The sequence below is a fragment of the Halomonas urmiana genome, from assembly GCF_005780185.1.
Taxonomy (GTDB): Bacteria; Pseudomonadota; Gammaproteobacteria; order Pseudomonadales; family Halomonadaceae; genus Halomonas; species Halomonas urmiana.
This window is the reverse complement of record NZ_VBUI01000016.1, coordinates 54,809-105,832: the sequence shown is the minus strand read 5'-3', so window position 1 is coordinate 105,832 and position 51,024 is coordinate 54,809. Positions and strand designations below refer to the sequence as shown.

The window sequence follows — 51,024 nt, the reverse complement described above, 5'->3', positions numbered from 1 at the left end:
AGCACTTCTGCCACCAACACCGCCTGCAACGTTTGCCCGTTGCCGGCAGCGGATGCGTACTTTACGGATTTCCCCGGAACCGTGCAAGGCCTCGGCGAAGAAAAATGTCAGGCGCGTGTCGCGAGCGTGACGCGGCGGTGACGACCGGCTTATCCACAGCGCCTTCCTGCTACCGACGCCGCGACCGGGTGTGGATAGATCCTTTGTCCTTCAGAGACACGAACGCCCGCGCAGGGCGGGCGTTGTGGCGGGGCGAGTCTAACGGCTCAGCTGGCGGAGGGCGAGTGCTTCAGCTTGCGCATCAGTGCCATTACCGGCCCGGAGGCCACGTAGGCACCGAACAGCAGCAGCAGCATCACCGAGGGCTCGATGGAGATCACCACGAAGCCCAGCACGATAGCCAGCAGGAAGACGAAGGGCACCGGCCCCTTCAGGTCCACGTCCTTGAAGCTGTAGTAGCGGATGTTGCTGACCATCAGCACCCCGGCGGCGCCCACCACGAAGAGCATCAGCAGCTTGAAGCCGAAGGCATCGGCATCGAAGCTGTGGAAGGTCCAGACGCTGGCCGCCACCAGGGCCGCCGCCGAGGGGCTCGGCAGGCCGATGAACCACTTCTTGTCGACGCTGCCGATCTGCACGTTGAAGCGCGCCAGGCGCAGGGCGGCGCAGGCCACGTAGAGGAAGGCGACCACCCAGCCGGTCTTGCCGATATCCTGCAGGATCCAGATGAAGGCCACCAAGCCCGGCGCCACCCCGAAGGAGAGCATATCTGAGAGACTGTCGTACTCGGCACCGAAGTCGCTCTGAGTATTGGTCAGCCGAGCCACCCGACCGTCCAGGCCATCCAGCACCATGGCGATGAAGATGGCGATCGACGCGTTGGTGAAGTCGCCGTTGACGGCGGCCACCATGGCGAAGAAGCCGGAGAACAGCGCCGAAGTGGTGAACAGGTTGGGCAACAGATAGACACCCTTGCGACGAATCTTCTTGCCGCCCTCCTCGGCCTCCTCGATGACCTCCGATTCACGCACGAAGGTGCTCGCAAGATCCTCTTCGCCCGACTGACCTGGCTCATGCTCACTGCTGTGCGGATCCCGACTCATCTGTCTTTTCCATCGCCTTGGGTGTCATTCCATTCTACACACACCGTGACGAAACACTCACGGGGGCGCCGCTCTCCCTTTCCTCTCCCGATTGCTCTCCCCGGGGCCCGAACGCACCGAGGGCGCGGATGTCCGCGCCCTCGTGTCAGTCGAGACGGATCGCCGTGATCAGTTCTTCGACTTGTCGACCAGCTGGTTGGCGGCGATCCACGGCATCATGCCGCGCAGCTTCTCGCCGACCTGCTCGATCGGGTGCTCGGCGTTGAGTCGGCGACGCGCGGTCATCGAGGGATAGTTGGTGTTGCCCTCGTTGATGAACATCTTGGCGTACTCACCGGTCTGGATGCGCTTGAGCGCGTTGCGCATGGCCTCGCGAGACTGCTCGTTGATCACCTCGGTGCCGGTCACGTACTCGCCATACTCCGCGTTGTTGGAGATGGAGTAGTTCATGTTGGCGATGCCGCCCTCGTACATCAGATCGACGATCAACTTGAGCTCGTGCAGACACTCGAAGTAGGCCATCTCCGGCTCGTAGCCCGCCTCGGTCAGGGTCTCGAAGCCGGCCTTGACCAGCTCCACGGCGCCGCCGCACAGCACGGCCTGCTCGCCGAACAGGTCGGTCTCGGTCTCGTCCTTGAAGGAGGTCTCAATGATGCCGCTGCGCCCGCCACCGATGGCCGCCGCGTAGGAGAGCGAGAGCTCCTTGGCGTTGCCGGAGGCGTCCTGATGGATGGCGATCAGGTCCGGGATGCCGCCGCCACGCACGAACTCGGAGCGCACGGTGTGGCCCGGCGCCTTGGGCGCGATCATCACCACATCCAGATCCTGGCGCGGCTCGATCTGGTTGTAGTGGATGTTGAAGCCGTGGGCGAAGGCCAGGGTGGCGCCCTGCGCCAGGTTCGGCTCGATCTGGGTCTCGTAGATCGCCTTCTGGTTCTCATCCGGGGCCAGGATCATCACCACGTCGGCGCTCTTGCTGGCGTCCTCGACGGAGGCGACCTTGAGGCCGGCGGCCTCGGCCTTGGCGGCGGAGGAAGAGCCGGCGCGCAGGGCGACGGTGACATCGACGCCGGACTCCTTGAGGTTGTTGGCGTGGGCATGGCCCTGTGACCCGTAGCCCACGATGGCGACCTGCTTGCCCTGGATGAGAGAGAGGTCGCAATCCTTATCGTAGTAGACGCGCATGACGTGCTCCTGAAGCGAAAAGTAGTGTCGTTCGATGTTCGAGTTAACGTTCAGCGTTGATGGCCACCCGTGCCGTCTGTCGCGGCACTGGGATTCGATGCAGCCGATGGAGTCACCTTACGCCAGCGGCTGCGTTGCGTAAAACGCGATATTTGCAATGCCATGTGCCAATTTATGCAATAATGCCGACCATGGACATGCGCCCCCTCAAGCACTTCCTCGCCCTGGCCGAAACCCTGCACTTCGGCCGCGCCAGCGAGGCCTGCCACGTCAGCCCCTCGACGCTCTCGCGCACCATCCGCCAGCTCGAGGAGAGCCTCGGCGTCGCCCTCTTCGAGCGCGACAACCGCCACGTGGCGCTGACCCGCCAGGGTCGCACCTTCCAGGCCTATGCCCGAGAGGCCCTGGAGGAGTGGGAGGCCCTGCGCCAGTCGCTGATGAGCGAGGCGCGCACCCTGACCGGTGAGATCAGCATCTACTGCTCGGTGACCGCCAGCTACAGCTTCCTCTACGAACTGCTCAGCGAGTTTCGCACCCGCCATCCCGGCATCGAGCTCAAGCTGCACACCGGCGACCCGGCCCAGTCGCTGCAGCGGGTGCTGGCCGGCAACGAGGACATGGCGATCACCCCGCGGCCGCGCCAGTCTCCCGATGCGCTGGGCTTCAAGTCGCTGACCCGCTCGCCGCTGGTGTTCATCGCGCCCCACGCGGCCCACGACTGGATCCCGACCACACCCGAGTCGCCCTCGGCCGAGCAGTGGCGCGAGGTGCCGATGATCCTCTCCGAGGCCGGCCTGTCCCGCCAGTACAGCGATACCTGGTTTCGAGCACTGGGCGTGGCGCCGCGCATCTACGCTCAGGTGGCCGGTCACGAGGCGATCGTCAGCATGGTGGGACTGGGCTTCGGCCTCGGCGTGGTACCGCGTATCGTGCTCGACACCAGTCCGCTGGCGGAGCGGGTGCGGATCCTGCCGGTCAAGCCGGAGCTGCCCCACTATGACGTCGGCCTCTGCGTGCTCGAGCGCCGCCTGAAGAGCCCGCTGATCGCCGCCCTCTGGGACGAGGTCGCGGAGCGCTGAACCACCGCCCCTGAAGACACGAAGGCCGTCCCGAGGGGCGGCCTTCGTAGTCCGGCAGATGGCACTCTTGCAGGAAAAGCTACAGGGACAGGACCTTGTCGCCCCGGGCGATGCCCGAGACCCCGGTGCGCGCCACCTCGAGCAGCCCCACCGGCGCCATAGCCTGCAGGAAGGCATCCAGCTTGCCCGCATCGCCGGTGATCTGCACCGTGTAGAGGCTCGGCGTCACGTCGACGATCTGCGCGCGGAAGATGTCCACGGTGCGTTTCACCTCGTCGCGGGCCGCGCCCAGGGCCTTGACCTTGACCAGCATCAGCTCGCGCTCGATGTGGTTGCCCTCGGTCAGGTCCACCAGCTTGACCACGTCGATCAGCTTGTTGAGGTGCTTGGTGATCTGCTCGATCACCCGGTCGTCCCCGACGGTGGTCACGGTCAGCCGCGACAGGCTGGGGTCCTCGGTGGGCGCCACGTTCAGCGTTTCGATGTTGAAGTTGCGCTGCGAGAACAGCCCCACCACGCGAGACAGGGCGCCCGGTTCGTTTTCCATCAGAATCGAGATGATATGGCGCATCAGGTCCGCTCCGTCTTGGAAAGCAGCATGTCACGCATGGAGCCCAGGGGCACATGCATCGGATAGACGTGCTCGTGCGGGTCGACGAGAACATCGAGAAACACCAACTCGTGCTTGTCGGCAAAGGTCCTTTCCAGTGCCGGCTCGAGATCCGCCAGTGTCTCCACCCGCAGCGCGGTGAAGCCATATGCTTCGATCAACTGCTGGAAGTCGGGCAGCGACTCCATGTAGGAGTGCGCATGGCGGGACTTGTAGTTCAGGTCCTGCCACTGGCGCACCATGCCCAGCGAGGCGTTATTGAGGTTGACGATCTTCACGCCACCCCCGAACTGCTTACAGGTCGAGAGCTCCTGCATCATCATCTGGAAGCTGCCCTCCCCGGTCACGCAGATCACCTGCTCGTCGGGGAAGTTGTGCTTGATGCCCATGGCCGCCGGGAAGCCGAAGCCCATGGTGCCGAGCCCGCCGGAGGTGATGAAGCGATTGGGCTTGTCGAACTTGTAGTACTGGGCCGCGAACATCTGGTGCTGACCCACATCGGTGGTCACGTAGGCCTCGCCACGGGTCGCCCGGCACAGCGCCTCGATGACCTCCTGGGGCTTGATCGGCTCATCGGCCTTGGACGGCTCGTAGAGTTGGCCCTGGCGCTCCTCGCGCCAGCCGTCGATCTGCGTCCACCAGTCGGCCAGCGCCTCAGGATGGGCAATCTCCTTGCCCTGGACCAGGCTGATCATCTCGTTGATCACGCTGCCCGCCGGCCCGACGATCGGCACGTCGGCGCGCACCGTCTTGGAGATCGAGCTCGGGTCGATGTCGACGTGGACGATCTTGGCGGTGGGGCAGAACTTGGAGGTGTTGTTGGTGACCCGATCGTCGAAGCGGGCGCCGATGGCGATGATCAGGTCGGCATGGTGCATGGCCATGTTCGACTCATAGGAGCCGTGCATGCCCAGCCACCCCAGGCACTGCCGATCGCTCTGCGGATAGGCGCCGATGCCCATCAGCGTGGTGGTGATCGGATAGCCCAGCCGCCGCACCAGGTCGGTCAACCCCTCGCAGGCGTTGCCGGTGACCACGCCGCCGCCGGTGTAGAAGACCGGGCGCCGCGCCTTGAGCATCAGCTCCACGGCCTTCTTGATCTGACCGGTATGGCCGCGGGTGATCGGGTTGTACGAGCGCATCTTGACCTTCTTGGGGTAGACGTACTCGTAGCGTTCGGTGGGCGCGGTCATGTCCTTGGGAATGTCCACCACCACCGGACCGGGACGCCCGGTCGCGGCCAGGTAATAGGCCTTCTTGAGGACTTCGGGAATCTCGCTCGGATGCCTGATCGAGAAGCTGTGCTTCACGATCGGCCGGGTCACGCCGACGATGTCGGTCTCCTGGAAGGCGTCGTCACCGATCAGGTGGCTCATCACCTGGCCACACAGCACCACCATAGGAATCGAGTCCATGTAGGCGGTGGCGATGCCGGTGACGGCGTTGGTCGCCCCGGGTCCGGAGGTCACCAGCACCGTGCCGGGTTTGCCGGAGGCTCTAGCGTAGCCATCGGCGGCATGCGTGGCGGCCTGTTCGTGGCGCACCAGGATGTGCTTGACCTTGTCCTGACGAAACAGCGCGTCGTAGATGTGCAGCGCCGCCCCGCCGGGATACCCATAGATATATTCGACGCCCTCGTCCTGGAGGAAGCGGGCAATCATGTCTGCGCCGGAAAGCAGTTCCACAGATGTATCTCCCCTGGAGGTCTCGAGTGCGATCCGTGTCCGCCGTCGGGACACGAAGTCGAGTGCGGCGGTATGCCGCTGCCGGCCATGCCGGCACCTGATGCCAAACCCTGGCAGTAAGGGCCCTGTTGGGGCCTGCACTCTCATCACGGCGGATTGCCGCGTCGGGGCGTTGGCCAGGCCGGGCGGTTGGCCCGGACCCGGAAGTCCTTCGGCGGGTAGAGGCACTCGGCCTACCCTTCACGCGGGGATGGGGGGTGGCCCACTGGTATCCGCGCCCGTATCAGGAACGCTCAAGATTCCATTAGCATTGTTGACGTGTCAACCGCGGAAACCGCGTGAGTAGCCCATGAAGGGCCATTCGGCAAGGTGGTCGGCCATCCGGGCCACCACAAAAGAGCCCGTCCACTCGCGGGGAGGGACGGGCAAGGGGGTTACAGGACGCAACCTGAATCTCAGTATAGACCGCTGCCGCCCGGGCGACCGGGCGGCAAAGTAACGCTTTGTGGCGCCGTGTGACGCGGCTTTACGGCATGCGGCCTCAGCTCTGGAACGCCAACTGGTCGCCCTCCGCCTCGACGTGGATCACATCGCCGGGCGAGAACTTGCCGGCCAACAGGTCCTGGGCGAGCGGGTTCTCGATGCGGCTCTGAATCGCTCGCTTGAGTGGTCGGGCGCCGAACACCGGGTCGAAGCCCGCCTCGGCCAGCAGGGCCAGCGCCACCTCGCTGACCTCGAGGCGCAGGTCGTGCTCGGCCAGTCGTGCCCGCAGGCGGTCGAGCTGGATCTCGGCGATGGCCTGGATCTGCGCCTGGCCGAGGGCATGGAAGACCACCACCTCGTCGATGCGGTTGATCAGCTCGGGGCGGAAGTGGTCGCTCACCACCGCCATCACCATCTCCTTCATCTGGGCGTAGTCGGCGTCGTCGCCGCCCATGCGCTGGATGATGTCCGAGCCCATGTTGGAGGTCATCACGATCACGGTGTTGCGGAAGTCCACGGTGCGCCCCTGGCCGTCGGTGAGGCGGCCGTCCTCCAGCACCTGCAGCAGTATATTGAAGACGTCGGCATGGGCCTTCTCCACCTCGTCAAGCAGCAGCACCGAGTAGGGCTTGCGGCGCACCGCCTCGGTCAGGTAGCCGCCCTCCTCGTAGCCGACGTAGCCGGGAGGCGCGCCGATCAGCCGGGCCACGGAGTGCTTCTCCATGAACTCCGACATGTCGATGCGCACCATCGCCTCCTCGGTGTCGAAGAGGAAGTTCGCCAGCGACTTGCACAGCTCGGTCTTGCCCACCCCGGTCGGGCCGAGGAACAGGAAGGAGCCGTTGGGGCGATTGGGATCGGCGAGGCCCGCACGGGAGCGGCGCACCGCATTGGCCACGGCGGTCACCGCCTCGTCCTGGCCGATCACCCGCTCATGCAGCGCCTCCTCCATGCGCAGCAGCTTGTCACGCTCGCCCTCGAGCATCTTGGCCACCGGAATGCCGGTCCAGCGCGACACCACCTCGGCGATCTCCTCCTCGGTGACGTTGGAGCGCAGCAGCTGGTGCTTGGAAGTATCGGCCTCGGCCTCGCCGGCCTCGGCGATCTTCTTCTCCAGGCCGGGGATCACCCCATACTGGATCTCCGACATCCGCGCCAGGTCGCCCTGGCGGCGCGCCTGCTCCAGGTCGATGCGGGCCTTGTCGAGGGCGTCCTTGAACTGCGCCGCCCCCTGGATGCTGGCCTTCTCGGCCTTCCAGATCTCGTCGAGGTCGGCGTACTCCCGCTCGAGCTCGCCGATCTGCTCCTCGAGACTCTCGAGACGCTTCTTCGACGCCTCGTCGGTCTCCTTCTTGAGGTGCTCGCGCTCCATCTTCAGCTGGATCAGCCGACGATCGAGGCGATCCATCTCCTCGGGCTTGGAGTCGAGCTCCATGCGGATGCGCGAGGAGGCCTCGTCGATCAGGTCGATCGCCTTGTCGGGCAGCTGGCGGTCGGTGATGTAGCGGGTCGAGAGCTTGGCCGCGGCGATGATCGCGCCGTCGGTGATGTCGACGCCGTGGTGCACCTCGTAGCGCTCCTTGAGGCCACGCAGGATCGCCACGGTGTCCTCCTCGGAGGGCTCGTCCACCAGCACTTTCTGGAAGCGGCGCTCAAGGGCGGCGTCCTTCTCGATGTACTTGCGATACTCGTCGAGGGTGGTGGCGCCCACGCAGTGCAGCTCACCCCGGGCCAGGGCCGGCTTCAACATGTTGCCGGCATCCATGGAGCCCTCGGCCTTGCCGGCGCCGACCATGGTGTGCAGCTCGTCGATGAAGAGGATCACCCGGCCCTCCTCCTGAGCCAGCTCCTTGAGCACCGACTTGAGGCGCTCCTCGAATTCGCCGCGGAACTTGGCCCCGGCCAGCAGCGCGCCCATGTCCAGCGACAGCACGCGCTTGTCCTTGAGGCCCTCCGGCACCTCGCCATCGACGATGCGCTGCGCGAGCCCCTCGACGATGGCGGTCTTGCCGACGCCGGGTTCGCCGATCAGCACCGGGTTGTTCTTGGTGCGCCGCTGCAGCACCTGGATGGTGCGGCGAATCTCGTCGTCGCGCCCGATCACCGGGTCGATCTTGCCGCTGGCGGCGCGCTCATTGAGGTCCAGGGTGTACTTGGCCAGCGCCTCGCGCTGATCCTCGGCGTTGGGATCATCCACCGTCTCACCGCCGCGCACGCCGTTGACGGCGGTCTCCAGCGACTTGCGGGTCACCCCGGCCTGGGTCAGCAGCTTGGTCACCGCGCCGCCCATCTCCAGCGCGGCCAGCAGCACCAGTTCGCTGGCGATGTACTGATCGCCGCGCTTCTGGGCCTCGCGGTCGGTGAGGTTGAAGAGCTTGATCAGGTCGCGAGAGGGCTGCACCTCGCCGTCGAAGTTGGCGACCTTGGGCAGGTCGTCGAGATGGCCCATCAGGCCGTCGCGCAGCCGCGCGGCGTCGGCGCCGGCCTTCTGCACCAGCGCCTTGACGCCGGTATCGGTGGCCTCCAGCAGCGCCAGCAGCAGGTGGCCGGGTTCCAGCTGGTTGTGCCCGCGGCCCACGGCCAGGGACTGGGCATCGGCCACGGCGTTCTGCAGCTTGGCGGTGAACTTGTCGAATCGCATGGGGGATTCCTCCATCGGGATGGCGGCGCGTTCGGACGCGCCGCTTGGCCCTGTCAATGTGTCTTGAGGGCTTCAATGGAGTCAGCGTGGTCGGCTTTCAAGTCGCCGGCCAGGGAAAGGGCGCGACGAGTTGACGCTGATCAAGCGGCCAAGCGGCCAAGCGGCCAAGCGGCCAAGCGGCCAAGCGGCCAAGCGGCCAAGCCAGGATAGCTCGAAAGCGCAGAGAGCAAGCCGAGGGGGGTCTTGGCGCTTGCAGCTCGGCGCTCGGCGCTGCTTTCAGCGCAACCAGATCACGCTGGCCATTCTTCCCGTCTTGCCGTCGTCGCGGCGATGGGAGTAGAAGCGCGATTCGCAGGCGGTGCAGAAGTGGCCGCCGCTGATATGCGACACGCCGAGGCGCTCCAGGCGCAGCCGGGCGAGCTTATAGAGGTCGGCCATGTAGTGACCGAGCCGATAGGGACTCGGGTCGAAGGCCGCCTCGGCCTCGGGGTGCACGCCGACGAAGGCCTGTTGCACCTCGGGCCCGACCTCGAACTGGGCGTTGGAGATGGCCGGGCCCAGCCAAGCCATCAGCGCCTCCGGGGGCAGCCCCATCGCTCCAACCGTCGCCTCGATCACGCCGCCGGCGAGCCCGCGCCAGCCCGCATGGATGGCCGCCACGCGGGTGCCGTGGCGGTCGCAGAGAAAGATCGGCAGACAGTCGGCGGTGAGCACCACGCAGGCGTAGTCGCGGCTCATGGCCACGGCGGCATCCGCCTCGGGCCGAGCATCGGAGTAGGCCTGCTGCACCCGGGCGCCGTGCACCTGATCGAGCCACAGCAGCGGACGGTCGTCGCCGACCTCCTTCTCTAGCTGACGACGGCACAGCGCCACGTGATCCGGGTTATCGCCCACATGATCGGCCGCGTTGAAGGCGGCGAAGGCGCCCTGGCTGGGACCGGTCTCGCGGGTGGTGACGAAGGCCCCGACGTTCTCCGGAGCGGGCCAATCGGGCAGGATCGGCGTCGGGCGCAGGTCGAAGGTATCGCTCATCAGGGGGTCCTTAGCGCATGGTCTCGCCGTCTTCGCGCAGGAAGTCGAGCAGCATCAGCAGGTCGTCCGGCAGCGGTGCGCGGAAGGCCATCCGCTCGCCGCTTTCCGGGTGCACGAAGGCCAGCTTACGGGCATGCAGCGCCTGACGCGGGAATTCGCGCAGGATCTCCTTCAACTGATCGTCCGCGCCGGCCGGCAGCTTGAGACGCCCCCCATAGACGGGGTCGCCGATCAGCGGATAGCGCACGTGAGCCATGTGGACGCGGATCTGGTGGGTGCGGCCGGTCTCGAGTTTGCAGCGCACGTGGGTGTGGGCGCGAAAGCGTTCGACCACCCGATAGTGAGTCACCGCCGGCTTGCCCGAGGCGTTTACCGCCTGACGCTTGCGGTCGCGCGGGTGGCGGCCGATGGGGGCGTCCACGGTGCCGCCGGCGGTCATCACGCCGACCACCACGGCATCGTATTCCCGCGACACGCTGCGCGCCTGCAGCTGCTCGACCAGCGCCGTCTGGGCCGGCAGAGTCTTGGCCACCACCATCAGGCCGCTGGTGTCCTTGTCCAGGCGATGCACGATGCCCGCCCGGGGAATCGCCGCCAGCCCGGGAGCGTGGTGCAGCAGGGCGTTGAGCAGGGTGCCGTCGGGATTGCCGGCCGCGGGATGGACCACCAGGCCGGGCGGCTTGTCGATCACCAGCACCGCCTCGTCCTCGTACACCACCGTCAGCGGGATGTCCTCGGGCTCGAAGCGGGTGTCGTCCTCGATCTCGGCGGCGAGCGCCAGGGCCTCGCCACCGTAGACCTTGTCCTTGGGCTTGGCCGGCTGGCCATCGAGGGTCAGGGCGCCGCTCTTGATCCAGGACTTGAGCCGCTCCCGGGAAAAGTCGGCGAAGAGCTCGGCGGCGGCCTGGTCGAGGCGCAGGCCCGCCATGCGTTCGGGAACGCGGTGCTGGGCTTCGAGGGTCTGGGACATGGGTCGGAACGGGGCTCCGTGCGCACCGGGTGCGATGACTGCGTTTCGCCGCAAGGTGCTTTATAGTGGGCGGATATCGGCCGATTCTATCACGGCCGCCCGGGTTGTTAGACACGAGGATCACGATGCGCGTTATCACCTCCCCCGCTCGCCTGGCCGTTCTGATGCTGGCCGGCGCTCTGCTGGCTGGCTGTGCCGGCACCCCCGAGGAAGAGGAACTCGACGGCGTCGCCGAACGCCAGCTCTACGAAGAGGGACGCGAGGCCCTCGAAGAGAGCAGCTACACCACGGCGATCAACCGGCTCGAGGCCATCGACACCCGCTTCCCCTTCGGCGAGCACGCCCAGCAGGCCCAGCTGGAACTGATCTACGCCTACTACCAGACCGACGACTGGGAGAACGCCCGGGCCGCAGCGAGCCGCTTCATCCGCCTGCATCCGGATCATCCCCAGGTCGACTACGCCTACTACATGCGTGGCCTGGCCGCCTGGCAGGCGGGCCGCTTCAGCCTGGAGCGCCTGCGGGTGGTCGACATCTCCAAGCGTGACCTGGGCGCCACCCGCGACGCCTACGCCGACTTCAGCGAGCTGATCCAGCGCTACCCGAGCAGCCAGTACGCCCCGGACGCCCAGCAGCGCATCGTCTACCTGCGCAACGTGCTGGCGCGCCACGAGCTGCACGTGGCCGATTTCTACCTGCGCAAGGGCGCCTATCTCGCCGCCGTGGAGCGCGGCCGCTGGGTGCTAGAGCACTATCCACAGACAGAAGCCAGCCGCGACGCCCTGGCGACGATGGTCGAGGGCTACCTGGGCCTCGGCATGCGTGATCGGGCCCGCGAGACCCTGCAGGTGCTGATCGACAACGCCCCGAACCACGAGCGGCTGCGCGGCCGCACTTTCCAGCCGCAGCACGTCAAGGCCGAATCCCTCTCGGCCTGACCCCTGCGCCACGTCGTTGCCCCCCACCAACCGAGCTGGCGGGGGGCGGTTCGTTGAAGCCCGACGGTGCCCGGCAAGCACCGAACGGGTATCCTTGAAAAAATCCTAATGGTCGTACGCCCTACTCAACGGGACATGCCGCCCCGAGCCCCATGACGCCACCCCCCGCTTCATCATCGACGCGCAATATCCGTCGCCTTCACCTGCGCATCAGGTCCCTGGCCGCGCTGGGCATCCTGGCCACTGCCCTGCTGGCCGGACTGATCACCGCCCTGCCCTTCTATCATGCCGCGCGTAGCGGCATCGAACGTATCAGTCAGCTCAGCGCCGAGACCCAGGCGGAGGTCCTCCACCATCAGTTCAAGCGCTATCAGGATATTACCCGCCAGCTCAGCGGGCGCACGGAGATTCGCGACCGCCTCGCCGCCTATGCCCGCGGAGACATCTCGCGGCAAGCCCTATCGGATTTCACCACGCCCCGCCTGGCCGATGCCATGGCCCAGGCACCGGACATGGTCGGCCTGATCCGACAGGGCCCCGACGGCCAGGTCGTCTCGCGAATCGGCAAGACCCCGGCCGACGTGATGCCATCTCACGATCCGCAGGAAGGCTACCCCTGCCGACTCTACCTACTGGGGCAAAGGGACGTGCTGGTGCAAAGCTGCTCGCCGATCGTCACTCCTGAAGGAGAGCGCCTCGGCCGAGATATCGCCTTCTTTCAGGCCGAATCGCTGCTGGCCCTGCTGGCCAATACGCAGCGCTTCGGCGAAGGCGCCAAGGTGCGGCTGCGCACCAACAGCGGCCAGCAGACGCTCATGCTGGGACCGGAGGGGCCAGTCATCAGTCGCTTCGATTCCCTGGACAGCCGCGAGGAGACGGTTCAAGTCACCCTCGAGGCCGCCCTGGGGGATCGGGGCTGGGAACTGCTGGTGGCGGTGCCGTCACAACGCTTTCACAACGAGGCCCTGCAGCTACTGCTGTGGCCAGCGCTGGCCATCCTCTTGCTGGCACTGGGAGGCACCTGGGTGGTCAGCAGTGCCCTGCACCCCCTGCTGGCTCGGGTGGACAGGCAGGCCCGTGAACTGGAAGCCTCGGGGCAGAAACTTCGCCTGGCCGCCAGCGTCTTTCGCAGCGCTCACGAGGCGATCGCCATCACCAGCCCAAGCCATACCATCATCGATGCCAACCCGGCCTTTGCCAGCCACCTGGGCTACGCCGCTCGGGCACTGATCGGGCGGCCGATGAAGGCCCTGCTGGCCTGGCACACCGACTGCTCAGCGTGGCTGAAACATGGCCTGAAACACCTGGAAGAAAACGGGACCTGGCAGGGCGAGGTCCGCTACCGCTGCGCCAATGGCGATATCCTGGTAGCGCTACAGACCGTCAGTGCCGTACGCAACGGCGACGGCGAAACGCTGCGCTATATCCACATCTTCAACGACGTCACCGAGCAGAGAGCCGCCGAGGAGGTGGTGCGCCACCAGGCGCTTCACGATGAGCTCACCGGCCTCTCCAACCGCGCCCAGCTGGAGCAGCACCTGGAGCGTGCCATTCGCCAGTCGCGCCTCACCGGCAAGCCGTTGGCGGTCCTCTTCATGGACCTGGATCACTTCAAGGAGGTCAACGACACGCTCGGCCACCAGGCAGGAGACAGGCTCCTGCAGGCCGTCAGCGAACGCCTGCAGGCCAACCTGCGCGCCGAGGACATGCTGGCGCGGCTGGGCGGCGACGAGTTCGTGATCGTGGTGGCCCCCATCCAGGCGGTGGATAACGCCGCCAGGGTGGCCTCCAATGTGGTCGAGGCGCTGACAACCCCCTTCGTTATCGGGGACACGCCGGTGACGATCGGCGTCTCGGTGGGCGTCGCCATTTTCCCGGCAGACGGCAGCGATGGCGACAGCCTGCTCCAGGCCGCCGACGCGGCGATGTACCGCGCCAAGACCTCCGGGCGCAATACCTGGCGCTTGTGCTCACCACCCGCGGCCCTGCACAACCCCTGAGAAATGGCCCCCGGGTCAATCTGCCCGCTTCAGTCTCCCGGCTGCCAGCCGTTGACGATGGGATAGCGGCGATCGCGGCCGAAGCCGCGGCGGGTGACGCGCACCCCCACCGGGGCCTGGCGGCGCTTGTACTCGCAGCGATCCACCAGCTTGACCACCTTGTAGACGTCATCGCGGTCGAAGCCCGCCGCGATGATCGCCTCGGCGCTCATATCGCCTTCGATGTAGCGCACCAGGATGGCGTCGAGCACGTCGTAGTCCGGCAGGCTGTCGCTGTCCTGCTGGTCGGGGGCCAGCTCGGCGGAGGGCGGCCGCTCGATGACCCGCTCGGGGATCGCCGGCGACTCGGTGTTGCGCCAGCGGGCCAGGCGATAGACCCAGGTCTTGTAGACGTCTTTGATGGCGTTGTAGCCGCCGACCATGTCGCCGTAGAGGGTGGCATAGCCGACTGCCATCTCGCTCTTGTTGCCGGTGGTCAGCACCATCAGGCCCTTCTTGTTGGAGATCGCCATCAGCAGCACGCCACGGCAGCGCGACTGCAGGTTCTCCTCGGTGGTATCGCGCGCGGTGCCAGCGAAGCTCTCGGAGAGGGTCGTCATGAAGGCCTCGACCATCGGCTCGATGGGTAGCACCTCGTAGTCGACCCCGAGCAGCTCGGCCTGCTCGGCGGCGTCCTGCTTCGAGATGTCCGCCGTGTAGTGGTAGGGCATCATCACCGCGTGGACCCGCTGGGGCCCCAGGGCATCGACGGCGATGGCCAGCGACAGCGCCGAGTCGATGCCGCCGGAGAGCCCCAGCACCACGCCCTCGAAACCGCTCTTGTTGACGTAGTCGCGAAGCCCGGTGACCAGCGCACAATAGAGGTTCTCTTCCGGCGCCACCTCGGGCTCGGTCTCGCCGGCGCGCGGCACCCAGCGCCCCTGCTCGCGCACGAAGGCGACCGGCATCAGGCCCACCGCCCAGTGCGGGGCCTGGACCATCAGCTCGCCCTGGGCATCGACGCAGGCCGAGCCGCCATCGAAGACCAGCTCGTCCTGGCCGCCGATCTGGTTGACGTAGACGATGGGCCGCTCCACCTCGCGGGCCCGCGCCTCGAGCAGTGCCAGCCGCTCCGCGGGCTTGTCCTGGTGGAACGGCGAGGCGTTCAGGGTGACGAGGATCTCGGCGCCGGCGTCTCGCGCCTGGTACACCGGCGCCTCGCTCCAGATGTCCTCGCAGATCAGGATGCCGAGCTTGGCGCCCTTGTGCTCGATCACCAGCGGCTGGCTGCCGGTGGCGAAGTAGCGCTGCTCGTCGAACACCTCGTAGTTAGGCAGCGCCTGCTTGGCGTACTCGCCGAGCCACTCGCCGTTGTAGAGCACGCCGGCCAAGTTCCAGTTCTGCCCCTCCCGACGCCCCGGATAGCCGACGATGACCATGACGTCGCGGGCCATCTTTTCGGCCATGCGGGCGCGGGCGTGGCGCAGGCGGGCCTCCATGGAGGGCCGCAGCAGCAGGTCTTCCGGCGGATAGCCGGTCAGGAAGAGCTCGGGCAGCACCACGATATCGGCACCATGCTCGATGCGTGCCTCGCGTACCGTCTCGATGGCGAGGTCGGCATTGCCGGGAACGTCACCGACCAGCGGGTCGAGCTGCGCCATCACCAGGGTCAGGTCTTGCATGGGCTTGGAAATCTCTCGAGAATCGATGGATAGTCGCCATTGTCCCGCAAGGGCGGCCGAGTGGCAAAGCCGGCCACCCCTACCAGGGAGACTCACAAGGAATGAACCTGTTGCTGATTCGCCTGATCATCTTCGCCGTGCTGTTCTTCGCCGGCCTGAAGCTCTACCGCATGTATCGCGAATGGAAACTGGACCGGGAAGGCCCCCAGCAAGAGGGCGAGGCGTCGGGCAACCGCATGGTGCGCTGCCGCTGGTGCCAGGTGCACCTGCCCGAGGACGACGCCCTGCGCGAAAAGGGCGATTGGTTCTGCTCCGGCGACCACCGGGACAAGTACCTTTCAGAACAACACGAAGAGCAGCGAGAGCAGAACAAGGACGACTAGGGGCCAGCCAGGCCGGTTGCTGGCTCTGTTCTCCGACCGCGATCGGCCGCTCTCCCAGCGACGACAAGAGCGCCACAAGGCGAGGAACACGCTGCCCTCGTCCTTCTTCTGGCGCACAACGCCTGTACGATATCGCCTACGGCGGAGATAGCCCGCCCGGCTAGCCTGAAGAGTGACCCCACCGCTCAGGCCATCGCCGGGAGAGCATCGTGCACCCTGTCGTCCGCGTCTATTTGTCCCCTTCGCATGCTTCTTGGTCTTCTCGTCAGCGCGGGCTGACGCTGATCGAGCTGCTCGTCGCCATCGCCGTGCTCGTCATTATCGCAACGATCGGTCTTCCTAACTTCCAGCAGTTCACGGCAAGAAATGAGGTGGCGGCCGAGGTGATGCGGATCAAGACGGCATTGGCGCTGACCCGCAGCGCGGCCATTACCCGCCGCACCACCGCCACCCTCTGCCCCTCCCTCGACATGACCCACTGCCAGATCAGCAACAATGCCGAGGGAGACGCCTGGCGGGCCTCGCTGGCCGTCTTCGAGGGTCAAGGCGAGACAGGGGATACGCTGCTGCGCACCTTCGGCGAGAGCCGGCTGCCCTCCTTGACCTATCGCAACGATGATCGACCGGTGCGCTACAAGGCACTGGGTCGCTCCGGGGGTCATAACGGTACATTCCGCCTCTGCGGACGACTGGATGAAGGCGCCAGCATCATCGTCAACAACGTCGGCCGCGTCCGCGTGGAGTCCGACCGACCCGAGTGCTAAGCGACGCGAAAGCCCCAACCGGGACACTCCGCGAACCGGATAGCCAGCCATGGGGGCTGGCCTATGCCCGTCAATGACGTGGGTAGCGCCATGGCCTATCATCTTCGAGCACGGAAGTTCGCGGCCAGCGAGGTAGCTGCCCCCTTCCCACAGGACAAGGGTTAGGAGGACAGTACCTTCGTGCGCTGCGGTACGCAGCGCACGAAGGTACTCTCGCTCATCGTCCTGGAAGCTGCCAGCCCCCATATGATTCGCAACCTCTTCAAGAAGGCACCGCTCAAGGCCTGGGTCATCAAGCAGATCGACCCTGAGACCCTGCACCTGTGCGGCCAGGGGATACTGGAATCGACCGAGAAACCCAAGCAGGTACGACAGGCGCTTCATTTCGAGCAGTACCAGGGCGGGGTGCGCATGGGCGATACGGGCATCGTACTCAACACCCGTCGCCTTGCCGCCGTGGTACCGCTTCATCGTCTCAGGCTGGTAGAGGGCGGCCGGGAGGCGGAGTGGCAAGGGCGCAGCTGGACCATTTCCCAGGTACCGCAGCGCTGCTGGGACTACGACGGCCGCCTGGTCACCCAGAAGAATCCGATATCGGACTCCCCGGCGCTGATTAGTACGGAAGATGTCTCGTGCCTCGGCCAGTACATCAACCGCGACGGCACACCGCCAGGCGAGGTGGTGTTCCGGCCCGTCAATGCCCTGGAAGATCCACTGCAGGACACGCAGGCGGCGATCAAGGACGTGCGGGAACGGCGCAAGCGGACCAAAAAAGGGTGGCGGGAAGATGGCTCCTGGGGGCCACTTGGCGAGCCGCCGGAGGAGTGATCTGTTGGTTGCTGTCAACGGCAATGGAGAAAGGTTCTTCGACTTCGGCTCGCGAAAGGAGGCCGGGGGCCTCCCCGGCAATAGGCAATCGGGTCGAGCGCGCTTCGGCGCCCGTGAGTTAATGAGATCCTGTCCCTAGTTGTCCGTCAGTGACGCGAATAGCGCCATGGGGTAACCTTGATCGTCGAGCCTCAGCATAACCATTCGGCGTGTTGCGGTTCGACCCGTCGACCGGCATGTAAGCATGCCCCTCGGCCTCGCTTCGACACGCTGCATGCCCACGCTGTCACCGATATGGACGTCACCCGCCCCACATGATGCGCACTCTCTTCAAGAAGACACCGATCAAGGCCTGGGTCATCAAGCAGGTCGACGACGACGGTATATTGCACCTATGCGGTCAGGGGGTGCTGGAATCGAGCGATAAGCCCAGACGTGTGCAAAAAGCGCTTGAGGCCGGGCGCTATCAAGGCGGGGTGCGCATGGGCGATACGGGCATCGTGCTCAACTCCCGTCGCCTTGCCGCCGTGGTACCGCTTCATCGTCTCAGGCTGGTCGAGGATGGCCGGGCGGCGGAGTGGCAAGGGCGGAGCTGGACCGTTTCCCAGGTACCGCAGCGCTGCTGGGGTTACGACGGCCGCCTGGTCACCCAGAAGAATCCGATGTTGGACTCCCCGGCGCTGATCAGCACGGAAGATGTCTCGCGCATCCGCCAGCACATCAACCGCGACGGTGCACCACCGGCCGAGGTGGTGTTCCGGCCCGTCAATGCCCTGGAAGACCCACTGCAGGACACTCGAGCAGCGATAGAAGACGTGCAGGAACGGCGCAAGCGTTCCCGCAAGGGGTGGCGAGAAGATGGGACATGGGGACCGCTAAAGGAGACGTCGGAAGAGTGATCTGTTGGTAACGCTAAGGGAATGAAGAAAAGGCAATGAGGGTCTGTCCCTCATTCCCCAAACAGATGGGGTTCGTGGAGCGCTTACCCTTCAGGAGGAGGTCAGGGGGCAGGCTTTATACAACGGATAGCCGTAGTTCGTGGGGATCCGTCAGGGTCTGTCCCTCATTGGCATTCTCATTGGCCCCGCTTGGAACTTGAGGCCGCCCTCCCTAATCGCTCCTTGTAATTAAACCTTCACACACTACTTCCAAGTAGTAATTTTAAATTTATCACTTGTGCCGCCTGAACCTTCAACACCGTCCCAGCCAACAAAATCTTTAATAGCCTCAGAACTATAGAAAATACTCGGATTACCGCTTCCGCCATAACCAAAGTCCTCTCCAACAACCGCACCGACTATAGTAGAAGTTCCGCCAGACTGAATACTACTTTCGATTTTAACTCCATAATCATCAATGCCAGTAATCATCAAAACTAACCCGGAAAACTTGTCAGAACCACCTAGATCCAAGATACCCCCTTCAAGAACGACAACACCTGAACTTGAATTTGGAGTAACCGTGTCACCAGGCCCTGCGTAAAAAAAATTATCAGGGATATTTCCCGATTTAGCGATTTCTAGAGCATTAGCAATGTCTTTAGAAATTCTCTCTTTAGATTCATCCCAAGTATCACTAATACGACCAGCATATTCATTATAATCTTCTGGCGAGTATATTTGCTCACCGACCATAGCGTCCTTATCATCTTTCTTATCTTTCTTATCTTTCTTATCATCTCCTGGACGACTGCTTACACTCCCCCCGTCTGGCATGAGAATAGAAGCAACATCATTCCCATCGGGATTGGGTTCAGGTTTATGAGAGCCAGTTATTTTTCCTTTTTCAAACCTGTCAGTACCATCAACAGAGGGACCAGACTTCCCACTACCTGGAATAAACGAACATCCACCGTCATCGCGCGACTTAATACAAGTAAGGGCAGCATCTACACCAGATATAATACCACCACCTGCCTCAACCTCGACCTCAACAACAACAGGCTCACTTACCGAAACTGCACCATCATCAACACCACCCATTGCAACAATATAGTACTCACTACCAACCAGGACATTACGATAGTAACAACTCACATTCTCACAGCCAGCCGCTACACTAGCCTGACCGCCAAAACCATTATCATCACCATCATTTTCAAAATCTTCCCAGCTTATGCTCTTAAGATCATCAAGACCAAGCGATGTTCCTGAAAAACTAGCCTTTCCACTCTCCACAGCAGCCTGAAATCCTTCTGAAGCAGCTTCTTCTGCCCCCATCTGCGCTACGGACTGTGCTTTATAATTCCCCGCAAGTCGCTCATCAATCTGCGAGGACTGCATGCTGGACAGGCCGACCATCAGCGAGATGGTCAAAAGCGAGAGGACGACTATCAGCGCTGCGCCTTTTTGATTTCTCATAACAGTCTCCACCTATTACATCTCCTTGGCTTATACTTATCTGCACCGTTATAACAGGAATCGTCATACATACGGCTACCATCTTGATGAAATCTTGGGTTTTCCGCGTCTGGCGTTGTTGCTGGATTGCCACCGCCGTCGTCGCCACCATTAACCACCGTTACCGCCAACCGCAGCAGTACGATTAACCGCAAGGAACGACAAGGACTCAGGACTACCAGCACCCTCATCTGTTGGCAAAAGCGTGAACGTAATCAGGACGCCATAGTTACCCACAGGCGACACACTAAAACCACTCTCAGCAAAGCCACCGACAATTTCTTGTGAACCGCCGCCATCGCAATCAACTTGTAGCAAGTGGTTATTTCCACTGCTAGCCAAGCTGTATGTCTTGGTCACCAAAGTTCCAGCCGCGCCTGGGCAATCACTGCGATTAGGCACTTTCACTGCCAAATCAGCCCCCCCCGCTGGCACCGTCCAATCAGCTCTGCGCACGTCTCGAATCAATGTTTCAACAGCAAAATTTACAGCTGCCTGTTTTTCACTCAGCGTCTCGACCTGACGGTTGGTCTGAAAAACCGTGAGAAAAAGCTGCCCGGCGCCCAAGATGATAATCAGGCCAATCACCATGGCGACCATCAGTTCGACAAGGGAAAAGCCATAGCTTCGTTTCATGGGGCACTCCTTGGCAACCTAACGGAATAAGAAAAACCTGAAAAATCTTCTCCGTCAAACCTTCCATCATCCCAATCCACAGTAATGCTAAATTCGCAATCAGGATTTGCTTGGCTATCCGGCGGACTCACGCTGCTAGAAGCTGAAAAACTGAGAAGGTACCCCCCCCACGCATCATCCCAAGAGGGAACATTGCCATCTTTCTTTTTCGCCTCACTCCATTGTGGACAAGAGCCACCATCTGCCAACTGAGCCCAAAGCCTCTCCTGCGCATCCTGTGCCGCCAGTGACCCAATGGAGCGCTGATAGGCAGCATGTGCTCCCTGCAAGGACTTAAGCTGCATAGCGGCTACACCCAGCATGCCAATGGAAAGCACCAGCAGGGCGACAAGAGCCTCTATCAAGGTGAAGCCCTGTGAACTCCACTCACTTTTTGTCATCAACTACGCTCCCGCTTACCCTGCCTAACGAATTGATGCTAAACTTCCTAGCGTTGACCCTATCGGCATCATCTTTGAGCTTGATGACACAAGGTGAGCAGCCAGGGGCTCTGCCCAAAGCATTGAAGACTACCTTGCTTTTTTCCAAAGTTGTCTTACCATCTCGTGCTCGTCCCACCCTAAGAGAATCATCAGGGCTAGAGATGTAAATTGAATACCTCCAGGGCTGATCATTCGTTATCTCAAAAGCAATATCAGCCCGCCGCTTGATCGCCTCACTTCTCGCATAATTAAATCCGGAAAGTATTTTATTGTAGTCTACCGCCATACGATTCGTAGCCATCAGCTGCTGAAAACCTGGAATCGCTACGGTTGCCAATATAACCAGAACTGCCAGCGTTACTAGCAACTCAATCAGTGTAAAACCACTGAAATTTTTCACCAACAAGTCTCCGGCTCTCTTTTTCCTGCATTATCTAAACTAATATCTCCGCAGCTATCTTCTTTCTGCCCGCCTTGAGGCTCGGCCAACAGGTCATATGTAGTAGCGCCTTCCACAGGTACGCCTGAAAATTTATAAAAATCAGTGTTCGCGAGGACGTCACCAACTCCCGAACATTTACCATAGTTATTATTGGCTGTGTAACATCGCTCGAGAATGCTAGCTGCTTCCATTAAAGTCGCTTGAGCATCTGCTCGCCGTGCATCCCTTACATAGTTCTGATAACTGGGAATCGCAATCGACGCCAGAATCCCGATGATAGCCACGGCAATCATCAGCTCGATCAGCGTAAAGCCGGCGCTGCGCCGGGTGCTGCCTGAGGGGCTCTGGGGCCTGGATCGGGGATCTGTGAAGGTCACGCCGTGCGTCTCCCTAGGAGTCAAGGCATTTGTTTCAGTATGTATCAAGATGTGGCGTTGCGATAGAGACCTAGGTCGAAAACCTGACACACATGAGCAATGGCTTACAGTTTAGTTAGCACGGCCAGAGCAGATAGGAGAGGCGCGACCACGCCAAGGGCAAGGAACGCCATGCCATCGCTGCGCGATGGATCGCGCTGCAAGCCGGAACGCCGGACCGAGCGCTCCCACAAGGTCAATCCAGCCAATGATGCTGCTACAGAAATAATGCCGCCGCCAGGTCTCTGACGGCGGCGTTTCTGTCTCGGCGCGGGGAAGGGTTCGCTACTCGCTGGCGATGACCCGCTCGCGTAGCTCCCGCGGCATGGAGAAGGTGATGGTCTCCTCGCGGCCGGCGAGCTCCTCGGGGGCGGTGGCGCCCAGGGCCTTGAGGCGCTCGATCACGCCCTCGACCAGCACCTCGGGGGCGCTGGCGCCGGCGGTCACGCCGATGGCGCCCACGCCCTCGAGCCAGGCCGGGTCGACCTGATCGGCGCTGTCGATCAGGTAGGCCGGGGTACCGACCCGCTCGGAGAGCTCGCGCAGGCGATTGGAGTTGGAGCTGTTGGGGCTGCCCACCACCAGCACCAGGTCGGCGTCGGCGGCCAGTTCGCGCACCGCGTCCTGGCGGTTCTGGGTGGCGTAGCAGATGTCGTCCTTGCGCGGCCCCTCGATCTCGGGGAACTTGGCGCGCAGGGCGTCGATGACCCGGGCGGTGTCGTCCATGGAGAGCGTGGTCTGGGTGACGAAGGCGATCCGGCTCGGGTCCTTGACCTCGAGCTTGGCGACGTCCGCCTCGTCCTCGACCAGGTAGATCTGCCCGCCATAGGAAGTGTCATAGCGCCCCATGGTGCCTTCCACCTCGGGATGCCCCTCGTGGCCGATCAGGATGCACTCCTGGCCGCGACGGGCGTAGCGCAGCACCTCCATGTGTACCTTGGTGACCAGCGGGCAGGTGGCATCGAACACCTTGAGGCCGCGCTGCTCGGCCTCCAGCTGCACGGCACGGGAGACCCCGTGGGCGGAGAAGATCACGATGACGTCGTCGGGTACCTCGTGAAGCTCCTCGACGAACACCGCGCCCCGCTCGCGCAGGCTGTCCACCACGAAGCGGTTGTGCACCACCTCGTGGCGCACGTAGATCGGCGGACCGAAGACGTCCAGCGCACCGTTGACGATCTCGATGGCGCGGTCGACGCCGGCACAGAAGCCGCGGGGGTTGGCCAGTTTGATCTGCATGGGTATCTGCCTTGATGCGTCAGGGGCATCTGCCTGGGATAAGAAGGAAAGCGCGGAGTTCCGTCGCGAGCGAAGAGAGGCTGGTTGCCGCCGGAGCACAGTCACCGGAATGTAGCCTGCTACATGAGGATGACGACGGTCCGACGCTTCGGCACCGCCGGCGGCCAGGATATCGAGCGCAGCAGGAAGTCAGTGTTTTCCTAGTGGGTGGTGGCGGGCTTCACGTCCAGCACTTCCACCTCGAAGGTCAGGGTACGCCCCGCCAGCGGGTGATTGAAGTCCACCTCCACCTGCTCGCCCTCGATGCCCTTGATCACGCCGGGCAGCTCGCCACCGGCGGCATCGGCGAAGGACATCACCATGCCCACTTCCGGCACGTCGCTCTCGAAGTCCTCGCGCTTGAGCAGCTGGATGTTCTGCGGATTGTGCTGGCCGAAGGCATGCTCCGGGGTGATCTCGAAGGTCCCGGTATCGCCGCTCGCCAGCCCCTTGAGCGGGTGCTCGAAGCCGGGCGGCAGGTTGCCATCGCCCACCTGGAAGGTCGCGGGCGCCTTGTCACGGGTGGAATCCACCACGGTGCCGTCTTCCAGGCTGAGGGTGAAGTGAAGGGTCACTTCCATGCCCTCGTCGATGCGGAGTTCCGGGGGTTCCTGATGGCTCATGGCGGGTCTCTCAATCGGTGCGTGCGATGGGTGCGTGAAGGTCGCGATCGTCTAAATGTCGATGACCAGGATATCGGGGCGCGGGGCCGGCTTCTCAACCGCGCCGCCGGGCCCGGCGGCGCTCGGCGAAGAGCGACTCCCAGATCAGCCCGATGGCGCCGAGGGTGATGCCGATGTCCGCCACGTTGAAGGCCGGGTAGTACCAGCCGGCCACGTGGAAGGAGAGGAAGTCCACCACATAGCCGTGCACCAGCCGGTCGTAGAGGTTGCCCAGCGCCCCGCCGATGATCAGCCCGAGCGAGACGCCGAGCAGCGTCTCGTCGGCCTTCAGGCGACGCATCCACACCGTCAGGCCGATGCTCGCCCCCACGGCGATGGCGGCGAACAGCCAGCGCTGCCAGCCGGGATGGCCGGCGAGGAAGCTGAAGGCCGCGCCGGTATTGTGCAGCAGCGTCAGGTTGAAGAACGGTAGCACCTCCACCGGTCGGGCATAGTCGAGCAGCCCGCTGGCCAGGGTCTTGGTGCCAAGATCCAGCACGATCACCGCCACGGCCAGCCATAGCCAGCGCAGCGGCCGGTGCATGGGGGCGATGTGATCCTGACCTGACTGACGGTCGCTCATGGGCGCCTCGCCTTGCTGGGACATCGAACTTCTCCTGCGTGAGCCTTAGGCAAAGTGGCGCGTCTCGCCGGGACCGTCCGGCAGGTTGCCGATGCAGCGCCCGCACAGGTCGGGGTGCTCGGGGTGAGCGCCCACGTCCTCGCGATGGTGCCAGCAGCGCTCGCACTTGGCGTTGGCGCTCTCGGCCACGGCCACCTTCAGCCCTTCGAGCTCGGTGGCCACGGCCGCCTCGCGCTGTTCACTATCGGACAAGAGCGCCAGGCGCACCTCGCTGGTCAGCATCACGAAGCGCAGCTCGTCGCCCAGCCGGGCCAGGATCTGGCGCAGCTCATCGTCGACGTAGAGGGTGACCTCGGCGGCCAGGCTACCCTTGATCGCCTTGGCATTGCGGGCATCCTCCAGGCACTTGTTGACCGCCTGCTTGACCTCGAGCACCCGCTCCCAGAAGTCGCGGCCCATGGCGGCATCATCCGCCAGGGTGTCGAGCCCGGTGTAGTACTCCTCGAGCAGCACGCTGTCGCCGCGCTGGCCGGGGATGTTCTCGAAGATCTCCTCGGCGGTGAAGGAGAGGATCGGCGCGACCCAGCGCACCAGCGCCTCGACCACGTGGTAGAGCGCGGTCTGGGCGCTGCGACGCGCCACGGAGTCGGCCTGGGTGGTGTACTGGCGATCCTTGATCACGTCCAGGTAGAAGCCGCCGAGCTCCCGGGCGCAGAAGCCGTGCACCTGCTGGTAGACGTCGAGGAAGCGATACTCCTGGTAGGCGACCTCGATGCGCGCCTGCAGCTGGGCGGCGCGATCCACCACCCACTGGTCCAGGGCCAGCATCTCGTCGAAGGGCAGCACGTCGCGCTCGGGCTCGAAACCGTTGAGGTTGGCCAGCAGGAAGCGCGAGGTGTTGCGGATGCGCCGGTAGACGTCGGCGGTGCGCTTGAGGATCTCGTCGGAGACCGCCATCTCGCCGGAGTAGTCGGTGGAGGCGACCCACAGGCGCAGGATGTCGGCGCCGAGCTTGTCCATCACCGCCTGGGGTGCCACCACGTTGCCCAGCGACTTGGACTGCTTGCGGCCCTTCTCGTCCACGGTGAAGCCGTGGGTCAGCAGCTGCCGATAGGGCGCGTGACCGTCGATAGCGGCGCCGGTGAGCAGCGAGGAGTGGAACCAGCCGCGGTGCTGGTCGGAGCCCTCCAGGTAGAGATCGGCGATCGGCCCCTCGGCGTGGCCATGCGGGTGCGAGCCGCGCAGCACGTGGCGATGAGTGGTGCCGGAATCGAACCAGACGTCCAGGGTGTCGGTGACCTTGTCGTAGTCGGCGGCTTCCTCGCCCAGCAGCTCGGCGGGGTCGAGGCGGAACCAGGCGTCGATGCCCTCGGCCTCGACGCGCTTGGCGGCCTCCTCCATCAGCTCGACGGTGCGCGGATGCAGCTCGCCGGTGGCCTTGTGCAGGAAGAACGGGATCGGCACGCCCCAGTTGCGCTGGCGCGAGATGCACCAGTCCGGGCGGTTGGCGATCATGCTGTGCAGGCGCGCCTTGCCCCAGGCGGGCGTGAAGGCGGTGGACTCGATGCCGTCCAGCGCCCGCTCGCGCAGGGTGCGGCCATCCTTGCCTTGGACGTCCATGCCCACGAACCACTGGGCGGTGGCGCGGTAGATCACCGGCGTCTTGTGGCGCCAGCAGTGCATGTAGCTGTGGGTGATGGTCTGGTGGGCCATCAGCGCGCCGACTTCGTCGAGCTTGGCGACGATCTGCAGGTTGGCCTTCCAGATCATCTGGCCGCCGAAGAACGGCAGGTCATCGACATAGACGCCGTTACCCTGCACCGGGCTCTCGATCTCGTCGAATTCCATGCCATGGGCGCGACAGGTGACGAAGTCGTCGACGCCATAGGCCGGGGCCGAGTGGACGATACCGGTGCTGCCCACCTCGGACTCCACGTAGTCGGCCAGGTACACCGGCGACAGGCGATCGTAGAAGGGGTGGCGAAAGTCGACGCCGTCCAGTCGCTCGCCGGTGGCGGTGGCGATGATATCGCCCTCGAGCCCGAAGCGATCCAGGCACGACTCGACCAGTTCCTCGGCCAGCACCAGCAACCGCTCGCCGGCATCCACCAGGGCGTAGGTAAACTCGGGATGGACGTTCAGCGCCTGGTTGGCGGGGATGGTCCAGGGCGTGGTAGTCCAGATCACGATGGCCGCGGCCTTGGGCAGCGCCTCGAGGCCGAAGGCGGCGGCCAAGCGGTCGGCGTCCTCGACCGGGAAGGCCACGTCGATGGCGTCGGACTTCTTGTCCTGATACTCCACCTCGGCCTCGGCCAGGGCCGAGCCGCAGTCGAAGCACCAGTTGACGGGCTTGAGGCCCTTGAAGACGTAGCCGGCCTCGACCATGTCGGCCAGCGCGCGGATCTCGCCCGCCTCGTTGACGAAGTCCATGGAGCGGTAGGGGTTGTCCCAGTCGCCGATCACGCCCAGGCGGATGAAGCCCTGGCGCTGGTCCTCGATCTGCTCGGCGGCGTACTCGCGGCACAGCGCGCGGGCCTGCTCGGGCTCGAGGTGCTTGCCGTGGGTGGTCTCGACCTTGTGCTCGATGGGCAGGCCGTGACAGTCCCAGCCGGGCACGTAGGGGGCATCGAAGCCGGCCAGGTTCTTCGACTTGACGATGATGTCCTTGAGGATCTTGTTGAGCGCATGCCCCAGGTGAATGCTGCCGTTGGCGTAGGGAGGGCCGTCGTGGAGCACGAAGAGTTCCCTGCCCTGGCGCTCCTCGCGCAGGCGATGGTAGAGATCCATCTCCTTCCACTGTTCCACCCGGGCGGGCTCGCGCTTGGGCAGCATGCCGCGCATGGGGAAGTCGGTTTCTGGCAGGTTCAGAGTGTGCTTGTAGTCGCTCATATCCTGGGGGTCAGCCGTCGTCGTGGTCGGCGGGCTCACCCGCCGAGGAATCGGAAGTCACGGCCTCGCGCGCCAGCGGCGCCGATGCCAGAGGAAGAGAATCGTCGTGCGTGTCGCCCACCGAGGCGACCGCAAAATAGTCACGGGCCCGCGCGAGGTCGGCGCGAATCTGCGCCTTCAGGGCCTCGAAGTTCGCGAACTTCACCTCGCCGCGCAGCTTGGCGCAGGGCAGCACCGTCAGGCGCTGGCCGTAGAGGTCGCCCTCGAAGTCGAACAGGTGCACCTCGAGCACCGGCCGCTCGCTGCCCACCGTGGGACGCCAGCCGATGTTGGCCACGCCATTCAGCCGGCGGCCATCGGGCAGTTCGGTGACCACCGCATAGACGCCCTGCAGGGCCAGCGCGTGGGTCGGCTGGGGCAGGTTGGCGGTGGGCACGCCGATGGTGCGGCCGAGCTGACGGTCCGGCACCACCCGGCCACCCAGCCGGTAGGGACGGCCCAGCATTCGCGAGGCGGCGGCGAAGTTGCCGCTGGCCAGCAGGGTGCGCACCCGGGTGCTGGAGACGCGCTCGTCGGCGATGGTGAAGGTGCGGGTGTGTTCGACGCCGAAGCCCCGCGTCAGCCCCACCTCGGTCAGCAGGTGGAAGTCGCCGCGCCGATCGCAGCCGAAGCGAAAGTCGTCGCCCACCACCAGGTGGCGCACGCCGAGCCCGTCGATCAGCACCCGGTCGATGAACTCGCCGGCGGTCAGGCTGCGCAGGGCGTCGTTGAAGGGCAGGCAGAGGATGCGGTCGACGCCGCACTCGCCGAGCAGCGCCACCTTGTCGCGCAGCCGGGTCAGCCGGGGCGGCGCCTGGGCGCCGGCGAAGAACTCTCGCGGCTGGGGCTCGAAGACCACCACGGTCACCGGCAGGCCGAGCCGGGCGGCCTGCTCGCGGCACTGCTCGAGGATCGCCCGGTGCCCGCGGTGGACGCCATCGAAGTTGCCGATGGTGGCCACGCAGCCGCGATCTTCGTCGCGCAGGTTGTGCAGACCTCGAATCACTCGCATGGGCGTCATCACGCTGAGAAATAAAGGGGTCGATTATAACGGACCGAGAGCCCCTTGACAGCCGGCGCGGCTTGGTCTTTCCCTGCGGTCACTCGGGGAGCCGTGCTGACACGGCGATTGGCGGCGTTCCCGGCATGGCCCGAAACGTTACCCCGTCATCCGGAAGTGACGAAGGCGCATCCCGAAGGCCGCCAGCCAGGCGAAATAGACCGCCGCGCCGGCCGCCACCAGCCCCGCCATCCAGGCGGCGCGTGTCCAGACGCTCCAGCCGAGCCAGGCCTGCCAGTCCGGCGCGAGCCACCAAAGCCCCAAGCCCATCACCGCACAGCCACCGAGCAGCTGCACCGCGTAGCGCCCCCAGCCCGGCTGGAAGACCAGCACGCCCTGCTTCTTGAGCAGCCAGCCGAGCAGCCCGGCGTTGAGAAAGGCCGAGAGCGCCGTGGCGAGCGCCAGGCCGGCGTGGGCCAGCGGCCAGATCAGGATCAGGTTGAAGACCATGTTGGCGACCATGGCGACGATGCCGACCTTGACCGGGGTCTTGGTGTCCTGGCGAGCGAAGAAGCCCGGCGCCAGCACCTTGATCAGCATGAACGCCACCAGCCCGACGGCATAGGCGCGCAGGCTCATGGCGGCCATGGTGATGTCGCGCTCGGTCATGGCGCCGTAGTGGAACAGCGAGATCAGCAGCGGCTCGGCCAGCACGGACAGCGCCAGGGCGGCGGGCAGGCCGAGCAGCAGCACGGTGCGCAGCGCCCAGTCGAGCATCGCCGCGAAGTGCTCGCCGGACTGCTCGGCATGGCGCCGTGAGAGCGCCGGCAGGATCACCGTGCCGATGGCGATGCCGAACACCCCCAGCGGCAGCTCCACCAGACGATCCGAATAGTAGAGCCAGGAGACGCTGCCCGCGGCCAGCAGCGAGGCCAGCACGGTGTCGAGCAGCAGGTTGATCTGCGACACCGAGACGCCGAACAGCGCCGGCGCCATCAGCCTAAGGATGCGCCGCACCCCGCTGTGGGCGAAGTCGGGCCAGGGCCGCGGCAGCAGCCCCAGCCGCGCCAGGAAGGGCACCTGGAAGGCCAGCTGGGCGCCGCCGGCGATCAGCACGCCCCAGGCCAGGGCCAGGGCCGGCTCGTCGAACAGCGGCGTCAGTAGCAGCGCGGCCCCGATCAGCGACAGGTTGAGCAGCACCGGCGTGAAGGCCGGTACGGCGAAGCGGTTCCAGGTATTGAGCGTGCTGCCGGCGAAGGCCGTCAGCGAGATCAACAGCAGGTAGGGGAAGGTCAGGCGCAGCATGTCGGCGGTCAGCGCCAGCTTTTCCGGGTCGCGACCGAAGCCGGGCGCAAAGACCCACACCAGCCAGGGAGCCGCCAGCATCGCCAGCGCCGTGATCAGCGCCAGCACCGCGGTGAGGCTGCCGGCCACCGCATCGAGCAGCTCCTTCACCTCGCGCTTGCTGCCCCGGGTGGCATATTCCGAGAGCACCGGCACGAAGGCCTGGTTGAAGGCGCCCTCGGCGAACAGCCGGCGCAGGAAGTTGGGGATCTTGAAGGCGACGAAGAAGGCATCCGCGCCGTCGCCGGCCCCGAAGAGGGTCGCGATCACCACGTCGCGCACCAGCCCCATGACGCGCGAGAGCATGGTCATCACGCTGACGACCAGGCCCGAGCGCATCAGGCCGCCCGCCTTGGGCGCCACGGCACGGTCGTCATCGGCGACCACCGACGTCGCGTCGGACGCGGCGGGCTTGTCGTCCCGGGACTCGGGGGGCTGCTCGTGATCCATCACCGTCTGCTCCTCGTGCGGCGCGCTCGACAAGAATAGCGGACACAAAAAAACCGGCCGCAGCCGGTTTTTCTGCTGGCGCTCGGCTGACTTACGCCGCGAGTGCCTTGATGCGCTTGTTCAGGCGGCTCTTCATGCGTGCGGCCTTGCGCTTGGACATCACGTCCTTGTCGGCGATGCGGTCGATGACCGGCTGCGCCGCCTTGAAGGCACCCATCGCCTCGGCGTGGTCACCGCTCTGGATGGCCTTGATGACGCGCTTGACGTAGGTACGAACCATGCTGCGCTGGCTCGCCTTCAGGACACGACGATCTTCTGCCTGACGGGCACGCTTGCGGGCTTGCTTGGTGTTAGCCACTGACTGTCTCCTTGGAGAAAGTTGTTGCCACCGGCTGCGGGTGGCATTTGATAACGTTTTGATCCAACAGGGAAATAAAAAATCCCCGCCGGCCTGGCCATCTTTCCCGACGGCGCGCTTGTGCGCCATCGTCTACGGGCCGTGTCTGAGAGGATGGCGTATCCTATCACGCGCCCCCAGGGCTTGCCAGCCCGCACCGCGCGCGGCCCAGGCGAAGCACCGGATCACCCGGCGGCGCCCTGGAGCGACCCTAGAGCGACCCTAGAGCACGACCAGATTGTCGCGATGGATCAGCTCCGGCGCCTCCATGTAGCCGAGGATGGCCTCGATCTGGTGGCTCGGCTTGCCGACCAGCAGGCGGGCCTCGTCGGCGCCGTAGTTGACCAGCCCCTTGGCCACGCGATGACCGCGCTCATCGACGCAGAGCACCATGTCGCCGCGGCGGAATTCGCCGCTGACGCCGGTCACGCCCACCGCCAGCAGGCTGGAGCCGCTGCCCTTGAGCACCTTCACCGCCCCGGCGTCCAGGACCAGGCTACCGCGCACCTGCAGCTGCCCCGCCAGCCAGCGCTTGCGCGCCGCCATCGGCGCCTGCTCCGGCAGCAGCAGGGTGCCCAGCCGCTCGCCCTCGGCCAGCCGCGTGAGTACCGCCGGCTGGCGCCCGCTGGCGATCGCCGTGACCGCCCCGGAGCGGGCCGCCAGCTGGGCGGCCCGCACCTTGGTGGTCATGCCGCCGCGCCCCAGCGCGCCGCCGCCGCCGGCCACCGCGGCCAGGCTCGGGTCGTCGGCGCGCCCTTCGGCGATCAGCGTCGCCGCGGGGTTGCTGCGCGGATCGGCATCGAAGAGCCCCTCCTGATCGGTGAGGATCACCAGGGCATCCGCCTCGAGCAGGTTGGCGACCAGGGCGCCGAGGGTGTCGTTGTCACCGAAGCGGATCTCATCGGTGACCACGGTGTCGTTCTCGTTGACCACCGGCACCACCCGCAGGCCGACCAGGGTACGCAACGCCGAGCGCGCATTGAGGTAGCGCTTGCGGTTGGAGAGATCGTCGTGGGTAAGCAGCACCTGGGCGGTCAGCAGGTCATGGCGGGCGAAGTGGCCCTCATAGCACTCGGTAAGGCCGTTCTGCCCCACCGCCGCCGCGGCCTGCAGCTCGTGCACCGCGGAGGGCCGCACCTGCCAGCCCAGGCGCACCATGCCGGCCGCCACGGCCCCGGACGAGACCAGCACCACCTCGATGCCACGCCGGTGCAGCTCGGCGATCTGGTCGACCCAGCCGCCGATGGCCGCCTCGTCGAGGCCGCGACCATCGTTGGTCAGCAGCGCACTGCCGATCTTCACCACCACCCGGCGGGCGCGCTTGAGCGCCTCGCGACCGATCACCTGCTCGTTGCGTTCCATCCGACCCTCGGTTCACCGTCGGCGGGCGCTCGCCCGCCTGCTGCCCTCAGGGAGCGTACTCGATCTCGACGTCGTGATCGTCGTCGTCATCGAAGTCGTCGTCATCGCCGGCGCGCGGACGCTTGCGACCCAGGCGGGCCTCGGTGCGCGCCACGGCCTCTTCTTCCATGCGCTCGCGCATCTCGCGCGCCCGCTCGGCGGCCTCCTCGTCCTCGTGCTCCAGCCGGCGCTGCTCGGTGAGCCAGCGGTAGGCGGCCTGCACCAGGGCATCGGTATTGTCGCCGGAGATCGCCGAGATGCGAAACACCGGCCCCTGCCAGCCGAGCCGGCGCACGATCTCGTCGACCGTCGCCTCGCGCTCCTCGGCCGGCAGCAGGTCGAGCTTGTTGAGCACCAGCCAGCGCGGCAGCTCGGCCAGCGCCGGCGAGAACTCGCCCAGCTCGTGGATGATCGCCTCGGCGGCCTGCACCGGGTCGGACTCGTCGAAGGGCGCAACATCCACCACGTGGAACAGCAGCCGGGTGCGGGTCAGGTGCTTGAGGAAGCGCAGCCCGAGGCCGGCGCCGTCGGAGGCGCCCTCGATCAGGCCGGGCACGTCGGCCATCACGAAGTGCTCGTGCAGGCCGAGCTTTACCACACCGAGGTTCGGCACCAGGGTGGTGAAGGGGTAGTTGGCGACCTTGGGCTTGGCCGCCGACACCGAGCGGATCAGCGTCGACTTGCCGGCATTGGGCAGGCCCAACAGCCCCACGTCGGCCATCACCTTCATCTCCAGGCGCAGATTGCGCCGCTCACCCTCGGTGCCCGACGTGGTCCGCCGCGGCGCGCGATTGGTGGAGGACTTGAAGTGGATGTTACCGAGCCCGCGGCGCCCCGCCTGGGCCACCATCACCACCTGGCCGATCTCGGTGACGTCGGCGATCACCTCGAGGGTGTCCTCGTCGATCACCGTGGTGCCCACCGGCACCTTGACGTGCAGGTCCTCGCCGGCGCGCCCGCTCATCTGCCGGCCCTGGCCAGGCTGACCGTTCTGCGCCTTGTAGAAGCGCTGGTACTTGAAGTCGATGAGGGTATTGAGGGCGTCGTCACCGATCAGGTAGACGTTGCCGCCGTGACCGCCGTCGCCCCCGTCGGGGCCACCCTTGGGCACGTACTTCTCGCGGCGGAAGCTCAGGCAGCCATTGCCGCCCTTACCGGCTTCCACGATGATCGAGGCTTCGTCGACGAACTGCATCTGTCACTCTCCAGGCGGCCTGTGCCGCCATGATACAAGAAGGCCCCGCCTGGGCGGGGCCTTCTCGCTGCAAGTGCCGGCGGTCTCAGGCAGAGACGACGCAGACGAACTTGCGATTCTTCGGGCCCTTGGTCTCGAACTTGACCACGCCTTCGTCCAGGGCGAACAGGGTATGGTCCTTGCCGATACCGACGCCGGTGCCGGCGTGGAACTTGGTGCCACGCTGGCGCACGATGATGTTGCCCGGGTTGACGACCTGGCCACCGAAGAGCTTCACGCCAAGGCGTTTGGATTCGGAATCGCGACCGTTACGTGTGGAGCCCGCTGCCTTCTTATGAGCCATTGCAAATACCTCGCTCGTTCAGGGGGTCAGCCGCTTACGCGGAGATCCCGGTGATCTTGACTTCAGTGAACCACTGACGGTGGCCCTGACGCTTCATGCTGTGCTTACGGCGACGGAACTTGATGATGTTCACCTTGTCGCCACGGCCATGAGACACGATCTCGGCCGCCACCTTGGCGCCCTCGACCAGCGGAGCGCCGATCGTGACGTCCTCGTCGTTGCCCACCAGCAGGACCTCATCGAACTCGATGGTATCGCCGGTCGGCACTTCCAGCTTCTCGAGCTTGAGAGTCTGGCCTTCCTGAACGCGGTACTGCTTGCCGCCGCTCTTGATCACTGCGTACATACTTTTCTCTCCAGGACTCATCGGGTGTTGGCTCTTCATCGACCTGCTGCGAGTGGCGCCGCTCTTGGCAGCCATCTGACAGGGAGCATGATGAGTGGGGTCGCGGATTATAACCGCGCGTGAGATCGCATACAACCCGCACCGCGCCGCCCTCGCCGCGACGCCGGAGGCCACTCGGCCCACGCTTCTGCCGCGCCTTGACGCCCCCATGGGGGGCCCATAGCATGGCCGGCAACCCAAGGCCACCAGGGCCCTCTCGCCCCGGCCCCACCTACTCGCCGATACCGCCTCCATGCCAGCCAACGCCCCGCCCCCGTCGTCCAGCGTCACCGCCAACTCGTCGCTTCACGCGGTCGTCGCCGACGACTTCGCCGCCGTGAACCGGACCATCCTGGACCAGCTCGCCTCGCGCATCCCGCTGGTGGAGACCATCGGCCAGTACATCATCGAGAGCGGCGGCAAGCGGCTGCGTCCGCTGCTGGTACTGCTGGCGGCGCGCTCGCTGGGCTATGAGGGCGACAAGCACGTGACGCTCGCCACCCTGGTCGAGTTCATGCACACCTCGACCCTGCTCCACGACGACGTGGTCGACGAGTCGCACATGCGCCGCGGCAAGGCCACGGCCAACGACTCCTGGGGCAACGCCCCCTCGGTGCTGGTGGGTGACTTCCTCTATTCACGGTCGTTCCAGATGATGGTCGAGGTCGGCTCCATGCGCATCATGGAGGTGCTCTCCCAGGCCACCTGCACCATCGCCGAGGGCGAGGTACAGCAGCTGACCAACGTCGGCAACCCGGATACCGACGAAGCCGCCTACTTCGAGACCATCCAGGGCAAGACCGCCATGCTCTTCGAGGCGGCCTCCCACAGCGGCGCCATCCTCGCCGACGCCACCCCGGAGCAGGAAGCCGCCCTGCAGCACTACGGCCGCCACCTGGGCCTGGCCTTCCAGCTGATCGACGACCTGCTCGACTACCAGGGCGACGCCGAGGCCATGGGCAAGAACGTCGGCGACGACCTGGCCGAGGGCAAGCCGACCCTGCCGCTGATCCAGGCCATGGCCGTCGGCACGCCGGAGCAGCGCACGCTGGTCCGGCGAGCGATTCGCCAGGGCGGCCTCGATCACCTGGACGAGGTGCTGGCGATCGTGCGCGACACCGGCGCCCTCGATTACACCCGGGCCCGCGCCGAGGAGATGGCCGACAAGGCCCTGGCGCAGCTCGACGCCCTGCCCGACAGCCCCTACCGCGACAGCATGGCGCGACTCGCCCGCCTGGCGGTGGATCGCCAGAGCTGAAGCGACGGCCGCGACGGAAAGCCGCGCGAGGGGCTTGCACGTCGTCGCGGTTTGCGTATAATGCCGATCCGTCGCCAGCAGTTCCGGCGAACGTCGGAGTATAGCTCAGCTTGGTAGAGCGCTGCCTTCGGGAGGCAGAGGTCGTAGGTTCGAATCCTGCTACTCCGACCAAAAAACATAGTAAAAACGGCCACTTAGCTCCTCGGAGCGGTGGCCGTTTTGCGTTGCGCGACGGGATCGATCAGGTGCGGGTCGCCATCACGGCAGGGCTTTCTTGACGACGGACCACTCCTCACGACGGAGCCTTCGCGCCGACCCGCAGCCCGTGCCGGCGAAGCTTACGCACCACGCTGGGCTGGCTGATGCCCAGGCGCTCGGCGATGGCGTAGGTCGAGCTCCGCTCGCCGCACTGCTCGGCGAGGATCGCGCGCTCGGTGCGCGCCAGGGCCGCCTTGAGCGACTCGTCGTCGCGCAGCCCCTCGCCGTCGGGCGCGGCACGCCTCGCGTCGCCGCCGGCCGGTGCGACCGAGGCACCCGGGTAACGGGCGGGGGTGTCGCCCCGGATGACATCGTCCGCCGCCGACAGCCAGGCTCGCTCAAGCCAGTTCTCCAGCTCGCGCACGTTGCCGGGCCAGTCCCAGCCCATCAGCTGCTGCCAGACATCCCGCGCCATGATCTTGTCGCAGCCATAGCGGCCATTGAGGCGCTTGAGCTGGCGCTCGACCAGTCCCGGAATATCCTCGCGGCGTTCGCGCAGCGGCGGCAGCGTCACCGGGATGACATTGACGCGATAATAGAGGTCCAGGCGAAACTCCCCGGTCTCGACGCGATGCGCCAGGTCCTGGTTGGTCGCCACCACCAGGCGGAAGTCGACGCGCCGCGGGCGCGTATCGCCCAGCCGCGTGACGCTGCTGTCCTGGATGACCTTGAGCAGTTTGGCCTGCACCGCCAGGGGCAGCTCGCCGATCTCGTCGAGAAACAGCGTGCCGCCCTCGGCCTGCTCGATCAGCCCCGCCTTGCCGCCCGGCGCGGCACCGCTGAAGGCGCCGTGTCGATAGCCGAACATTTCGGACTCGAACAGGCTCTCGGGAATCGCCCCACAATTGACCTCGATAAAGGGACCGGCATGACGAGGCCCCCAACGATGCAGCTGACGGGCGAAGGCGGTCTTGCCGACGCCGGACTCGCCAAGCATCAGCACGGTGGCATCGGTCGGCGCCACCCGCTGGAGCAGCAGGGCCACCTCGCGCATCACCTCACTGCGCACCTCCAGATCATCCAGCTCGGCCTCGAAGCCGGGCTCGTCGGCGATGCCACTGCGCCGCAGATGATCGCTGAAGCGCCGCTGCAGCAGGGCATACTCCTCCTGCAGTAGCTGCAGGTCGGTCAGGTCCATGGAGCGACTGACCACGGCGGCCAGCTTGCCGCCCCGGAATACCGGATGCGCCTGGGCGATGACCCGCCGCCCGGTGCCCGTTACCTGCATCAGCTGCGCCGGCTTGCCCGAGCGCATCACCTCGAGACTGACCGAGGGCCTGAGCACACCCTGGGCCTCGAGGGCCTGGACGGTGGTTCGGCACAGGTCCTCCCGGGACATGCCGTAGACCGCCGCCGCCGCCGGACTCACGTCCCGCACGCGCCCGTCGGCATCGACCACGAAGAAGTGATCATGGGCGGTGTCGATGATGGTGCGCAGGATATCGCTGTCGATGTCGCCCATTGCGGCCCTCGATACATAAATGGATCACTGATGCAGCAGTGTATCATCGCGCGGGCCACCATGATTCACGCCTGCATCAACGACTCGGCAACGTACGCCATATCAACGCGTTATGACTTGGCACGTTTCCTGCTTCGGCATACCGAACCCCCCATGCGAGACGGAGCCTTTCGTGAGCGACTTCAACCAACCCCTGGGCGGCAACGAGATGCCGCGTTTCGGCGGTCCCGCCACCATGATGCGCCTGCCTACCCAGGCGAACGCCGCCGGCCTGGATGCCGCCTTCATCGGCGTGCCCATGGACATCGGCACCTCGAACCGCCCCGGCACCCGCCTCGGACCGCGCCAGATCCGCGACGAGTCGCGCATGCTGCGCCCCTACAACATGGCGACCCGCGCCGCGCCCTTCGACAGCCTGCAGGTCGCGGATATCGGCGACGTACCGATCAACACCTTCAACCTGCCCAAGAACCTCGACATCATCAGCCAGTTCTACGACAGGGTGCTCGCGGAGGACTGCGTGCCGCTGACGCTCGGCGGTGATCACACCCTGACCTGGCCGATCCTGCGCGCCATCGCCAAGCAGCACGGCCCGGTCGGGCTGATCCATATCGATGCCCACGCCGACGTCAACGAGCAGATGTTCGGCGAGGAGGTCGCCCACGGCTGCCCCTTCCGCCGCGCCCAGGAGGAAGGGCTGCTCGACGCCAACCGCGTGGTGCAGATCGGCCTGCGCGGCACCGGCTACGCCGCCGACGACTTCGACTGGTGTCGCGACCAGGGCTTCCGGGTGGTCACCGCCGAACAGTGCTGGTACACGTCGCTGGCCCCGCTGATGGCCGAGGTGCGTGAGCAAATGGGCGACGCCCCGGTCTACATCTCCTTCGACATCGATGGCCTGGACCCCTCGGTGGCGCCCGGCACCGGCACCGTCGAGATGGGCGGTCTCACCGGCCAACAGGGCCTGGAGATCGTCCGCGGCGCCTGGGGCCTCAACGTGGTCGGCGGCGACCTAGTGGAGGTCGCGCCGCCCTACGACCCCAGCGGCAACACCGCGCTGATGGGCGCCACCCTGCTCTACGAGATGCTCTGCGTGCTGCCCGGCGTGCGGCGCCGCGACTGACGGGCCGGCGCCGCAAGCGCCCGGTCACGGGCGCTCCTCACCGACCACGACTACAACACCAATAGTGAGACCCCCATGTCCTCCCAACTGCGATCCGCCGACAACATCAACACCGAGGGCACGCCGCTCAGCACCCACGGCCTGATCAAGTTCCTCGTGCCGTCCATCCTGGGCGTCCTGCTGTTCCTGGTGCCCTTCTCGACCGGCGACACCATCAACATCGGCATGGGCCTGATGGCCGACGGCCTCAAGGCCCTGCTCGGCGAGGCGCTGCCCGCCATCGCCACCCTGGTGCTGTGCCTGTCGGTGCTGCTGACCGGCATCGTGAAGCTGGCCAGGCCGACATGGGCCAGCGCGGGCGTGCTGCATGAGCTGTTCGACGTGGCCCCCCTGTGGGCGATCATGCGCGCCCTCGGCGCCCTCTTCGCGCTGATGACCTATTTCCAGGTCGGCCCGGCCTTTATCACCGCCTCCTTCACCGGCGGTGTGATGCTCAACGACCTGGCGCCGGTGCTGCTGACCTTCTTCTTCTTCGCCGCCATCCTGCTGCCCTTCCTGGTCGACTTCGGCTTCATGGAGTTCATCGGCAGCCTGGTACGCACGCCGTTCCGGATCATCTTCGGGCTGCCGGGGCGCAGCGCCATCGACGCCACCGCCTCCTGGATGGGCTCCGGCACCGTGGGCGTGCTGATCACCACCCAGCAGTACGAGCAGGGCTTCTACAACCGCCGCGAGGCCTCGGCGATCGCCACCAACTTCTCGATCGTCTCCATCGCCTTCGCGCTGCTGGTCACCAGCTTCATCGGCATCAACCACCTGTTCGTGCCCTTCTACCTCACCGTGGTCGTCGCCGGCCTCGTCGCCGCCGTCATCGTGCCGCGGCTGCCGCCGCTGTCGCGCAAGCCGAACACCTACTACGAGCCGGCTGGCTGCCAGATCCAGGAGGAGAACACCGGCAACCAGAACCTGCTGCGCTACAGCCTGGGCGTCGCCGTGGCCCGTGCCGAGAAGGCGCCGGGGCCGGCCAAGCTGGCCAAGCTGGCGCTCTACAACGTCGCCGACATCTTCTTCGGCCTGCTGCCGCTGGTGATCGCCATCGGCACCGTGGCCCTGGTGCTGGCCGAGTTCACGCCGCTGTTCACTTGGCTCTCCTACCCCATGGTGCCGGTGCTCGAGTGGATGCAGATCCCCGAGGCCGCGGCGGCGGCGCCGGCGACCCTGGTGGGCTTCGCCGACATGTTCCTGCCGGCGGTGCTGGCCAGCGACATCGAGAGCGAGCTGACGCGCTTCGTGATCGCCTGCCTGTCGCTGACCCAGCTGATCTACATGTCCGAGATCGGCGCCCTGCTGATGAAATCCAAGATCCCGCTCAAGCTCTGGGAGCTGGTAGCCATCTTCCTGCTGCGCACCGCGATTACCCTGCCGATCATCGTGCTCATGGCCCACTGGCTGGTGGGCTGAGGAAAGCTCGATGCCGCCTTATGGAGAGACGCCGATGACCTGCGCCGAGCTGCTGATCCGCCTGCTGCGCGACACCTACGCTACCGACACCGTATTCGGCATTCCGGGGGTGCACACCATCGAGTTGTATCGCGGCCTGGCGGGCGGCGAGGCGAGCGGCATGCGCCACGTCACGCCGCGCCACGAACAGGGCGCCGGCTTCATGGCCGACGGCTATGCCCGGGCCACCGGCAAGCCCGGCGTGTGCTTCATCATCACCGGGCCCGGCATGACCAATATCGCCACCGCCATGGGCCAGGCGCTGGCCGACTCAGTGCCGATGCTGGTGATCTCCAGCGTCAGCCGCCGCGACACCCTGGGTCGCGGCCAGGGCCGGCTGCACGAGCTGCCGAGCCAGCAGCAGCTGATCGCCGGGGTCGCCCGCTTCAGCCATACAGTGCTCGACCCGGACGCCCTGCCGGAGACCCTGGCCCGGGCCTTCGCGGTGTTCGAGGGCGCCCGCCCGGGGCCGGTGCATATCGAGATCCCCATCGACCTGTTCGATGCCCCGGTACGCACGCCACGGCACTGGCACCGCACGGCCCTGGCCAAGGCCGCCCCCGCCCCCGCGGCGCTGCAGCGGGCCGGCGAATGGCTCGGCGGCGCCGAGCGTCCGCTGGTGCTGCTGGGCGGCGGCTGCGTCGCGGCGCCCGAGGCCGCCCGCACCCTGATCGAGGCGCTGGACGCGCCCACCGTCACCACCATCAACGCCAAGGGCCTGCTCGGTCGCGACCATCCCCTGGACCTGGGCGCCAACGCCTCGCTGCCCGCGGTACGGGCGCTGGCCCGGGAGGCCGACGTGGTGCTGGCCATCGGCACCGAGCTCGGCGAGACCGACTACGACGTGGTGTTCGACGACGGCTTCCACCTCGACGGCCGGCTGATCCGGGTGGACGTCGACCCCCAGCAGCTCGCTCGCAATCAGGCCGCCGACCTGGCCCTGGTGGCCGACGCCGGCCAGGCCCTCGAGGCCCTGGCGGCGCGTTTCGCCGCGCGGCGCCTCACCCGCGGCGGCGCCGAGCGCACCCGCTCGACCCTCGCCGCCCTGGACCTGGCGCGAGACCCGGCCTTCGCCGCCTATGTGCCGCTGTTTGCGACCCTGCGCGAGGCCCTGCCCGAGGCGATCCTGGTCGGCGACTCCTGTGCCACCACCTATGCCGCCAATCACCTGGTCGCCCAGCCGGCCCCGCGGCGCTTCTTCAACGCCTCCACCGGCTACGGCACCCTCGGCTACGGCCTGCCGGCGGCCCTGGGCGCCAGCCTGGCCCGGCCCGACCTGCCGGTGGTCGCGCTGGTCGGCGACGGCGGCATCATGTTCACCCTCAGCGAACTGGCCTGCGCGGTGGAAGAGCGGCTGCCGGTGGTGATCCTGCTCTGGCACAACCGGGGCTATGAGGAGATTCGCCACTTCATGGACGATGCCGGCGTCACCCGCCTGGGTGTCGACCTGAAGGCGCCGGACTTCCTGACCGTGGCTCAGGGCTTCGGCTGCCTGGCCACCCGCGTCGCCGCGCCCGCCGAGCTGGCGCATGCCCTGGCCACCCGGCCCACCGATGGCCCCTTGCTGATCGAGATCGACGCACAGGCCTGGCAGGCCGTCGTCGACTAAATCCTCCCTTACCGAGGCCGGCCTGCCGGCCAGCCTCACTGGAGCCTCGCGTGCAACGACTGACCAAGCAGTTCATCGACAACCACTGGGTCGAGAGCCAGGCCACGCGCCGCCTGACGGTGACCGACCCCTACCGCCAAGCGCCGATCGCCGAGCTCACCGCCGGCGATGCGGCCGACGTCGACGCCGCGGTGACCGCCGCCCGTCGCGCCCAGCCCGCCTGGCAGGCCCTGGGCGGCGAGCGCCGGGCCGACTTCCTCGCGGCCTTCGCCGAGGCGCTCGTCGCGCGGCGCGAGGCGCTGATGCGCCTCTCGGCGAGCAACAACGGCAAGGCGCTGGCCGAGACCGCCATCGACCTGGACGATGCCATCGCCTGCTACCGCTACTACGCCGGGCAGGCCCGGGCCCTCGAGGCGCGCCAGGGCCGGTTCGTCGAGCACGGCATGGCAGGCGTCGAGGCCCTCACCTACGAGGATCCCGCCGGCGTGGTGGGCCTGATCACCCCCTGGAACTTCCCGCTGGTGACCAGCGCCTGGAAGATCGCCCCGGCGCTCGCCGCCGGCTGCACGGTCGTCTTCAAGCCCTCCGAGGTGACGCCGCTGCCCGAGCAGGCGGTGGCGGAGATCGCCCTGGAGATCGGCCTGCCGCCGGGGGTGCTCAACCTGGTGCATGGCGACGGCGAGGGCATCGGCGCGCCGCTCACCGCCCACCCCGGCGTCGACAAGCTCTCCTTCACCGGCAGCAACGCGGTGGGCGAGAAGGTCATGCGCGCCGCCGCCGAGGGCGCCCGCGGGGTGTCGCTGGAGCTCGGCGGCAAGTCGCCGATCCTGGTGCTCGACGACGCCGACGTCGAGGCGGCCGCCGACTGGGTGATGGCCGGCATCTACTTCAACTCCGGACAGATCTGCTCCGCCACCTCGCGGCTGATCGTCCATGACTCCTTGGCCGACGCGCTCTATGCAGCGCTCGCCACGCGCATCGACGCCATCCGCCTGGGCGACCCGCTGGACGCGGCCACCGACATGGGGCCCATGACCAGCGCCCGCCAACGCCAGGCCGTGGAGCGCTACCTGGCCATCGCCGCCGAGGAGGGGCTCAGCGCCGTGCGCGACGCCCGTCATCGCGACCTGCCGCGCCAGGGCGAGTTCGTCGCCCCGACACTCTATCGCGACGTGCCCACCGACAGCCGCCTGTGGCGCGAGGAGATCTTCGGCCCGGTGCTCTGCGCGCGCAGCGTCGCGAGCGAGGCCGAGGCCATCGCGCTGGCCAACGACTCCGCCTTCGGCCTCGCCGCCACGGTAATCTCGGGCGACGCCGAGCGCGCCAGGCGGGTGGGGCGCGCCCTGCGCGCCGGCAGCATCTGGTTCAACAGCGAGCAGCTGGTGATGCCGGAGGTCAGCTGGGGTGGCTTCGGGATCAGCGGCATCGGCCGCGAGCTCGGCCCCTGGGGGCTCTCGGCCTATCTCGAGGTCAAGCACCTGATCGGGCCTGCCGGCTGAGCCCACAAGTCCCATATCGGCGCTGTTCGTGCGTCAGGGTAAGTATCGAAGGCAGGAGTCGGAGGTCCGAACCCTGCTACGCCGACCGCGAAACCCGAAAGGCCCTGCATATCGTTGCAGGGCCTTTTTCGGTTGTATAGGTGCACGCATACGGTGCCCTCGCCGGGCAGCGCCACCCGGGACACCTGGCCATGTCGGGCGGGGTCGAGTGACGCCACGGGGCTCGACGCCCGCCCATCAGGGCCGCCGGCGCTCGAAGAGCCCGTGAGACTCCGACTTCAGGTCGTCCAGCGCTTTGTCCAATGACGTCAGGAAGGACCGGGTCAAACCGGACTGACCTCGCTGCCTGGGGAAGATCACGCTGTAGCGGTAGGCCACCCGGGGCTCGAAGCGCTTGACCACCAGGCCAAGGCGCCGATAGTGCCAGGCGGTGATCGGGTCGACCAACGACACCCCGCTGCCTGCCAGCACGAAGGCACAGGCGGCGTAATGCAGCTGGGTATCGATCAGCAGCTGCCGCTTGACGCCGGCGTTATTGAACACCCCGTCGATGGTGTGACGGATGCTCTGCTCCGATCCCAGAGAGACAAACACCTCTCCCTCGAGATCCTCCGGCACGATGACCTCCCGGTCGGCCAGGCGATGCCCCGACGGCAAGACGCACACCAGCCGACTGTCGGCCAGGGTGCGCTCCTCCACCGCGGGGTCGTCGAGGGCAATCCCGGAAATCACGCCCAGGTCGAACTGCTGACTGGCCACCAGATCGACCACCTGCTGGGTGCTGCGTACCTGAAGGGTGACCGAGACCCCCGGATGCGCCTGGCCGAAGCGATCCGCCAGGGCCGGCAGAAACTCGACCGAGGCCGCCGGCATGGAGGCGATCCTCAGCGCCCCCAGATGAAACTCCCGCAACTCCTCCGCGGCGCGCGACAGATGCTCCAGCGAGACGAAGGCGCGTTCCACCTCCTCGAAGAAGAACCGGGCCTCGGGCGTCGGATGGAGGCGACGCCGTCGTCGCTCGAACATGGTCACGCCGACCGTCGCCTCGAAATCCGTCAGCAGGCGGCTGATGGCCGGCTGGGAGACACAGAGGATATCGGCCGCCCCGCTGGTCGTGCCGCTGATCATCACCGCCCGGAAGGCCTCGATCTGGCGGTAGGTCAGTCTGGCCATGGTGCCCCCAAGTTAACAATATAGTGTTATCAAATCATACAAACAAACGATTTGATGTTATATACCGCTGCTTCCAAGCTTACCCACAAGCCACGGCCCTGGCTGACAACCACAACAAGCGAGAACGGCCTTATGGAACGACTCTTTCGCTATACCTTGACCCTGCTGATCACCATCGTTGCCGGCAGTCAGTTCATTCAGGTCATCACCCGCTACATCCTGGAGACACCGATCATGGGTCTCGAGGAGATGGCGCTGATCCCGACCCTGTGGCTCTACCTGCTCGGCAGCGTCAACGCCTCCCGTGAAGATACCCAGATCCGCGCCAACGTCCTCGACATCTTCCTCAAGACCGAGCGCGCCCGGGCCGCCCTCAAGGCCATCGCCGACGGCCTCAGCGTTGCCATATCGATCTGGCTCGCCACCTGGGCCTGGGACTTCTTCACCTACTCCTGGCGAGTGGGCAAGGGGACCCCGACGCTCTACCTGCCGACCTTCCTCTACGAGTCGGCGGTGTTCATCGGTCTCGCGTTGATGATCGTCTTCACCCTCTGGCACCTGCTGCGCAACCTCGGCTACGTGTTCGGCCTGCGCTCCGAACCCGACCAGGCCGCCGGAGATCCCGACTTCCCCGAGACCGCCGAGGTCCACGAGTTCCAGATCCTGACCGACGCCAACAAGGACAAGCCCAATGATTGAAGTCGCGCTGCTGGCCTTCGCGGCCCTGATCCTGCTGCTGACGCTGGGCGTCCCGCTGCCCTACTGCTTCGGTGCGGCCCTGATGGTGATGACCACCGTCGGCGACGCCACCATGCGCGGGCTGACGATGTGGGGGGTGAGCCAGCTGACCAACCCGATCCTCCTGGCGATCCCGCTGTTCGTGTTTGCCGGCACCCTGATGAGCATCAGCGGCATCGCCTCGAGCCTGCTGAAGTTCGTCAACATCTTCGTCGGCCGGGTCCGCGGCGGCCTGGGCGCCGTGGCCACGGTCAGCTGCGCCATCATCGGCGCCATCTCCGGCAGCGGCTTGACCGGCATCGCGGCGGTAGGGCCGCTGCTCATCCCCGAGATGGAGCGCAAGGGCTACCCGCGCGCCTACTCCACGGCACTGATCGCCAACTCTTCCATCCTGGGGCTGCTGATTCCCCCCAGCGTGACCATGATCGTCTACGGCTGGGTCACCGACACCTCCATCCTGGCCAGCTTTCTCGCCACGCTGGGGCCGGGCCTGTTGATCATGTTCAACTTCTGCCTCGTCAACATGTTCATGACGCGCAAGTTCGACCTGGTCCTGGACGAGCCGATGGTGCTGAGCGAGCACCTGAGGGAGGCCAGCCGACGCACCGTCCATGCAATTCCGGCCCTGATGATGCCGGTCATCATCCTCGGCGGCATCTACGGCGGCATCATGACGCCCACCGAGGCAGCTGCGGTGGCCGTCATCTATGCCCTGCCGGTGGGTTTCATGATCTATCGCGGCCTGACCTGGCGCACCCTGCTGGAAGCCGGCAAGGAATCAGCCACCTCAATCGGCGCCATCCTGATCATGATCCTGTTCAGCCTGATGCTCAGCCAGATCTATGTGATGGAAGGGATCCCGCAGCAGCTGGTCGACCTGATCTTCCAGATCACCGACAACAAGTTCGTCCTGCTGCTGTTGATCAACCTGCTGCTCTTCGGCATCGGCATGGTGGTCAACGACATCACGGCCATCATCCTCACGGCCCCGTTGCTGCTGCCCCTGATGAACGCCCTTGGCGTCACCCCGGTGCAGTTCGCCGCCATCATGGGCGTCAACACCGCCATGGGCGGCGTGACGCCCCCCTACGCCAGCATCCTCTACCTGGGAGCCCGGATCGGCAAGGTGAAGTTCACCGAGGTGGTGAAACCCGCCATGGTGCTCATCCTGTTCGGTTACATCCCGGTCGTGGTGCTGGTATCCGCCTGGCCTGACCTGTCCGAGTTCCTGCCCGGCCTGTTTGGCTACTAAACCCGCAACCCATGCACTACCCGCAACAACACCTGGAGAAAACAATGAAAATGCCAACCCCCAAGCTGCTTGTCAGCGCCATCGCCCTCTCGACCCTGGTCGGCGTGGCAGAAGCCGCGACCCTCAAGCTCTCCCACGTGCGCCCCCAGGACACGGCCATCGACAAGGCCGCCACGGCGCTCGCCGAAGACGTCGCCGCCGCCACCGATGGCGAGCTGAACGTCCGGCTGTTCCCTGCCAGTGCCCTGGGCGACTACACCGTGGTGCAGGAGCGTGTCGGCCTCGGCGCCATCGATATGGCGGTGCAGCCGCCGGCCTCCGGCGCCGACAAGCGCTTCCAGCTGGCCTACCTGCCCTACCTCGTGCAGAACTGGTCGGACGCGAAGCAGATGTTCTCGGACGGCGCCGTGATGCGTGACGAGGTCGAGTCGCTCTACGCCGAACAGAACATCCACGTGCTCGCGGGCTGGCCGGTCTACTTCGGCGGCATCGCCCTCAACAGCGAGGTGGAGAATGCGGCCGACCCGACGGTCGACAAGGGCGCGAAACTACGGGTACCACCCATGAAGTCCTTCCAGTTGCTGGCCGATAACACCGGCTACATCGGCTCGCCCCTGCCGTTCTCCGACGCCTTCACGGCGATCCAGACCGGCGTGGTCGACGGGATCATGGGCTCGGGTGCCGAGGGCTACTACGCCTCCTTCCGCGACGTCACCAACTACTACCTGCCGCTCAACACCCACTTCGAGATGTGGTACCTGCTGATCAACAACGACATCTACGAGGAACTCGAGGCGGACCAGCAGGCGGCGCTCGATACCGCCGCCGAGAGTTTCGAGGCGGCCCGCTGGGAGGCGGCCCAGGCCGACCAGGCTCGCAACGAGGGCCTGCTGGAGGAAGCCGGGGCCACCATCCTGCCGGTCAGCGAGGAACAGATTGCCGCCCACGCCGAGATCGCTCGCGAGCAGGTCTGGCCCGAGATCATCGAGGACATCGGTGCCGACTGGGCCAGCGACGTGCTCGAACGCGCCACTCCCTGACCTGCCTGGGCCCGGCCGTCCGGCCGGGCCTGTCACGAGACACGCACATCACTCAGGAATCCACGATGACGCAAGCGACGACAAGCGACTCGCGTACGGCCGACGTGTGCCTGGTGGGTGGCGGGCTGGTCGGCATGGCCATCGCGCTGGGCCTGCAGCGCCATGGTCTGAAGGTCGCGGTACTCGACGAAGGGGACGTCGCCCTGCGCGCCTCGCGCGGCAACTTCGGCCTGGTCTGGGTCCAGGGCAAGGGTGACACCCTGCCGGAATACGCCCAGGTCACTCGCCTGTCGGCGAGCCTCTGGCCGGATCTGGCGCGCCGCCTCCGGGACACCACCGGCATCGACGTGCAGCTCGAGCAGCGCGGCGGCCTCTACCTGTGCCTCACCCAGGAGGAGCTGGAGGCCAGGACAGCCATGCTGACCCGCATGCGCGACGCGGCCGGCGGCGACTACCCCTTCGAAACGCTGGATCTCGACCAGGTGCGCGACTACTTTCCCGACATCGGTGACGAGGTCGCCGGCGCCACCTGGGGCCCCGAGGACGGCCACCTCAACCCCCTGCTGCTGCTGCGCGCCATGACTGAGCGCTTCCTCGCCCAGGGCGGCGTGATCGACAACGGCGGCCGAGTCCGGGACATCGACCGTCAGGGCGAGTCCTTCCGGATCACCACGCCGGCCGGCGTCTGGTCCTGCGCCAAGGTCGTGCTGGCCGCGGGCCTGGGCAATCGTGAGCTCGCCCCCAAGGTCGGCCTGTCGGCGCCGGTGTTCCCCAACCGGGGGCAAGTGCTGGTGGCCGAGCGCGTGCGTCACTTCCTCGACTACCCCACCGGCCACGTCCGGCAGACCGGCGAGGGCACCGTGCAGATCGGCGATTCCAAGGAGGACGTCGGCTTCGACAGCGGCACCACCACGGACGTCATGGCCCAGATCGCCCACCGCGCCGTGCGTCTCTTCCCGCTACTTCGCGACGTCAAGATGGTGCGCGCCTGGGGGGCGTTGCGCGTGATGACACCGGATGGCTATCCGATCTACGAGGCGTCACGGGAGTGCCCCGGGGCCTACCTGGTGACCTGCCACAGCGGCGTGACCCTGGGAGCCCTGCACGAAGGCCCCCTTGCAGACTGGATCGCCAGCGATGAAACCGACCTGCCCCTGGAGGTGTTCCATGCCCAACGCTTCAGCCTTTGAACGCCTGCCCTGCCGTCCCCAGGTCAGGGTGACGGTGTTCGTGGAGGGCGCCCCCGTCGAGATGCAGGCGCATGACAGCGCCGCCGCCGCGGTGTTGGCCGCGGGGCTCCTGCCCTCGCGCACCACCCCGGCCGGCGACTCGCCGCGGGCGCCCTACTGCCTGATGGGCGCGTGTTTCGAGTGCCTGGTCGAGATCGACGGCGCGCCCAACCAGCAGGGCTGCATGATCCCCGTGCGCGACGGCATGCGAATTCGCCGGCAGTACGGGGCACGCGACATGCACGGGGAGGGCCCTCATGGCGACGCCTGACTACGACCTGATCATCATCGGCGCCGGCCCCGCCGGCATGGCCGCCGCCGTGGAAGCCGGCCAGCAAGGACTGCGTTGCGCCCTGCTCGACGAGCAGGAGGAGGCCGGCGGCCAGATCTACCGGGCCATCGGACGCACCCCCCTGAAGGATGAACACATCCTCGGCGATGACTACTATCACGGCCGCGACCTTCTCCACGCCTTCGAGCACGCCGGCACGGACTACCGCCCGGGCACGACCGTCTGGGGCGTCGAGGACGACCTGAGCCTCGACGTCTCCCGTCAGGGCCGCAGCCAGCGGCTCCGCACCCGGCGGCTGCTGGTGGCCACCGGCGCTCAGGAACGCCCGGTGCCCTTCCCGGGCTGGACCCTGCCGGGCGTGATGACCGGCGGCGCCGCCCAGATCCTGCTCAAGAGCAGCGCCATGGCCCCTCCTGGCCCCATCGTGCTGGCCGGCAGCGGCCCCCTGTTGCTGCTGGTCGCCGCCCAGCTGGCGCGTGCCGGGGTGAGCGTCGAGGCACTGCTCGATACCACTCCGCGCGGCAACTGGCGTCGCGCGGCGCGACATCTCGCCGGCGCGCTGCGCAACCCGCGGCTGCTGGCCAAGGGCCTGGGGCTGCTCTGGGAGATTCGCCGCGGCGCCATCCCCCACCTCAAGGGGGTCGATGACCTCGAGGCCCTGTCGCGCGACGGGGAGCGCATGACGCACCTGCGCTACCGGCAAGGGGGACACTCCCAGGAGCGCGAGTGCCAGACCCTGCTGGTGCACCAGGGCGTGGTACCCAACGTCCAGCTGACCCGCGCGCTCGAGCTGGCGCACGACTGGGACGAGACCCAGCAATGCTGGCGGCCCCGGCTCGATGCCTGGGGCGAGACGTCTCGCCCGGGGGTCTTCGTGGCCGGCGATTCCGGCGGCATCGCCGGCGCCCAGGCCGCCGAGGAAGCGGGCCGCCTGGCGGCCCTGGCCATCGCCGAGCAGCTCGAGCGCATCGACGCCTCGGCGCGCGATCGTCTCGCCTCACCACTGCGCCGGCGCCTGGCGCCCCAACTGGCCATCCGCCCCTTCCTGGACATGCTCTACCAGCCGGCTAGGCGTTTCCTGGTCCCCGAGGACGACACCATCGTCTGCCGCTGCGAGGAAGTCACGGCGGGAGAGCTGCGCCGCATCGCCGATGCCGGCTGCCGAGGCCCCAACCAGGCCAAGGCCTTCTGCCGGGCCGGCATGGGGCCTTGCCAAGGGCGGCTGTGCGGACTGACCGTCTCCCAGGTCATCGCCGACCAGTGCAGCGAGCCGGTCGACGCGGTCGGCTATTACCACATCCGCCCCCCGATCAAGCCGCTCAGCCTGGGGGAGCTGGCCAGCCTTAACGAACCCGACATCACGACGAGGAATTGAGATGACCCTGCAACGCTTCGAGACCGGCGTGCGCATGAGCCGCGCCGTCGTTCACCACGACACGGCCTACCTGTGCGGCCAGGTGGCCGAGGACCGTCACGCCGACATCACCGGCCAGACCGAGACCATGCTGGCCAGGGTCGATGCCCTGCTGGAGAGCATCGGCAGCGACCGAGAGCACCTGCTCTCCGCGACCCTCTATCTCAAGGACATGGCGCTCTTCGACGACATGAATCGCGTCTGGGACGCCTGGGTCCCCGAGGGCAAGGCCCCTGCACGGGCCTGCGTGGAGGCGCGCTTGGCAAGCCCCGAGCTGCTGGTCGAGATCTCCGTGGTAGCCGCCCTGGCCAACTGAAGCGGCTAAACACATCGGCTCCTCCACTGGGCCCCGCGAGCGATCGTGGGGCCCTTGGCGTTGCTCGCCGGCTCAGTGTCCCTTGCTGGCCCATAGCCGCTGTACGAGACTCACCGCGCCCAGCAGCAGCGCGCCGACCAGCAGGCCGAAGAGCATGTTGAGCAGCGACGGGCCCAGGCCATGGACCACGGCATCGAGCCCAGGAATATCGAGACGGGTCTCGGCCACGCCCTGCACCAGGTGATGGACGGCGGGAATGCCGTGGGTGAGGATGCCGCCGCCGACCAGGAACATCGCCACGGTGCCGACCACCGACAGTCCCTTCATCAGGTAGGGCGCGCCGGCCAGCAGGCCTCGCCCGACCGATGCCGACAGCCCCTCGCGGCGGCTCAGATAGAGGCCCAGGTCGTCGATCTTGACGATCCCCGCGACCAGCCCGTAGACGCCGACCGTGATCGCGAGGCCGATGCCGATCAGCACCGCGACCTGCATGCCCAGGGCCTCACCGGCGACCGTCCCCAGGGTGATCACGATGATCTCGGCGGAGAGGATGAAATCGGTGCGCACCGCGCCCTTGATCCTCTGCGCCTCGAAGGCGCGCATGTCGACCGTCTCGTCGGCCACGGCCTCGAGACGCTGGCGATGCTCCTCCTTTGCCTTCTCTCCTTGCTGAAAAGTGTGCGCCAGCTTCTCGACGCCTTCAAAGCAGAGGTAGGCGCCGCCGAGCATCAGCAGCAGGGTGACCGCCCAGGGCAGCAGCGCGCTGATCGCGAGCGCCGCCGGAATGAGGATCAGCTTGTTAATGAGCGAGCCCCGCGCCACCGCCCAGACCACCGGCAGCTCGCGGTCGGCCTGGACGCCGGTAACCTGCTGGGCGTTGAGCGCCAGATCGTCCCCCAGCACGCCGGCGGTCTTCTTGGCCGCCACCTTGGTCATCAGCGAGACGTCATCGAGGAGCGTGGCGATATCGTCGATCAGGGTCAGTAGGCTGCTGCCGGCCACGCGGTGACTCCTTGGAATGAAGAGGCGAGAGAGGGGCGGCAGCGCGGGAACGCTTCACCGCAAGGGGCCGACGATGGACGCCGGCCCCGGAAGAGTGCCCTGGAAAACGCTCCGATCAGCAGCCCCGATCAGGTCACGGTGATCACGGTGCAGCCG

47 protein-coding genes and 1 tRNA gene (1 of these 48 running past the window's edge) are annotated in these 51,024 nt (G+C 66.2%); 20 read left to right on the top strand and 28 right to left on the bottom strand.

Annotation, left to right across the window (positions count from 1 at the left end):
* Positions 1 to 266: 266 nt before the first annotated feature.
* Positions 267 to 1,103, bottom strand: a complete 837-nt coding sequence (gene pssA, locus FEI13_RS11620; RefSeq protein ID WP_138181682.1) for a CDP-diacylglycerol--serine O-phosphatidyltransferase — start codon at positions 1,101 to 1,103, stop codon at positions 267 to 269.
* 168 nt (positions 1,104 to 1,271) lie between these two features.
* The gene (gene ilvC / locus FEI13_RS11615) at positions 1,272 to 2,324 is read right to left on the bottom strand and encodes a ketol-acid reductoisomerase (RefSeq protein WP_138181681.1); all 1,053 of its coding nucleotides are present in this window, start codon (positions 2,322 to 2,324) and stop codon (positions 1,272 to 1,274) included.
* A 155-nt stretch (positions 2,325 to 2,479) separates the two neighbouring features.
* On the opposite strand from ilvC, the gene ilvY reads away from it, so the two are divergent.
* Positions 2,480 to 3,367: an HTH-type transcriptional activator IlvY gene (gene ilvY, locus FEI13_RS11610; RefSeq protein ID WP_138181680.1), complete on the top strand. Its 888-nt coding sequence runs from the start codon at positions 2,480 to 2,482 to the stop codon at positions 3,365 to 3,367.
* Between the two features lie 79 nt (positions 3,368 to 3,446).
* On the opposite strand, the gene ilvN is transcribed toward ilvY, so the two are convergent.
* From ilvN to rluD, 5 genes are all read right to left on the bottom strand, one after another.
* Positions 3,447 to 3,938, bottom strand: a complete 492-nt coding sequence (gene ilvN, locus FEI13_RS11605) for an acetolactate synthase small subunit (RefSeq protein ID WP_089852090.1) — start codon at positions 3,936 to 3,938, stop codon at positions 3,447 to 3,449.
* Positions 3,938 to 5,662, bottom strand: a complete 1,725-nt coding sequence (locus FEI13_RS11600) for an acetolactate synthase 3 large subunit (protein WP_138181679.1) — start codon at positions 5,660 to 5,662, stop codon at positions 3,938 to 3,940. Before FEI13_RS11600 ends, ilvN begins: the two co-directional genes overlap by 1 nt.
* A gap of 541 nt (positions 5,663 to 6,203) precedes the next feature.
* Entirely contained in the window at positions 6,204 to 8,786 is a 2,583-nt protein-coding gene (gene clpB / locus FEI13_RS11595) for an ATP-dependent chaperone ClpB (RefSeq protein ID WP_138181678.1), read from the bottom strand.
* 276 nt (positions 8,787 to 9,062) lie between these two features.
* Positions 9,063 to 9,818 (bottom strand): peptidoglycan editing factor PgeF, encoded by a 756-nt coding sequence (gene pgeF, locus FEI13_RS11590; RefSeq protein WP_138181677.1) that lies wholly within the window; start codon positions 9,816 to 9,818, stop codon positions 9,063 to 9,065.
* Between the two features lie 10 nt (positions 9,819 to 9,828).
* Positions 9,829 to 10,788 carry a 23S rRNA pseudouridine(1911/1915/1917) synthase RluD gene (gene rluD / locus FEI13_RS11585; protein ID WP_138181676.1) on the bottom strand — a complete coding sequence of 320 codons (960 nt, stop codon included), beginning with the start codon at positions 10,786 to 10,788 and terminating at the stop codon, positions 9,829 to 9,831.
* Between the two features lie 125 nt (positions 10,789 to 10,913).
* Between rluD and FEI13_RS11580 the strand changes: the two genes are divergently transcribed.
* Both FEI13_RS11580 and FEI13_RS11575 read left to right on the top strand, forming a co-directional pair.
* Positions 10,914 to 11,726: an outer membrane protein assembly factor BamD gene (locus FEI13_RS11580; RefSeq protein WP_138181675.1), complete on the top strand. Its 813-nt coding sequence runs from the start codon at positions 10,914 to 10,916 to the stop codon at positions 11,724 to 11,726.
* 152 nt (positions 11,727 to 11,878) lie between these two features.
* Entirely contained in the window at positions 11,879 to 13,726 is a 1,848-nt protein-coding gene (locus tag FEI13_RS11575; protein WP_138181674.1) for a sensor domain-containing diguanylate cyclase, read from the top strand.
* A gap of 29 nt (positions 13,727 to 13,755) precedes the next feature.
* Here FEI13_RS11575 and FEI13_RS11570 read toward each other — a convergent pair whose 3' ends face one another.
* Positions 13,756 to 15,387 carry an NAD+ synthase gene (locus tag FEI13_RS11570; RefSeq protein ID WP_138181673.1) on the bottom strand — a complete coding sequence of 544 codons (1,632 nt, stop codon included), beginning with the start codon at positions 15,385 to 15,387 and terminating at the stop codon, positions 13,756 to 13,758.
* A gap of 101 nt (positions 15,388 to 15,488) precedes the next feature.
* Between FEI13_RS11570 and FEI13_RS11565 the strand changes: the two genes are divergently transcribed.
* The 4 genes from FEI13_RS11565 to FEI13_RS11550 all read left to right on the top strand — a co-directional run bounded on the left by FEI13_RS11565 (position 15,489) and on the right by FEI13_RS11550 (position 18,261).
* The gene (locus FEI13_RS11565) at positions 15,489 to 15,770 is read left to right on the top strand and encodes a PP0621 family protein (RefSeq protein WP_138181672.1); all 282 of its coding nucleotides are present in this window, start codon (positions 15,489 to 15,491) and stop codon (positions 15,768 to 15,770) included.
* A 209-nt stretch (positions 15,771 to 15,979) separates the two neighbouring features.
* The gene (locus FEI13_RS11560; RefSeq protein ID WP_138181671.1) at positions 15,980 to 16,534 is read left to right on the top strand and encodes a GspH/FimT family pseudopilin; all 555 of its coding nucleotides are present in this window, start codon (positions 15,980 to 15,982) and stop codon (positions 16,532 to 16,534) included.
* Between the two features lie 246 nt (positions 16,535 to 16,780).
* The gene (locus tag FEI13_RS11555; RefSeq protein ID WP_138181670.1) at positions 16,781 to 17,362 is read left to right on the top strand and encodes a hypothetical protein; all 582 of its coding nucleotides are present in this window, start codon (positions 16,781 to 16,783) and stop codon (positions 17,360 to 17,362) included.
* Between the two features lie 314 nt (positions 17,363 to 17,676).
* Positions 17,677 to 18,261: a hypothetical protein gene (locus tag FEI13_RS11550; RefSeq protein WP_138181669.1), complete on the top strand. Its 585-nt coding sequence runs from the start codon at positions 17,677 to 17,679 to the stop codon at positions 18,259 to 18,261.
* A gap of 243 nt (positions 18,262 to 18,504) precedes the next feature.
* On the opposite strand, the gene FEI13_RS11545 is transcribed toward FEI13_RS11550, so the two are convergent.
* From FEI13_RS11545 to rplU, 16 genes are all read right to left on the bottom strand, one after another.
* Positions 18,505 to 19,722, bottom strand: coding sequence for a pilus assembly PilX family protein (locus tag FEI13_RS11545; protein ID WP_138181668.1), 1,218 nt, complete (start codon positions 19,720 to 19,722; stop codon positions 18,505 to 18,507).
* Positions 19,723 to 19,872: 150 nt separating this feature from the next.
* On the bottom strand, positions 19,873 to 20,397 hold the full coding sequence (locus FEI13_RS11540; protein ID WP_138181667.1) for a PilW family protein: 525 nt from the start codon (positions 20,395 to 20,397) through the stop codon (positions 19,873 to 19,875).
* On the bottom strand, positions 20,394 to 20,837 hold the full coding sequence (gene pilV, locus FEI13_RS11535; RefSeq protein WP_138181666.1) for a type IV pilus modification protein PilV: 444 nt from the start codon (positions 20,835 to 20,837) through the stop codon (positions 20,394 to 20,396). The genes FEI13_RS11540 and pilV overlap by 4 nt, the downstream gene beginning before the upstream one ends.
* Positions 20,824 to 21,279 carry a GspH/FimT family pseudopilin gene (locus FEI13_RS11530; protein ID WP_158294541.1) on the bottom strand — a complete coding sequence of 152 codons (456 nt, stop codon included), beginning with the start codon at positions 21,277 to 21,279 and terminating at the stop codon, positions 20,824 to 20,826. Before FEI13_RS11530 ends, pilV begins: the two co-directional genes overlap by 14 nt.
* Positions 21,276 to 21,614, bottom strand: coding sequence for a type IV pilin protein (locus tag FEI13_RS19665; protein ID WP_138181688.1), 339 nt, complete (start codon positions 21,612 to 21,614; stop codon positions 21,276 to 21,278). Before FEI13_RS19665 ends, FEI13_RS11530 begins: the two co-directional genes overlap by 4 nt.
* Before the next feature lie 408 nt (positions 21,615 to 22,022).
* Positions 22,023 to 22,976, bottom strand: coding sequence for a 4-hydroxy-3-methylbut-2-enyl diphosphate reductase (gene ispH / locus FEI13_RS11520; RefSeq protein WP_138181664.1), 954 nt, complete (start codon positions 22,974 to 22,976; stop codon positions 22,023 to 22,025).
* Between the two features lie 200 nt (positions 22,977 to 23,176).
* Positions 23,177 to 23,638 carry an FKBP-type peptidyl-prolyl cis-trans isomerase gene (gene fkpB / locus FEI13_RS11515; RefSeq protein WP_138181663.1) on the bottom strand — a complete coding sequence of 154 codons (462 nt, stop codon included), beginning with the start codon at positions 23,636 to 23,638 and terminating at the stop codon, positions 23,177 to 23,179.
* A 94-nt stretch (positions 23,639 to 23,732) separates the two neighbouring features.
* The gene (gene lspA / locus FEI13_RS11510; protein ID WP_420841592.1) at positions 23,733 to 24,284 is read right to left on the bottom strand and encodes a signal peptidase II; all 552 of its coding nucleotides are present in this window, start codon (positions 24,282 to 24,284) and stop codon (positions 23,733 to 23,735) included.
* Positions 24,285 to 24,305: 21 nt separating this feature from the next.
* Complete coding sequence (ileS, locus tag FEI13_RS11505; RefSeq protein ID WP_138181662.1) at positions 24,306 to 27,149, bottom strand: isoleucine--tRNA ligase; 2,844 nt, start codon at positions 27,147 to 27,149, stop codon at positions 24,306 to 24,308.
* 10 nt (positions 27,150 to 27,159) lie between these two features.
* A complete protein-coding gene (gene ribF / locus FEI13_RS11500) occupies positions 27,160 to 28,200 on the bottom strand; it encodes a bifunctional riboflavin kinase/FAD synthetase (protein WP_138181661.1) in 1,041 nt (346 codons plus the stop codon).
* A gap of 147 nt (positions 28,201 to 28,347) precedes the next feature.
* Complete coding sequence (gene murJ / locus FEI13_RS11495; protein WP_240036503.1) at positions 28,348 to 29,871, bottom strand: murein biosynthesis integral membrane protein MurJ; 1,524 nt, start codon at positions 29,869 to 29,871, stop codon at positions 28,348 to 28,350.
* A gap of 202 nt (positions 29,872 to 30,073) precedes the next feature.
* Entirely contained in the window at positions 30,074 to 30,340 is a 267-nt protein-coding gene (gene rpsT, locus FEI13_RS11490; RefSeq protein ID WP_138181659.1) for a 30S ribosomal protein S20, read from the bottom strand.
* Positions 30,341 to 30,601: 261 nt separating this feature from the next.
* Positions 30,602 to 31,741: a glutamate 5-kinase gene (proB, locus tag FEI13_RS11485; protein ID WP_138181658.1), complete on the bottom strand. Its 1,140-nt coding sequence runs from the start codon at positions 31,739 to 31,741 to the stop codon at positions 30,602 to 30,604.
* Between the two features lie 46 nt (positions 31,742 to 31,787).
* Complete coding sequence (cgtA, locus tag FEI13_RS11480; RefSeq protein WP_138181657.1) at positions 31,788 to 32,975, bottom strand: Obg family GTPase CgtA; 1,188 nt, start codon at positions 32,973 to 32,975, stop codon at positions 31,788 to 31,790.
* Between the two features lie 85 nt (positions 32,976 to 33,060).
* Positions 33,061 to 33,318: a 50S ribosomal protein L27 gene (gene rpmA / locus FEI13_RS11475; RefSeq protein WP_138181656.1), complete on the bottom strand. Its 258-nt coding sequence runs from the start codon at positions 33,316 to 33,318 to the stop codon at positions 33,061 to 33,063.
* Between the two features lie 34 nt (positions 33,319 to 33,352).
* The gene (rplU, locus tag FEI13_RS11470) at positions 33,353 to 33,664 is read right to left on the bottom strand and encodes a 50S ribosomal protein L21 (RefSeq protein ID WP_138181655.1); all 312 of its coding nucleotides are present in this window, start codon (positions 33,662 to 33,664) and stop codon (positions 33,353 to 33,355) included.
* 292 nt (positions 33,665 to 33,956) lie between these two features.
* Between rplU and ispB the strand changes: the two genes are divergently transcribed.
* Both ispB and FEI13_RS11460 read left to right on the top strand, forming a co-directional pair.
* Positions 33,957 to 34,961: an octaprenyl diphosphate synthase gene (ispB, locus tag FEI13_RS11465; protein ID WP_138181654.1), complete on the top strand. Its 1,005-nt coding sequence runs from the start codon at positions 33,957 to 33,959 to the stop codon at positions 34,959 to 34,961.
* 94 nt (positions 34,962 to 35,055) lie between these two features.
* Positions 35,056 to 35,132: transfer RNA gene (locus FEI13_RS11460), tRNA-Pro, on the top strand.
* 121 nt (positions 35,133 to 35,253) lie between these two features.
* Here the strand turns inward: FEI13_RS11460 and FEI13_RS11455 are convergent.
* Positions 35,254 to 36,681, bottom strand: coding sequence for a sigma-54 interaction domain-containing protein (locus FEI13_RS11455; RefSeq protein ID WP_138181653.1), 1,428 nt, complete (start codon positions 36,679 to 36,681; stop codon positions 35,254 to 35,256).
* Positions 36,682 to 36,853: 172 nt separating this feature from the next.
* Here FEI13_RS11455 and speB point away from each other — a divergent pair, with 172 nt between their 5' ends.
* From speB to FEI13_RS11435, 4 genes are all read left to right on the top strand, one after another.
* The gene (gene speB / locus FEI13_RS11450) at positions 36,854 to 37,804 is read left to right on the top strand and encodes an agmatinase (RefSeq protein WP_138181652.1); all 951 of its coding nucleotides are present in this window, start codon (positions 36,854 to 36,856) and stop codon (positions 37,802 to 37,804) included.
* A 75-nt stretch (positions 37,805 to 37,879) separates the two neighbouring features.
* Positions 37,880 to 39,265: a YjiH family protein gene (locus tag FEI13_RS11445; RefSeq protein ID WP_138181651.1), complete on the top strand. Its 1,386-nt coding sequence runs from the start codon at positions 37,880 to 37,882 to the stop codon at positions 39,263 to 39,265.
* A gap of 10 nt (positions 39,266 to 39,275) precedes the next feature.
* A complete protein-coding gene (locus tag FEI13_RS11440; protein WP_240036500.1) occupies positions 39,276 to 40,913 on the top strand; it encodes a 5-guanidino-2-oxopentanoate decarboxylase in 1,638 nt (545 codons plus the stop codon).
* A gap of 50 nt (positions 40,914 to 40,963) precedes the next feature.
* On the top strand, positions 40,964 to 42,412 hold the full coding sequence (locus FEI13_RS11435) for an aldehyde dehydrogenase family protein (RefSeq protein WP_138181650.1): 1,449 nt from the start codon (positions 40,964 to 40,966) through the stop codon (positions 42,410 to 42,412).
* 237 nt (positions 42,413 to 42,649) lie between these two features.
* Here FEI13_RS11435 and FEI13_RS11430 read toward each other — a convergent pair whose 3' ends face one another.
* Positions 42,650 to 43,585, bottom strand: a complete 936-nt coding sequence (locus tag FEI13_RS11430; RefSeq protein WP_138181649.1) for a LysR substrate-binding domain-containing protein — start codon at positions 43,583 to 43,585, stop codon at positions 42,650 to 42,652.
* Between the two features lie 132 nt (positions 43,586 to 43,717).
* On the opposite strand from FEI13_RS11430, the gene FEI13_RS11425 reads away from it, so the two are divergent.
* The 7 genes from FEI13_RS11425 (at position 43,718) to FEI13_RS11395 (ending at position 49,866) form a co-directional block, all read left to right on the top strand.
* Positions 43,718 to 44,284 carry a TRAP transporter small permease gene (locus FEI13_RS11425; protein WP_138181648.1) on the top strand — a complete coding sequence of 189 codons (567 nt, stop codon included), beginning with the start codon at positions 43,718 to 43,720 and terminating at the stop codon, positions 44,282 to 44,284.
* A complete protein-coding gene (locus FEI13_RS11420) occupies positions 44,277 to 45,575 on the top strand; it encodes a TRAP transporter large permease (RefSeq protein WP_138181647.1) in 1,299 nt (432 codons plus the stop codon). Before FEI13_RS11425 ends, FEI13_RS11420 begins: the two co-directional genes overlap by 8 nt.
* Positions 45,576 to 45,619: 44 nt before the next feature.
* The gene (gene dctP, locus FEI13_RS11415; protein ID WP_138181646.1) at positions 45,620 to 46,615 is read left to right on the top strand and encodes a TRAP transporter substrate-binding protein DctP; all 996 of its coding nucleotides are present in this window, start codon (positions 45,620 to 45,622) and stop codon (positions 46,613 to 46,615) included.
* 65 nt (positions 46,616 to 46,680) lie between these two features.
* On the top strand, positions 46,681 to 47,805 hold the full coding sequence (locus FEI13_RS11410; RefSeq protein ID WP_138181645.1) for an NAD(P)/FAD-dependent oxidoreductase: 1,125 nt from the start codon (positions 46,681 to 46,683) through the stop codon (positions 47,803 to 47,805).
* On the top strand, positions 47,783 to 48,115 hold the full coding sequence (locus FEI13_RS11405) for a (2Fe-2S)-binding protein (RefSeq protein ID WP_138181644.1): 333 nt from the start codon (positions 47,783 to 47,785) through the stop codon (positions 48,113 to 48,115). The genes FEI13_RS11410 and FEI13_RS11405 overlap by 23 nt, the downstream gene beginning before the upstream one ends.
* Positions 48,102 to 49,511, top strand: a complete 1,410-nt coding sequence (locus tag FEI13_RS11400) for an FAD/NAD(P)-dependent oxidoreductase (RefSeq protein WP_138181643.1) — start codon at positions 48,102 to 48,104, stop codon at positions 49,509 to 49,511. The genes FEI13_RS11405 and FEI13_RS11400 overlap by 14 nt, the downstream gene beginning before the upstream one ends.
* 1 nt (position 49,512) lies before the next feature.
* Entirely contained in the window at positions 49,513 to 49,866 is a 354-nt protein-coding gene (locus FEI13_RS11395; protein WP_138181642.1) for a RidA family protein, read from the top strand.
* Positions 49,867 to 49,938: 72 nt separating this feature from the next.
* On the opposite strand, the gene FEI13_RS11390 is transcribed toward FEI13_RS11395, so the two are convergent.
* Both FEI13_RS11390 and FEI13_RS11385 read right to left on the bottom strand, forming a co-directional pair.
* Complete coding sequence (locus FEI13_RS11390) at positions 49,939 to 50,868, bottom strand: DUF808 domain-containing protein (protein WP_138181641.1); 930 nt, start codon at positions 50,866 to 50,868, stop codon at positions 49,939 to 49,941.
* 128 nt (positions 50,869 to 50,996) lie between these two features.
* Positions 50,997 to 51,024, bottom strand: partial view of a universal stress protein gene (locus FEI13_RS11385; RefSeq protein WP_138181640.1) — the final stretch only. Its footprint extends 425 nt past the window's final position; the window shows 28 of its 453 coding nt (coding positions 426-453); its start codon lies beyond the right edge, outside the window; the stop codon is at positions 50,997 to 50,999.

What these genes read in the sequence shown, in the direction of transcription:
- FEI13_RS11440 (WP_240036500.1), top strand. Translation starts at nt 39,276, where the DNA reads ATGCCGCCTTATGGAGAGACGCCGATGACCTGCGCCGAGCTGCTGATC.
- ilvN (WP_089852090.1), bottom strand. Translation starts at nt 3,938, where the DNA reads ATGCGCCATATCATCTCGATTCTGATGGAAAACGAACCGGGCGCCCTG.
- pssA (WP_138181682.1), bottom strand. Translation starts at nt 1,103, where the DNA reads ATGAGTCGGGATCCGCACAGCAGTGAGCATGAGCCAGGTCAGTCGGGC.
- FEI13_RS11455 (WP_138181653.1), bottom strand. Translation starts at nt 36,681, where the DNA reads ATGGGCGACATCGACAGCGATATCCTGCGCACCATCATCGACACCGCC.
- FEI13_RS11565 (WP_138181672.1), top strand. Translation starts at nt 15,489, where the DNA reads ATGAACCTGTTGCTGATTCGCCTGATCATCTTCGCCGTGCTGTTCTTC.
- rpmA (WP_138181656.1), bottom strand. Translation starts at nt 33,318, where the DNA reads ATGGCTCATAAGAAGGCAGCGGGCTCCACACGTAACGGTCGCGATTCC.
- FEI13_RS11580 (WP_138181675.1), top strand. Translation starts at nt 10,914, where the DNA reads ATGCGCGTTATCACCTCCCCCGCTCGCCTGGCCGTTCTGATGCTGGCC.
- ribF (WP_138181661.1), bottom strand. Translation starts at nt 28,200, where the DNA reads ATGCGAGTGATTCGAGGTCTGCACAACCTGCGCGACGAAGATCGCGGC.
- rluD (WP_138181676.1), bottom strand. Translation starts at nt 10,788, where the DNA reads ATGTCCCAGACCCTCGAAGCCCAGCACCGCGTTCCCGAACGCATGGCG.
- FEI13_RS11395 (WP_138181642.1), top strand. Translation starts at nt 49,513, where the DNA reads ATGACCCTGCAACGCTTCGAGACCGGCGTGCGCATGAGCCGCGCCGTC.
- ilvY (WP_138181680.1), top strand. Translation starts at nt 2,480, where the DNA reads ATGGACATGCGCCCCCTCAAGCACTTCCTCGCCCTGGCCGAAACCCTG.
- FEI13_RS11545 (WP_138181668.1), bottom strand. Translation starts at nt 19,722, where the DNA reads ATGAGAAATCAAAAAGGCGCAGCGCTGATAGTCGTCCTCTCGCTTTTG.
- ileS (WP_138181662.1), bottom strand. Translation starts at nt 27,149, where the DNA reads ATGAGCGACTACAAGCACACTCTGAACCTGCCAGAAACCGACTTCCCC.
- FEI13_RS19665 (WP_138181688.1), bottom strand. Translation starts at nt 21,614, where the DNA reads ATGATTGCCGTGGCTATCATCGGGATTCTGGCGTCGATTGCGATTCCC.
- FEI13_RS11550 (WP_138181669.1), top strand. Translation starts at nt 17,677, where the DNA reads ATGATGCGCACTCTCTTCAAGAAGACACCGATCAAGGCCTGGGTCATC.
- lspA (WP_420841592.1), bottom strand. Translation starts at nt 24,284, where the DNA reads ATGTCCCAGCAAGGCGAGGCGCCCATGAGCGACCGTCAGTCAGGTCAG.
- FEI13_RS11445 (WP_138181651.1), top strand. Translation starts at nt 37,880, where the DNA reads ATGTCCTCCCAACTGCGATCCGCCGACAACATCAACACCGAGGGCACG.
- FEI13_RS11555 (WP_138181670.1), top strand. Translation starts at nt 16,781, where the DNA reads ATGATTCGCAACCTCTTCAAGAAGGCACCGCTCAAGGCCTGGGTCATC.
- clpB (WP_138181678.1), bottom strand. Translation starts at nt 8,786, where the DNA reads ATGCGATTCGACAAGTTCACCGCCAAGCTGCAGAACGCCGTGGCCGAT.
- pilV (WP_138181666.1), bottom strand. Translation starts at nt 20,837, where the DNA reads ATGACAAAAAGTGAGTGGAGTTCACAGGGCTTCACCTTGATAGAGGCT.
- FEI13_RS11425 (WP_138181648.1), top strand. Translation starts at nt 43,718, where the DNA reads ATGGAACGACTCTTTCGCTATACCTTGACCCTGCTGATCACCATCGTT.
- dctP (WP_138181646.1), top strand. Translation starts at nt 45,620, where the DNA reads ATGAAAATGCCAACCCCCAAGCTGCTTGTCAGCGCCATCGCCCTCTCG.
- FEI13_RS11430 (WP_138181649.1), bottom strand. Translation starts at nt 43,585, where the DNA reads ATGGCCAGACTGACCTACCGCCAGATCGAGGCCTTCCGGGCGGTGATG.
- murJ (WP_240036503.1), bottom strand. Translation starts at nt 29,871, where the DNA reads ATGCGCTCGGGCCTGGTCGTCAGCGTGATGACCATGCTCTCGCGCGTC.
- FEI13_RS11400 (WP_138181643.1), top strand. Translation starts at nt 48,102, where the DNA reads ATGGCGACGCCTGACTACGACCTGATCATCATCGGCGCCGGCCCCGCC.
- FEI13_RS11570 (WP_138181673.1), bottom strand. Translation starts at nt 15,387, where the DNA reads ATGCAAGACCTGACCCTGGTGATGGCGCAGCTCGACCCGCTGGTCGGT.
- pgeF (WP_138181677.1), bottom strand. Translation starts at nt 9,818, where the DNA reads ATGAGCGATACCTTCGACCTGCGCCCGACGCCGATCCTGCCCGATTGG.
- ispH (WP_138181664.1), bottom strand. Translation starts at nt 22,976, where the DNA reads ATGCAGATCAAACTGGCCAACCCCCGCGGCTTCTGTGCCGGCGTCGAC.
- ispB (WP_138181654.1), top strand. Translation starts at nt 33,957, where the DNA reads ATGCCAGCCAACGCCCCGCCCCCGTCGTCCAGCGTCACCGCCAACTCG.
- proB (WP_138181658.1), bottom strand. Translation starts at nt 31,741, where the DNA reads ATGGAACGCAACGAGCAGGTGATCGGTCGCGAGGCGCTCAAGCGCGCC.
- rplU (WP_138181655.1), bottom strand. Translation starts at nt 33,664, where the DNA reads ATGTACGCAGTGATCAAGAGCGGCGGCAAGCAGTACCGCGTTCAGGAA.
- FEI13_RS11575 (WP_138181674.1), top strand. Translation starts at nt 11,879, where the DNA reads ATGACGCCACCCCCCGCTTCATCATCGACGCGCAATATCCGTCGCCTT.
- FEI13_RS11410 (WP_138181645.1), top strand. Translation starts at nt 46,681, where the DNA reads ATGACGCAAGCGACGACAAGCGACTCGCGTACGGCCGACGTGTGCCTG.
- cgtA (WP_138181657.1), bottom strand. Translation starts at nt 32,975, where the DNA reads ATGCAGTTCGTCGACGAAGCCTCGATCATCGTGGAAGCCGGTAAGGGC.
- FEI13_RS11405 (WP_138181644.1), top strand. Translation starts at nt 47,783, where the DNA reads ATGCCCAACGCTTCAGCCTTTGAACGCCTGCCCTGCCGTCCCCAGGTC.
- FEI13_RS11540 (WP_138181667.1), bottom strand. Translation starts at nt 20,397, where the DNA reads ATGAAACGAAGCTATGGCTTTTCCCTTGTCGAACTGATGGTCGCCATG.
- FEI13_RS11420 (WP_138181647.1), top strand. Translation starts at nt 44,277, where the DNA reads ATGATTGAAGTCGCGCTGCTGGCCTTCGCGGCCCTGATCCTGCTGCTG.
- fkpB (WP_138181663.1), bottom strand. Translation starts at nt 23,638, where the DNA reads ATGAGCCATCAGGAACCCCCGGAACTCCGCATCGACGAGGGCATGGAA.